Consider the following 51718-nt stretch of genomic DNA (forward strand, 5'->3'; position numbering starts at 1 on the left):
GAAGAACTGACCCACTTTTTCGAAGCGCGCAAAAAAAATAAATTATGAAAGGACCCACAAACAAGGCGGAAACGTATTTGACCCGCTCCTTTTTAGCCGGATTGGCCGGCATTCTTTTTTGTATGGTACCATTGGTACTTCTTGCCTGGCAATTACCCGGAACCGCCTATGGCAGTTATTTTACGGGGATTGGATTGGCCTTTCAGCTTTTAGGAATCAGCCTGTCAGTATTGGTCCTGAGAGCGAGAAATCTGGATCCAGCTCAAAAGGAAAAAGCAAAAAAAATGGTTTTGGTTCTGGGCGTGGCCTTTTTATTTTTCGTTTTGGTTTGATCGTGGTTTTAGCATAGCCATCAGCTTTATCCGAGAGAATTTCTATAATCCAAATCCAATTGGGCGGTTTGGAAATTTATATTTCCGCCTCGGCGGGAAGACCATTTTATCATAAAATTCTTGCGGTAATTCGCTCAAAATCATACCTTGAACCACTGAGAAATGTATTCCAGCCAAATAACCTAACATGCAAAGAAGAACATCCATCAAAAAAATCCTTTGGGCGGCCGGATCCGGTTTGATCTTGCCTGGAGTTAATACCAATGCGTTCTCCCAGCCTTACTCCAACATGCGGGCACCGGCTCCGTTTTACCTGTTCACCAAAGTGCTTCAATGGCTGCCCCTCCGCGAGCTGCCGGATACTGTGAAGACTCTGGGATTTGAGGGAATAGACCTTCCGGTTAGAAAAAACGGTTTTTTTGATAAAGATGAATTATCAAAAAAATTACCGGCTATTGTCGCCGCAAGTGAGCGACTGGGGCTGAATCGGCCAGTCCTCACCACCGACATGAATGTCGGACAAATGGGCCAAATGGATGAGTTTCTACGGATACTGGCTGGAGAGGGAATAAAGGATTACCGGATGGGGTACCTCTCATTTGCCTCAAAAAATATTGTAGGGGAGCTTAAAAAACTTAACGGAGAAATGAGACGCTTAGCAGAACTCCATGCCAAACATGGTGTAACCGGACACTACCAAAACCACGCCGGGAAAAGAATCGGAGGGTCGGTATGGGAAATTTACCACCTGTTGGAGGGCATTGATCCGGATCATATCGGGGTACAGTTTGACTTGAGGCATTCCCAGGTAGAGGGCTACCAGTCCTACGAAAACATCTTTCACCTGATTAGTGATCAAATCAGAAGCTTTGACCTCAAAGACTTTGTTTGGGGCAATCCATCCAACAAAAAGGATCAGCCCATAAATGTACCGTTGGGTGACGGAAACGTAAACTTCCAGCTACTGCTGGAACACGAAGGGTTTACGGGAAGTCTGCCCAAAATACTCCATGTGGAATACGACCTGGGCGGGGCAGAGCATGGCGACTCCTCCCCTACAATGGATAAAAAGGAAATTTTAGCTGCCATAGAAAAGGATGTAATGACCTACCGGCAAATGATGTCCTGATTAGGCTTCATCTGCCAGGGCTTTTGACAGTACCTTACTGGCAGCAGCGGAGTGGTTCAGGGTTAGGGCTTTTTGCCTTCCTTTTTCAGACATTTTATTCCAGGTTTTCTGAATAATGGCGATCAGTTTGGATTCTTCATGCTGGTGTTTTTGGTGAAATGCTTCAAAGTAATATTTCAAAAACACCAGGCAGATCACATCCTCCAGTGCCTGAACCCCAGGATCCGTTTTCAGCCTCCTTTTATTGAGAAAGTCATCTACTTTACGAATTTCCTCCTGGGAATAACCGTTTGCTAGCATGATTTCACCTGCCATTTTTCCGTGAAATTGCTTGAGTTTGGTTCGCCAAAGCAGGTAACCTTTTCTATCCATGGGGTAGTTCTCTCTGGGAATCGACCAACGGCTAATATGTTGACATCGGGCAGCCACTCGCAAGCTTTCCTCGGCATCCGGATAGGTTTCCATCAACATCTCGGACATGCGTATGCCGTAAATTAATTCTTTGGCAATGGATTTGCCGTTTACCATTTCCTGATTTGGATCCTGTGCATTGACGGCATCTATATCTTTGATGGTGTTTTTAAACCGGGATTCGTTGGATTCACTCATAGTTTACTAGTAATTGGAGAAATAAATGTACAAACAAGCAATGCATTTCACAACAGTCCCTTGCAATTCACGGGTTGGCAACCTTGGTAGGGTCACTATAAAAAGAAAAGCCATTTGATTTAGTAAAGGCCTAAACGGTATTTCGCAAAGTGAAGCGATATAAGTTTATGAAACGGGCGGGGGTTTTCCGTGCATCTTTAATAAATTTGTTTAATTTTGCACCAATTTAGCCAAAAGTAAAGCACTTCTAAAACCATCAAGCATGCCAAAAGACAGTAGCATCAAACATGTCCTCATCATCGGAAGCGGGCCCATCATCATTGGTCAGGCCTGTGAATTTGATTACGCCGGCTCCCAGGCAGCCCGTTCCCTCCGGGAAGAAGGAATCAAAGTAACCCTTATCAATTCCAATCCGGCCACTATAATGACCGATCCGGTGACGGCTGACAATGTTTACTTGTTGCCTTTGGAGAAAAAATCCATCGTTCAGATTTTAAAAGAGCACCCGGATATTGATTGTGTATTACCGACCATGGGCGGACAGACAGCACTTAATCTTGCCATAGATTGTGACAAGGCGGGGATCTGGCAAAAGTTCGGCACAAAAATGATCGGCGTAGACATAGATGCCATTGAAACTGCCGAAAACAGGGAAAAATTCAAGGCATTGATGGAAAAGTTGAACGTGGACGTTTGCATTGGGCGAACGGCTACTTCCTTTCTTCAGGGAAAAGAAATTGCCCAGGAAATCGGTTTTCCCCTGGTCATCCGACCTTCCTATACACTGGGAGGCACCGGAGGAGGTTTTGTAGACGGACCGGAAAGTTTTGAAAAAGCACTAAGCGCTGGCTTGCAAGCCTCCCCTACCCACGAGGTACTGATAGAGCAAAGTATTCTTGGATGGAAAGAGTACGAGCTGGAAGTATTGCGAGATAATATTGGCAATATGGTGGTCATTTGCTCTATTGAGAACTTTGACCCCATGGGTGTACATACCGGAGATTCGATCACTGTGGCCCCCGCCATGACGCTGCCGGATACCGTGTATCAGGAAATGAGAAACAAGGCTATTCGCATGATGGACGGCATTGGTAATTTTGCCGGAGGATGCAACGTGCAATTTGCAGTAAGTCCGGATAACCAAACCATCATTGGTGTGGAAATCAATCCCCGGGTATCCAGATCCTCCGCACTGGCGTCAAAGGCTACGGGATACCCCATTGCTAAAGTAGCAGCCAAACTCTCCATAGGCTACAATCTGGACGAATTGAAAAATTCGATCACTGGAAATACCTCCGCCTTTTTTGAGCCAGCCATCGATTACGTAATCGTGAAGATTCCAAGATGGAATTTTGATAAATTTAAAGGATCTGACAGGAAACTGGGGCTTTCGATGAAAGCCGTCGGGGAAGTGATGGGAATCGGCCGTAACTTTCAGGAAGCGCTTCAAAAAGCTTGTCAATCGCTAGAAATCAAAAGAAATGGGCTTGGAGCCGACGGTAAAGAACTAAAAAATCAGGAAGAAATATTATATAGCCTGGCCAACCCAAGCTGGAACAGGTTATTTCACATTTACGATGCCTTTAAACTTGGGATTTCCTTCCGGACCATCCAAGATCTGACCAAAATTGACAAATGGTTTTTGAAGCAAATTGAAGAGTTGGTGCATTTGGACATCACGCTGGGAAAAGAGACCCTGCAGACCATCGATGCCGAACTCATGAAAAAAGCAAAGCATAAGGGGTATGCAGACAGGCAAATAGCCCATTTACTGGGGTGTCTGGAAAGTGAGGTCTTCAACAAAAGAAGGGATGAAATGGGTATTCGCCGGGTATTCAAACTGGTAGATACCTGCGCTGCCGAATTTGAAGCCCAAACTCCCTATTTCTATTCCAGCTTCGGTGAGGAAAACGAATCTGAGGTTTCAGATAAGAAGAAGGTAGTCGTCCTGGGTTCAGGACCCAACCGGGTAGGGCAGGGAATCGAGTTCGACTACTCCTGTGTTCACGGCGTGCTGGCAGCCAAAGAATGTGGCTATGAAACCATCATGATTAACTGCAACCCGGAAACCGTTTCCACGGACTTTGACATTGCGGATAAGCTTTACTTCGAGCCGGTATTTTGGGAACATATTTATGAGATCATTCTCCATGAAAACCCCATTGGTGTAATTGTGCAATTGGGAGGACAAACGGCGCTAAAATTGGCCGAAAAGCTGGATAAATACAACATACCCATTCTGGGTACCAGTTTCCGGGCGCTTGACCTGGCAGAAGATCGAGGACAATTTTCGACTTTACTCAAAGAAAACGGAGTTCCTTACCCCGAATTTGGCACCATTCACAGTACCGATGAGGCACTGGAGCTGTGCAAAACATTAGGGTTTCCCCTATTGGTAAGGCCTTCTTACGTGCTGGGTGGCCAGGGAATGAAGATCGTCATCAATGAAAAAGAGCTGGAACAGCATGTAGTAAACGTGCTGCGGGACATTCCCAATAATGAAATACTGCTCGATCATTTTCTGGAAGGAGCCATTGAGGCCGAAGCTGACGCTATCTGCGACGGAGAAAATGTGTATATCATCGGTATCATGCAACATATAGAGCCGGCGGGGATCCATTCCGGCGACTCGTATGCCGTACTGCCTCCCTATAACCTCGGGGACCTGGTCATCCGGCAAATTGAAACCTTTACCGAAAAAATTGCTTTGGCGCTGGAAACCAAAGGCCTGATTAATATTCAGTTTGCCATAAAAAACGATAAAGTTTACGTAATCGAAGCAAATCCCAGGGCATCCCGTACGGTTCCCTTTATCTGCAAAGCCTATAAGGAGCCCTACGTTAATTTTGCTACTAAGGTGATGCTTGGCGAAAAGAAAGTGACGGACTTCAATTTTGCCCCCATCAAAAAAGGGTATGCCATCAAAGAACCGGTTTTTTCATTTCATAAATTCCCAAATGTCAACAAGGAACTGGGACCTGAAATGAAATCAACGGGTGAAGCCATTTATTTTATCGAGGATCTGATGGATGATTATTTTCTTAAAATCTATGCTGAGAGAAACCTTTACCTGAGCAGGTAATATTCGGAACGCATCTAAATCCCGGCCTTCTTACCCGAGGCCGGGCTATTTTTTATTAGGCTCGGGAGAAAACCAAATTGGTTTTTCTATAATTTTTCTTTTAATATTGAATGGTGAAATGATAATTTCCGTTAGGAGATTAAGGGGATGGCGTATCGGTCCCTTTTCAATCACTGGATTTTCAAAATTGGTTACCATGATTTTAAAGATAATTATATTCTTCATCGCACTGGGTTGGATATTTTCAAGTCTGCTTCGTTACTTCCTGAATAGCAAACTAAAAAAGTTTGCCGATCAGGTTCAGGCTGCTCAACGGGAAGAAGCTAGAAAAAAAAATAAACCGAAGGACGGAAACGTAAACGTGGATTTCATGCCTGGGGACCGGAAAAAGGGATCCTCCGGGAACATTTCCGGTGGCGACTACATCGATTACGAGGAGGTAAAAGATTAATAATAGAGGTACATTTTTTAAACTTATTCCAATCCGCAAAAAGAATTTCTACTTTATTCCCAATTCCCCTATTTTTTAATAATTTTGGATAGGAATGAAGCAATTCGTCGCCATACTGCTCTTAGGGTGTTTTACCTGCTACCATTTTGGGTTCTATGCCTTCTATGCAGCGTATCAATACAAAATTGAAAAGGATTGGGAGCAAAGGGTCTACCATGAATCTTTTGAGGGGAAGCGGGTCATGAAAATCCCGATGAAGCTTCCCTATTCATTTGAAGACGAAGGCTTTCAGCTGGCTAACATCCCCTTCAAACTGGACGGAAAAGCCTATCGGGCCATCAAAAAAAGATTTATTGATGACACCTTCGAACTGATTTACGTACCCGATCGGGCAAAAATCAATCTGGAAGTAAATACCAAACAGTGGGTATTATCCCTGGTGGAAACCACCAATTCAAGCGAGCAGAATAAAATAATCAGCCAACCATCGGTCAAGGACTACCTCCTTCCGCTTTTCTTCTTCCATTTTTCTATTCCAGATTTGAGTCAATTCCACTGGAAGGAACTCCTTATCTCTAAATGGGATAAAATTTCAATTTGCATACCTTCTCCCCCGCCCTGGAATGCATTTTTTGCAACCCTGGCACATCACCTGAAATAAAATTTTCTTTCTTCTTACCTGTTCGGCAAAACCGGTCTTTGGATTAATTGTCTCAAGGCCAGGCTACTGCTTGTTTGGTAACAACAACGCTTTTAGCTGAAAGCTGTAACGACAAACGGTAGGAAACACAGGTATGTGCCCCTCATTAATTTACTATTATACGCTAATGCACTTAACCAATGGAAAATAAATATTCTTTACTTATTTCTTGCACCATTATCTTGCTCTTTCTGTCAGAGATAAAGGTAAATGCCCAAGGATGCGTAGCCATCCGGCAGTTCTCAGGAATTGGCAACTCCCTCAACCAGGGAGAACTGCTTCAACAAGGGGAATGGAATGTACTCACAAACTATCGGTATTTCCGCTCCTTCAGGCATTTTAAGGGTTCGCATGAAGAGCCCGACCGCATTACCAACAACACAGAAGTGATTAACTGGTCCCATTCGGTGGACCTGAACATCAGCTATGCATTTACTGACCGGATTTATGGACTGGTTTCCTTACCCTTTGTTTATAATGAGAGAAGTTCCTTATACGAACATGGCAGAACAGAAAGGCACAGCAGTTATTCACAGGGAATAGCGGATATGAGAATAGGGGCAGGTTATTGGCTCTTAAGTGGTGACAAAGCCACAAATGGAAACATGGCTATTGGAGCCAGTATAAAATTACCCACCGGAGATTATAATGCGAAAAGCACTTTCTATAATGTAAGCGAGTCTGGAAGTCAGGAAAGAAGGCCGGTAGATCAATCGATCCAGCCTGGAGACGGCGGTTTCGGACTCATTTTGGACACCCAGGGCCTTCGCTTTTTAGGGAAAGAGTTCGTCCTGTATTACGATGGCTTCTACCTGATCAATCCCCGAACAACGAATGGCACCCGTACCTTTCGGGAAACCTTAAGCCCCGTTTTATCGAATGAAGCCATCATGGCGGTTCCCGATCAATTTGCCTTTAGAACCGGAATCTTTAAGTCTCTCTTTGTACACGGATTAGGGATCTCTTTAGGGGGACGGGTAGAAGGAGTTCCTGTCAAGGATCTTTTTGGCGGGGATGAAGGATTCCGACGACCCGGGTATGTGATTTCAATCGAGCCCGGTTTTAGTTATATGATCCGTAATTTTACCATCAATTTGAATGTGCCGGTAGCCTTGTACAGAAACCGAACGAGAAGCGTAACGGACATTGCAGCGACTACCCCTGATAATTACCGCCACGGGGATGCTGCTTTTGCTGACTACCTGCTCAATGTAGGATTGGCCTGGAGATTTGTTAAAAAAGAAACAAGTCCATTTAACCAATTTTAAACCCTTCCCCCCGAATGATCGGGGGGAATTTACCTTCCTCCGTTGGCGCGTAGGTCATTTCGACAGTTTTCATCCAGCTCGGGAATGGTTTGTGGGGTGAATTGTAGTACATTATCGGTTTCCACTGCCCAATACATCAAACAGGAATCATCGTCACAATGATATTCCTTTCCCTGATCCTCATGTGGGGTGACCATTTCACTGCCGACATTTACCAATCCCAAAAGATGACCCAATTCGTGCAAAGCGGTGGTAGTTTCCAGTGTTCCTCTGGAGGGCCTTCCAAATCCCCCGGAGTTTTCGAAAATTCTCTTTCCAAATAGAACCATACTTGTATTTCGGTAAGCAGCTCCTATGGTGAAAAATCCTTCTTCATCCGGCATAAAAGAACCATCTACTACTAAAAAAAACACCGATACCGTATTTCCCTCATTATAGCGCTCGCGATACCGGTCCTCCAAATCACCAATATCCTGAGTGGAATAATATTCCTTGCCCTCCGCAGGAATTTCTTTTTCTATGATTTCAATACCTCCGGGTTTGCGCGTTATTTCCTGAAGAAATTCGACCATGGAGTCCATTAAGTAATCGGTTGGCTTATATCCTTCCATGTAAACAATCTCCAGCTCCAAATTAGTAAACCGATCATCAGACAATAAAAAGTTAGCTGATTTTCCAACATCCCACCTGGCAGCCGCCAGTCCTACAAATGGATCTTCTCGCTCAGGCACTGAACAGGCATATACCCCCCCAATAAGTAGCCCATAAAAGGCAAGTTTGTTAAATAAAAATTTCATGCAATAGGATTTTAATCGGCTCGAATTTTTCTTCTGCTAATTACCAATGTCACGAGAAACAACGCCGTAACGTATGTAAACCATACATTGTTTTCTCTTTTTGCAAACTAAAAGGGCAAAATTAGAAAAAAATGAAAGCAGAAATACTAAAAATGGCACAAAATTAGTTATCAGGGCAAGAATATTCATTAACTATTTTAACCAGCATTAACAGATGAAAAATTTAGTAATTGTAATTCTTTTGTCCGGGCTAATCTTAGGAGAAGTAAAAGGACAGGTTTTCAGCATCGGTCCAAAATTTGGTGTTTCTCAAGGAGACGTACACGTGACAGACGGTTTCCAGGGAGAGGATTCCAAAATGGGCTACCATCTGGGGGCTTTTGCTCGCATTAATTTACCCATTATTTTCCTTCAACCAGAGGTATTGTATACCAATACCGGTGGCTCCTTTTCCGACAACTCCTTTAATTATGACGTTTCCTTCGATCGCTTAGACATCCCCTTAATGATAGGAGTGAAATTGGGAGGGGTATTACGGCTTCAGGCAGGACCAGTTGCCAGTTACCTGATCAATGGGGACATGGTAGCCGATAATGGTACCCGGCAAAAAATAATACCGCCAAAAGAAGAGTTCACCTATGGCTACCAGGCAGGAGTCGGCGTAGATATCGGCAACTTTTTGATGGATCTGAAATACGAAGGGGCACTATCTAATTCTGTGAATACCTTCCCCCAGGTACAAACGGACCAGCGACAAAATCAACTAATCGTCTCACTTGGGTTCAGGTTATTTTGATGCCCTTCGTCCACCATTTTCTAATAAAACATAGTGTTTTGAGAACTGGTCTATTCGTGGACGATTAGACCAGTTCTTTTACTTCGGCTTCTTTCGTCAAACTTTTTTTGGCCAGGAAAATCAGGGCAAAGGAAAGGACAAACAAAATGGCTGCAATGATGGATAGCACGTACGCATCTTTCTGAAAATTCTGCCAGGCAAATAGCCCCAGGGAACTCAAGGTCACCGTAAACATGAAAAACATGGGAATGGTCACAAAGGTCGGGTTAATCTTTTTCTTGATTAACCACACGGATATGGTCAGAAGGGCCAAAGCCGCCAGGAGTTGATTGGCGGATCCAAAGATAGGCCAGAGCGTGGCAAAACCTCCGCTGCCTAACAAAAGAACGGAAAGCACCACCACTACACCGGTGGAAATGTATCGGTTTTGAGAAATTTTCTTACCAACGGGTTGCTTTACGTCCTCAAAATATTCCTGAAGGGTGAATCTGGCCAAACGGGTACAGGTGTCCAGAGTGGTCAGGGCAAATGCCGACACGGTCAAGGCCACAAATCCTACCGCAAACGATTCGGATATCCCCATAGAAGATATGATGGCTCCCAATCCGTCTGCAAATAAAGGTACCGGTCCTTCTGCTCCCAGGCGTGATAAGTAATCAGACCGGGTCAATACCACGACGGCACCTACTGAGATAATTGCCAAGAATGACTCGATCAACATCCCCCCAAAACCAACCAATTTGGCATCGGTCTCTTTGTCAAGTTGCTTGGAAGTGGTCCCGGAAGCAACCAAGGAATGAAACCCACTAATGGCACCGCAGGCAATGGTAACGAAAAGAACTGGAAAAAGATACCCGAGGTTTTCATCGGTCACGTATACTTTGGTATCCATGGCGATGGTTGGATTGGCTACGAAAACCCCCACGATAGCCGCCAGAATCAAACCATACAACAAAAAACTATTAAGATAGTCTCTTGGCTGTAGCAACATGGACACCGGCGTAACAGAGGCTACAAAAGCATAGATAAGTAGAACATAAATCCATACCTGGTAATTCAGGGCAAAGGGAATCTGCATGCCCAGGTAGACAAAAAAGTACATCAAAGACACCCCCACAACAGAGGCTATTAAAAAGGCTTTCTTTCGATTGCCGGTCCATTTGGTCACCAGACCAAATAATACCGCCAGGATGATAAATAGGATTGAAGCGGATGCCACACCGGGGCTACTTACAAAGGTTTTGGCGATGATATCTGCAAAAACAGCAATAATCAAAATCAACGTCGAAAAACTAAAGAGAATGAACAGCCGCTTCCCCTTTTTACCGATGTTATTTTGGATGATAACACCGATGGATTTGCCGTCATTTCTAAGCGAGGCTACCATGCTCCCAAGATCATGAACCGCACCAAAGAAGATTCCCCCAATTAAAATCCAAATGACAGCAGGCACCCATCCAAAGGTAATCGCAATGATGGGGCCGACTATGGGTCCTGCCCCTGCAATGGATGCAAAATGATGACCCAAAACGACTATAGGTTTACTAGGCACATAATCTACCCCGTCGTTTAACCGATGCGACGGGGTGAGGTTATCGTTGTTAATCTTAAATTTTTTAAAGACGTATTTCCCGTAAATAAAATAGGCAGCAGTCAATACGATAGCAGAAAAAACAAATAGATGGGTGAGTTGCATGGTATGGATTCGGATTAATTACTTAAAGATAATCAGAAAATTGATTTCGTCAGAAATAAACCCTAATTTAAAAAAGTTATCAGTTTTTGGCATGAAAGCCAAGCTTTAAGAAAGGAAATTTTAATCCTGCCCCTGATTCTCCTCACAAAGCCCCCCATTTTCGCCATGGAAAGAGAAACCCTTATATTTATAGGAATAGCACTTGGCATTCTGGTATTTAGTCATGTTTTCTTGTGGCTGCTATTCCCTAAATTAGCCCAGCTGGTATACAAGCCAAAGTCGGAAAAAGGCAAACGGTCCATGCTAAAGTTTTCCAATGCCCTAAAATGGGGCTTCTTTATTGCCATTTTTCCGCTGATTGAGCCTTTCTTTTCCCCTCCCAACCTGGAGCATATTGGAAAGCAGGACTTTTTTATCGTGCTGGCAATTATCAACCTTACCTGGATCATCATTGAGCTCTCCAATGTAATGCGGCACGCCTTTTTAGAAAATTTGACTTCCAATAAAGACGATAATTTGAGAGAGCGACGGATACTCACGCAGGTGGCGTTTATCCGAAAATTATTCATCATTGTGGTTGTGATCGTTTCACTTTCTGCCATATTGATGCATTTTGAATCGGCCCGTAAGATTGGAGCGGGATTGCTTACATCGGCTGGAATTCTGGGCATAATCGTAGGTTTGGCAGCCCAGAAGTCCATCGCCAATTTGCTGGCTGGATTTCAAATTGCCTTCACCCAGCCCATTCGGATTGATGACGTGGTGGTGGTGGAGAATGAATGGGGCAAAATAGAAGAGATTAATCTTACCTATGTAGTGGTCAAAATATGGGATCAACGAAGGTTGGTACTTCCTATCAATTATTTTATAGAAACCCCCTTTCAAAACTGGACGAGAACCACCGCGGCTATTTGGGGGACGGTATTCCTTTACCTGGACCACACCATTCCCGTAGAGAATCTAAAAACAAAACTCAAAGAGATTTTAGAGGAAAGTTCCCTTTGGGATGGGAAAGTTCAGGTTTTGCAGGTTACCGATTATACTGAAAAAACGATCGAAATTCGCTGCCTGATGAGTGCACGGGATAGCCCTACCGCCTTTGACCTCAGGTGTTTGGTAAGAGAAAAGATGTTAGCGTACCTACAAGCAAATTTCCCTGAATCCCTTCCAAAAAGCCGGGTACTTCTCGAAAAAATCGAGCCCGAAGAGGACCTTTGATTACCTTGAAATTTTGGAGAATGCAGATTTTGGTTTTATTTAACGGATAATACGCATAAATTTGTAATCCCAATTTCATTTGGGCTGATTTAAACAAAACTTTATGGCTTGGTTTAAAAGAAAAGATGCGGGAATCAAAACTTCCACCGAGGAGAAAAAAGACACCCCCGACGGTCTGTGGTACAAAACTCCGAAAGGAAATATCATCCACACCCGTGAATTAAAAAACAACTCCTATGTCTGTCCCGATGATGACTATCATGTAAAAATAGGTTCTAAGGAATATTTTGAAATTCTCTTTGACGACAATCAGTTCAAAGAATTAGACAAGGACATGACCTCCGGAGATCCTCTGAATTTTGTAGACAGCAAACCCTATACTACCCGGATCAAAGATACCATAGCCAAAACGAATCTAAACGATGCAGCCCGGACCGGAGTGGGTAAACTAAACGGCTTGGACCTGGTCATTACCTGTATGGATTTCAATTTCATAGGAGGATCCATGGGTTCTGTGGTAGGAGAAAAAATATCCCGTGCCATTGACTATTCTTTAAAGCACAAGGTGCCTTTTTTGATGATATCCAAATCCGGAGGAGCCAGAATGATGGAAGCAGGATTCAGCTTGATGCAAATGGCTAAAACTTCGGCTAAACTTGCGCTTCTCGATGAGGCAGGTATTCCCTATATTTCCCTAATGACAGACCCCACCACAGGAGGCGTTACGGCATCTTATGCCATGTTGGGAGATTTTAATTTAGCAGAGCCCGGAGCCCTGATTGGTTTTGCCGGTCCCAGGGTCATTCGGGAAACGATTGGAAAGGACCTTCCCAGAGGATTTCAAAGCTCAGAGTTCGTGTTGGAACATGGTTTTCTGGATTTTATCATCGACAGGCGTCAGTTGAAAAACAGAATGTATACTTTATTAAACTTACTTCGCAATTAGCGAGTTATACCAAAGAAAACATGGGATTAAAATATCCTGATAATTCAATGCTTTTGAGGAAATATAAATATATTTGTACCAGTCAAAAGCCAGTTAAACGTACTGATAAAGTTAAAATTTGATTAGATGAGTTCAGTAATCATTACCTCGATTGTAGCATTTACCATTATTATCTTGCTACTGGTGTTAGTTCTTCTTTTTGCCCAGTCTAAGTTGGTTGCCTCGGGTGATGTAAAAATCATCATTAATGGCGATGAGAAAAACCCACTGATAGCTTCTGCCGGTTCTACCTTATTGTCCACCCTGGGAAATAAGAAGATATTTCTTCCTTCGGCTTGCGGAGGAGGAGGAACATGTGCCATGTGCAAATGCACCATAGAAGATGGTGGCGGTGAAGTCTTGCCCACAGAAGAAGGGCACCTTAGCAGGGCTGAAAAGCAAAATAACGTCAGACTTTCTTGCCAGGTAAAGGTAAAGAATGACATGAAAATCCGCATTCCGGAAGAAATTTTTGGAATTAAAAAGTGGGAATGTGAAGTGGTGTCAAATTACAACGTTTCGACGTTCATTAAAGAGTTTAAAGTAAAACTACCAGAAGGGGAAACACTTGACTTCGAACCGGGAGGGTACATACAAATTGATGTTCCCCCGATTGCCGTTACCTTTAAGGATATGGACATTACGCCCCATCCCGAATTAGAACACCCTGAAGATGTGTACCAGAGCGATTGGGATAAATTTGGTCTCTGGGATTTGGTGATGAAAAATGACGAAGAGATCTTCAGGGCCTATTCAATGGCCAATCATCCTGCTGAGGGAAACATAGTAATGCTTACGATCCGTATTGCTACTCCTCCCTGGGATAGAGCGAATAACAAGTGGATGGATGTGAATCCTGGAATTTGTTCCTCTTACGTCTTTTCAAGAAAACCCGGTGACAAGGTTACTATTTCCGGTCCTTACGGGGAGTTCCACATAAATCCTACACAACGGGAAATGATCTACATTGGAGGTGGGGCAGGAATGGCACCATTGCGTTCTCATCTTTTCCACCTCTTTCACACGGAAAAGACCGACCGAAAAGTATCTTACTGGTACGGCGGCCGATCAAAGAAAGAACTCTTCTACACCCCCCATTTTAGGGATATTGAAGAAAACTTTCCAAATTTCAACTTCCACATTGGTCTTTCCGAACCCCTACCAGAAGATAACTGGAAGGTTAAAAAGTCCCTTGACGACAAGGAAGGGGATGGATACGTCGGGTTTATTCACCAGGTACTCTATGACAACTACCTGAAAGACATCGAAGAGCCGGATGAAATTGAATACTACCTCTGCGGACCTCCATTGATGAATTCAGCGGTTTTGAAAATGCTCGACGATATGGGAGTACCTAACGAGAACATTCGATTTGATGACTTTGGAGGATAACTCCATTTAGGTCCCGTTTTACTAACGGGACCTTTTTTTTTGCATGTGTTTTCACTAATTTTGTCCTTCAATTCGAACGATTATCCATGGATCTTCAGCCATTTTTCGACCCCATTCCTGCAAGACTTTTACGCCAGCCCTTTGGACACAATGCCTTTTATTACCACATTCATTGCCATGCCGAGACCTTCCCGGATCTGGAAGGTACTCATGTCGCACTGATTGGAATTGAGGAATACCGCGGCACCGGGGATGAGCAGCTGGAAGGTGCTTCAGGAAGTACCGAAAATATTCGTGAAAAACTATACCCTTTAAAAAAGGGGCAAAGTAACTACAATATTGCCGACTTGGGGAATCTTAAAACCGGTGAAAACAGAGAGGAAACCATTTCGCTTTTAAGTACCATCGGAGCGTTTCTTTTGAAATCGCAAATCCTTCCGATCTTTATTGGGGGCAGCCACGATTTGGATATCGGGCAGTTCAAATCCTACCAACACATGAACAAACTGGTAAGCTTGCTGACGGTGGATGCTAAAATGGACATGGAAGACAAGGGAATAGCTCAGGAAATACATTCGCAGGATATTATTTTGCATGAGCCCAATTACATGTTCAATTATTGCCACCTTGGCTATCAGAGCTTTCTAACTGACCCGGAGTTGGTAACTACATTGGAAAAATTGTATTTCGACCATATCCGGTTGGGCCAATTAAGAGATAGCTTCAAAGAAACAGAGCCGCTTATTCGGAATGCAGACCTGCTGAGTTTCGATATCTGTGCCATCCATTCATCAGATGCTCCCGGTGCGATAGATGCCCAACCTTTTGGGCTGAGTGCAGAAGAGGCCTGCCAAATCAGTTGGTTTGCGGGAATGAATGAAAAATTGAGCTCTATAGGTATTTATGGGTACCATTCTGATTTGGACGATCCCCGTCGAAAAACGGCCTCTGTCATTGCGACGATGATCTGGTATTTTATTGAGGGCTTTTACCAGCGAAAAGACAGCCTGTCCTTCCAAAGCAACGATTATATAAAATACACGGTTTCTCTAGATTCCAAACCCTCCATTTTGCATTTTTACAAAAGCAAATTAAGCGGAAAATGGTGGATGGAAATACCCAAAAACCAAAACGAAAGATTTAACAGGGATACCATCATCCCCTGTAGCTATCAGGACTACCAAACGGCCCAACGGGGGGAAATCCCGGAACGATGGGTCAACTCCCAGCTCAAACTCTACTGATTAATGATGAAAAGTGCGGATCCTGTGGTATATTTGCAGGAAAGTTAATTCATGATTTTCCTTTCAAAAAACCAACTGGCCCTACGAAACGGCCAGGACAAGCCCGAAATTTGGATAGCTTTCTGCGGAAAGATTTATGATCTCGGAAATTCCAAGCTTTGGAAAAATGGGCGTCACTACGAACACTGGGCGGGACAGGACCTAACCGAGGAATTAAATAACGCCCCTCATTCAGCAAATGTATTTGATAAATTTGAACCTATAGGCTACCTAAAATAAATGATCCTGATCGCAGACAGTGGTTCCAGCAAAACCGATTGGCGGGTAATCCAAAAAGATGGTGCCGTTTCTCAATTTAGAACAATTGGGTTTAATCCCTATTACCAGACCAAAAAGGACATGATTGCGGGCCTTAATACTCCCCCACTACTGGAATTAAAGCAGCAGGTTGATGAAGTTCACTTTTATGGGGCAGGTTGCACTTCACAAAGTAATCAGGAATCCGTTCGCCAGGCGATCAACAGTTTGTACCCGGCAGCGAGGGTATTCGTCGACCACGACTTACTGGCTTCTGCCAGGGCAACTTGCGGACACGAGCCCGGAATAGCGTGCATTTTGGGCACCGGGTCCAATAGCGGAGACTACGATGGGGAAACGATTACCCATAGCCGGCCCTCTCCCGGCTACCTTTTGGGAGACGAAGGAGGGGGATCCTATATCGGTAAACATTTTTTACAGGATTTTATCTATGATGACATGCCTGCATCCATCCGGGAAGCATGCATCAATACCTATAACCTGTCCATATTTGAAATACAGGACAATGTGTACAAAAAGCCCTTTCCCAACCGGTACATGGCTGGATTTTGCACCTTCATCACCCAGCATAAATCAGACCCTTACTGCTACCGGCTGATCTACGATGGTTTCAAGGACTTTTTCTACCGCCATGTGATGCGTTACGAAAACTATCAGGAAAAACCGGTAAATTTCGTCGGATCCATCGCCTATTACAATCACGACGTACTCCGAAAAGTAGGTGAAGACCTACAGATACAAATAAAAACCATCATCGAAACCCCCATAGCAGGCTTGACCTTATACCATCAAAAAAAAATATGAGCACTACCGAAAGCCCGTCGTTTTACGATCACCTGGAAAACATGTCGGTCAACGAATTGCTGACCAATATGAATAAAGAGGATCAAACTGTTCCCCTGGCTGTACTTAAAGCCTTACCGCAACTAGAAGCATTGATTGAAGCCATTGTGCCTCGCATGGAAAAGGGAGGGCGATTGATATATATAGGTGCGGGCACCAGCGGAAGGCTGGGGATTTTGGATGCCTCCGAGTGTCCTCCTACCTATGGAGTACCTCATGACCTGGTCATTGGCCTGATCGCAGGGGGAGATCATGCCATCCGAAAAGCCGTTGAAAATGCCGAAGACGATCCCGATCAAGCCTGGAAAGATATCCAAAAGCACGGGTTTAATGAACAAGATTCAGTCATTGGCATTGCTGCCTCTGGTACCACTCCTTATGTCATCGGGGGGGTAATAGCGGCAGGTACTGCGGGCTTGCTAACAGGTTGTATTACTTGTAACGAGGGAAGTCCGCTTGCCAAATCCGTTTCTTTCCCGGTAGAAGTGGTGGTCGGTCCGGAATTTGTAACCGGAAGTACCCGAATGAAGTCGGGAACAGGCCAAAAATTAGCTCTCAACATGATCTCTACCAGTGTCATGATCAAATTGGGCAAGGTAAAAGGTAACAAAATGGTGGACATGCAACTTTCCAATAAAAAATTAGTGCAGAGGGGCACCCGAATGATCATGGAAGCTACCGGGCTAAACGAAAAGGAAGCAAACGAAATGCTGCATCGGCATGGCTCGGTCAGAAATGCAGTGGCAGCCTTTGAAAAAGAATCTGGGAGTCACTCCGACAGCGTAAATTGAAGGCTCCCCTGAACACTAAAATTTAGCGAAGGATCCTATGGAGTAGTCCTTTTTAATTTACCGGATAGGAATTTCGTTTGCTGTGCATTTGCCGGTATTGGTAAGCATTGCCCCGTTTTATTTTAAATAAAGCGCTCATTAATTTTCTTTGCATCTGTGACAAATTCACGGAATTTCCCTTCATCACCTAATTTGCAAATCAATAAGACGTTGTCGCTATCACTTATCAAATAGTCCTTTAAGCCCTGCACCACCAGCAACTTATCTTTAGGCAACTTGATGAAGCAGTTTTCGGTGTCGTAGAGCAGTGCTTCTCCAAGGACCGTGTTTTTCTTCTCGTCCTTTTTACTTACCTCGTAAAGATTTTGCCAGGATCCCAAATCGGACCACCCGAAGTCTCCCAAAACGGTGAATACCTCATCCGATTTTTCCAAGATCCCGTGGTCTATGGAAATATTTTTGATCAAGCTATAGGCTTTTTTCAAAAATGCCCGCTCATTTTCGGTACAAAAATACATCTCCCCTTCTTCAAAGACCTCCGCTATTTCCGGAAGATGCATTTCAAATGATGTAATGATGCTCTCATTTTTCCAAATGAACGTCCCTGAATTCCAAACAAAATCGCCACTTTCCAGAAAAGTAGTAGCCAGGGAAAGGTCTGGCTTTTCCGTAAAGGTTTTCACTTTTTTTACGGGTTTTCCTTCTTCCGGAAAATACTGAATGTATCCATAACTGGTATCCGGACGGTTGGGTCGAATGCCCAAGGTGACCAAATTCCCTGACGCTTTTGCCCCTTCCATGGCTAATTCGATCGCTTCAAAGAATGCTTTCTCATTAAAAATCAATTGGTCAGAGGGACTAATCAACACCCGGGCATTGGGATTTAATTTTTTTATTTTATAGCTAGCGAGCGCAATGGATACGGCAGTATCCCGTCTTAGAGGCTCGACCAACAGCTGCTCGTCTGCCAGTTCCGGAAGTTGTTCTTTTACCAGCGGCAGGTATCGGGCATTGGTAACGACGATAAACTGGCGATTATCGTAATAGGGTCTGAACCGGTCAAAGGTCATTTGTAACAACGAACGGCCGGTCCCCAGCAAATCCAAAAATTGCTTGGGTTTGTGATACCGACTGGTAGGCCAAAACTTGATGCCAATACCCCCTGCTAAAATAACAATGTACCTATCCTCTACTTCCATAATTATACAATACCTTCCTTCATTAAATCATGTATATGAATGAAGCCAATGACTTCATCACCTTTCGTCACGACCAGCTGCGTGATATTATACGACCGCATCAATCCGAGCGCTTTTACGGCATATTCCTCTTCTCCAATCGTCTTCGGTTCTTTGGACATAATACTTCCCGCAAGGATTCGCGAAAGATCCGGATTCATTTGAAGCATTCTCCTCAAGTCCCCATCTGTAACGATACCTACCAACCGTCCCTGCTTATTCACCACAGCGGTAGCCCCAAGGCGTTTGCTGCTTATTTCAACAATCACTTCTCTAAGAGAAGCATCCTCCGCTACCAGTGGAAGCAGGGACTTGTCCATCAGGTCGCCGACCTTCAGGTACAGCTGTTTGCCCAAGGCTCCTCCAGGATGAAACCGGGCAAAAGATTCGGCCGTAAACCCCCTGGCAGAAAGCAGGCAAACAGCCAGTGCATCCCCCATGGCCATTTGAACCGTGGTGCTGGTGGTCGGTGCCAGATTATTGGGACAGGCTTCCTCCTCGATCCCGGTATATAAAACATAATCTGCCTGTTTTGCCAGGTAACTGTCCCGGTTCCCTACCAACGCTATCAGCTTATTCCCCAGCTGCTTAAGTAAGGGTACCAAGACTTTTATCTCCGGTGTACTTCCACTTTGCGATACGCATATTACAAAATCTTCTTTTTTTATCATACCTAAATCACCATGAATTGCATCGGCTGCATGCATAAACAAAGAAGGAGTCCCTGTAGAATTCAAAGTTGCCACAATTTTATTTGAGACGATGGCACTTTTCCCGATTCCGGTGACCACGACCCTACCGGATGCCTGTAATAAATCTTGCACGCAGGCCTCAAAATCATCCCCAATATGAGGAATCAGATTTAATAGCGCATCGGCTTCGTTTTGAAGCACTTTAATTGCCTTGTTTTTAATATTTTTTAGTAAATTCAATTTTAGAGTTGTTAATTGTTATTTTTGTATAAAGGTAGAAAAGATTTACCTTAAACTTTAATGATTGGCATGTAGCAACTCATTAAACTATTCGTGTAGTGGATAACGCAGTAAAAGATAATCTAAAAAAAATATTCGGTTTCAATCAGTTTCGGGGAAACCAACAACGCATCGTTGAAAACATACTCAAGGGGAATAATACATTTGTAATCATGCCAACAGGAGCGGGGAAATCTCTCTGCTACCAACTGCCCGCTGTTTCCAAAGACGGTACCGCTATCGTCATTTCGCCCTTGATCGCATTGATGAAAAACCAGGTGGATCAACTCAACACCTTTGGTATAAATGCCCACTTTCTTAATTCGACCTTAAGTAAATCAGAATCCAATCGGGTAAAACGTGAAGTCTCTGCGGGGCTTACCAAGTTACTCTATGTGGCACCTGAATCCCTTACAAAGGAAGAAAATGTGCAATTTCTAAAAAGTGCTTCCATCAGTTTTGTCGCGATCGATGAGGCCCATTGCATTTCAGAATGGGGTCATGATTTCAGGCCGGAATACCGAAAAATTAAATCCATCATTTCTCAGATAGGAGATAATTTACCGGTCATTGCGCTGACAGCCACGGCCACGCCTAAGGTTCAGCAGGATATTCAGCGAAACCTTCAAATGGAAGAGGCAGACCTTTTTAAATCTTCCTTCAACCGAACCAACCTGTATTACGAGGTACGGCCGAAAGTGAAAAACGAGGCCAAAAAGGAAATCATTAAATACATCAAATCCCAAAAAGGGAAGTCTGGAATTATTTATTGCCTGAGCCGAAAAAAAGTAACGGAAATTGCCGAGTTATTACAGGTAAATGGAATCAAAGCGTCTCCCTACCACGCTGGTCTGGATGGACATGTGAGGGTAAAAAATCAGGATGATTTTCTTAATGAAGAAGTGGATGTCATTGTTGCGACCATTGCATTCGGTATGGGCATTGATAAACCCGATGTCCGATATGTGATCCACTACGATGTACCCAAATCGCTGGAAGGCTACTACCAGGAAACCGGAAGAGCGGGCAGGGATGGCCTGGAAGGGCATTGCCTCATGTTTTACCGCTATGAGGACATCATGAAGTTGGAGAAATTCAATAAGGATAAACCTGTCAATGAGCGGGAAAACGCAAAAGTACTGCTGCAGGAGATGGCAGCCTATGCCGAAAGTTCAGTTTGCAGACGACGCTTCCTGCTCCACTATTTCGGGGAAACGCTGGATAAAGATTGTGGTTTTTGCGACAATTGTAAAAAAACCAAGGAAACCTTTGATGGACAAGAGGACATCACCATCGCCATTGAAGCCGTAAAGGAAACCAATCAGCGATTTAGCATGGATCATATCGTTGGGCTTATTCGGGGTGAAATTGATGAATACATCAAGAGCTACGATCACGACAAACTTTCCACTTTTGGAGTCGGAAAAGATAAGGATGAGACCCACTGGAAGACGGTCATTCGGCAGGCGATGATTTTTGGATTACTGGAAAAGGATATTGAAAATTACGGCATCATATTGCTTTCCAAAAAGAGTGAGCCCTTTTTAAAAGCCCCTTACCCTGTCAAACTGAGTAAGAACCATAATTTCGAAGAGATGGCAGAAACCGTATCTGCTGAGGAAATGAACAGTATGGGGAAAGCCTATGACGAGAAGCTTTTCGAACTGCTGAAAGCTGAACGGAAAAAGGTGGCAAAAGCCAAAAACCTGCCACCATACGTGGTTTTTCAGGATCCTTCCCTGGAAGAAATGGCGACGGTCTATCCCACGAGTAAAGAAGAACTTGCTCAGATCAATGGCGTGGGGATGGGTAAAGTCACTAAATTCGGGGCCAGTTTTCTACGGCTAATCGAGAATTACGTAGAAGAAAACGAAATCATCACCGCCTCCGATGTGGTGGTAAAAACATCCGGTACCCGATCCAAGGTGAAAATTACGATCATTCAACAAATCGACCGGAAAATAGATTTGGATGAAATCGCTTCTAATTTAAATATCAGCATGGGAGAATTGCTTCATGAGATTGAGCAAATCATCTACAGTGGTACCAAATTGAATATTAATTACTACATACAAAATATCATGGATGACGAGCGAGAAGAAACACTCCATGACTATTTTATGACGGCAGAATCTGATAAAATCCGGGAAGCCATGGCAGAACTGGAGGAGGAAGACTTTTCGGAAGAGGAAGTAAGGGTGTACCGAATAAAATTTATCTCAGATCACGCCAATTAACAGATACTTACATGAACATATTGCTTTTAGGAAGCGGTGGCAGAGAACACGCCTTTGCCTGGAAAATAAATAAAAGTGCACATTGTAAAACGTTATGGATTGCCCCGGGAAATGCGGGAACGCATGCGCTTGGACAAAACATTTCCATAGCAGTCGATGATTTCCCTGCTATCCGTAATTTTTGCCTGGAACAGGAGGTGCACTTATTGGTGGTCGGTCCTGAGCAGCCTTTGGTAAACGGTTTGCGCGACTTTTTGGCTGCAGACCCAAAAACAGCTCGCATCCCCATCGTTGGGCCCGGCAAAGCAGGGGCACAATTGGAAGGAAGCAAAGATTTTTCCAAAGAGTTCATGAGGGAGAACGGTATTCCTACCGCTTCTTATGCCACCTTCACAGAGGATAGCCTGCAAGAGGGAATCAACTACCTGAAAACTCAAAACCTGCCCATAGTTCTCAAAGCCGACGGATTGGCGGCTGGAAAAGGAGTGTTGATATGTGCCAGCCTTCCTGAGGCTGAGGCCAGCTTAAAGGAGATGCTTGTGGGGCATAAATTCGGAGAAGCTTCCTCTAAGGTAGTGGTGGAAACCTTCCTGGAAGGTATTGAACTTTCCGTTTTCGTCGCCACAGATGGGGAAAATTACAAGATTCTTCCGGAAGCTAAAGATTACAAACGCATAGGAGAAAAGGATACCGGTCCCAATACCGGGGGTATGGGGGCCATTAGCCCCGTTCCTTTCGCCGATGCGGATTTTATGAAAAAGGTGGAAGAAAAAGTCGTCCAGCCCACTATCAAGGGACTGAAAAAAGCAGGTATCGATTTCAGAGGATTTCTGTTTATCGGGCTTATGAATATGAAAGGTGAGCCGTACGTCATCGAATACAATGTACGCATGGGCGATCCTGAGACGCAGGCCGTTCTTCCAAGAATCGAAAGTGATTTCGTAGAATTATTACAAGCCATTGCGGAAAAAAAATTAGAACATTATAAACTTCAAACCGCTTCCACCAAAACCGCTACGGTTGTCATGGTGGCTGGCGGATACCCCGAAGCTTACGAAAAGGGTAAAATCATTTCCGGACTGGAAAAACCAGGGCCTGCCCAAACCATTACGTTTCATGCAGGGACGAAAGCTACAGACTCCGGAGTAGTGGCTACGAATGGGGGAAGGGTATTGGGAATAACCGGAGTGGGTGAAAGCACGGAAGAAGCCATTGAAAGCGCCTACGAGCGGGTAAACCAAATTAGTTGGGAAATGGTCAATTTCCGGAAGGATATCGGACAGGACATTCTGGAACTCGGAAATTGAATTGACTCCCTATTTTCACGAGGAGGAAACTCCCTATAAATAGATAGAATTATGTCAGGATGCACCAATTGCAGTACCGATGCCAATGCCGTTGGCGGATGCCAGAATAACGGAAGCTGTGGTACGGAGGATTGCAATAAAATGAATACGTTCGACTGGCTTTCTCACATGGGAATACCAGAAGTAGATAAATTCGATGTTGTCGAAGTAAAATTTAAAGGAGGAAGAAAGGACTATTTTAGAAACACCAACCTTTTGCCGCTGACTACGGGTGACCCCGTTGTCGTGGACGTTCCGAACGGACATCACATCGGCTATGTATCCCTGCAGGGCGAGCTCGTCCGGCTGCAGATGCAAAAAAGGAAGGTCAAAAATGACGATACCATCACCGGCATCTACCGGATAGCCACCCAAAAAGACCTGGAAAAATGGCAGGAAGCAAAAAACAGGGAAATCCCCACCATCTACAGGAGTAAGCAGATTATCGATGAAATCAAGCTTGCCATGAAGCTTTCCGATGTGGAGTACCAGGCAGATAATTCCAAGGCTACTTTCTATTATTCTGCTGATGACCGGGTTGATTTCCGTGAATTGATAAAATTGCTGGCATCCGAATTTAAAATCCGGGTCGAAATGCGGCAAATAAGCCTTCGGCAAGAGGCTGGCAGATTGGGAGGGATCGGTGTCTGCGGCAGGGAACTATGTTGCTCTACCTGGATCCATGATTTCAAAAGCGTAACGACTTCTGCGGCCCGGTACCAAAACCTGTCGCTAAACCCCAGCAAACTTTCCGGACAGTGTGGCCGGTTAAAATGCTGTCTTAATTTTGAGCTGGATAGCTATTTGATGGCCTTGAAGGATATTCCTAAAATTGAGAAGCCCCTGCTCACCGAAGCAGGTCCCGCCAAACTCCAAAAAACAGATATCTTCAGAAGGTTAATGTGGTTTAGTTATAACGACGACAATAACTGGCATTCCATAGACTGTGATCGCGTACAGCTAATCCTAGAACAAAACGAAAAGGGGATTACGCCCTTTAGCCTAAAACAAGATAAGGCATTTGAGGGAGAATATGATCAAAATAAAACCAATGAAGATCTAGAGTTATTAGACAAAAAATTCTCCCAGGGCAAAAGAAAAAAGAAACGAAAACCGAAAAACCGAAAACCCAACCCCAACAACCCGCAACAGTCGGCCGGAGAGGGAGGGGCTCCACCGAACAAGCCCCGTCGAAACAATCGAAACCCGAAGCGCGGAAATAAAAATCGAAATTCCCCGGAAAACCCTTCACAATCTCAGGAAAAACCGGGAAGCTCTGATTCAAAAGTAGCCGGTAATAACCCGCGTAATCGAAGAAGAAAACCAAATCCTAACCGAAACAAGGGAGGACAAAACAACCCTAACAAAGGGGCTGCTGATGATAAGTAACGAAAGGAGGCAAATCCTGTGGATTTTACTTTGGACCCTACCGGTCTCAATTGGCTGCAATCAGGACAGACTCTACGAGTCATTTCAGGATATTAGCTCGCAGCATTGGATAGTGACGGATACCCTATCGTTTGAAGTGGATTCCCTGGAAACAATCGCTCCCGTCACCACCTCGGTAGGAATACGGTACAACGACACCTATGAATACCATAACCTTTACGTCAGGTACCTTCTCAAAGATAGCCTTCAAACGGTTCTTATTGACTCACTGTTAAATGTAGGACTGTTTGACTCCAAAACGGGGGTTCCGCTGGGGAAAGGATTTGGAAACAGAAGGACCGTATACGACACCCTTCCCGGAAAGGAGGTTCCCATCGGATCTAGCATCCATCTAATCCAGTATATGAGAAAAGATTCTCTAAGAGGGATAGAATCGGTTGGAATAAAAATAACTGGAGGAACAGCCCAGTAGTAAAACCCTGGATTCGGGAAAACCAAGAGATCCCTCCAAGCCATGACAGTGGAGTGATTTCCGTATCAGCTGGAAGCGTCTTCCCCGGAGAAACTCCCTTGAGAAATTTTGGTCTGCAATAAATCCTCCTTATCCAACCAATATTGCCGGCTGAAAAGAAATACGATATTCCAGTTCCGGGAAGTCAATAGCTGGGGATGGTATACAAAGGCTTCCTTAGCAGACTTTGAAGAAAAGAAGCGCTGGTCATCCGTGAGAATAGCTGCTACTGCTTTTTGGCCTTCCCGGACCTCGAGGTCCATCACCCGCAGGTAGGGGTTTTCCCCCACTTCATGATTTCCATAGGTTCCCATAAGTCGATCCTTCAATGACCAACCGCGGTTATAACCCGGCACTTGTAGTGTGGTTTCCGGCATTTCTCCCTCTTGAATGGCACCGGCATAGCGGATGTATTCCCGAAGCAATCGGATACCCGGGTTTTGCAATTGGCGTTCATTGAAGTATCCGGTTCGTAGGCTGGTAATCAGGATATTTTCCTTTCTAGCTCTTGTAATGGCAACATTAAGCCTGTTTTCTCCTCCTTTTCTGGACAGTAGTCCAAAATTGGCGGTGAATTTTCCCTCGGGATTTTTTGCATAGCCGGTAGAAAAAATGACTCGGTCAAATTCATCTCCCTGCACATTCTCTATATTTTTTACCCGTATCCGCGAAGCATCTGAGAGGTTTTCATCCCCTTCAATCAATCCAATAATCAAAAGCATCTGATAGTAATTGAACGTAATTATCCCAATGCTATCCAATGGAAATTTGGCCCTCAAAATATGAATCTGATTCAGTACTTCCTCCGCCTCTGCACGATTAGTCTGATTTTCCCATACACCATCGACTTGCGTCAGTTGAATGCCCTTGTGACCGCTGTTTATCACCTTTCTATCGGGCAACATGTAGAGTTTCTCATCATAAAAGTGCTCATTGGAAAAATGAATCAACGGCAAAGTCGCACTACGGTAGTGGGTGCTTAAATGAAAGGTAGGGAAATACTTGGAGGCCATGTCCAGCAGCGCATCAATTTCCAATTCCATGCTTTCCTCATCCTCCGATTGGAATCGGGTCTGGTAAAGGTCGTAGGGCTGCAGCTGATGCCGATCACCCGCTACGACTACTTGCTTGCCACGAAGCATCATCGGAAGTCCTCTTTCGAAATAACACTGGCTAGCCTCGTCAAAAATCACCAGGTCAAATTCCTGATCCAGGGGAAAAAGGGCCGATGCCGTTTCCGGAGAAGCCAGCCAACAGGGCACCAGTCTGAAAATTTCGTCCCGATAATACGAAACTAATTTCTTTACGGACCAAATCTGCCTTTTTTTGCCCACCTGGTGGGCCAGCTCTCTGTAGGTAATAAGGTTATTCAGGCGATTATATTCCAGATGCTGACAAACCCCTTCTCGCAGACGCAATTCCACGATAAACCTCGCGGTTTTTAGCTTTTCCTCCACCGAATGCTCAAAATCAGTAATATAGCTCTTAATCTGAGGACCATTTATTTCCTTCAATACCGGGTACTTTGCTTCCAGATGCCCTACCCAACTTACTTTGAGACTGGAAAGAAAGAGGGATTTTAGCTCACTAAATTCGCCCTGAGGATACTCATCCATGATTTTCTCGGCTACTTTTTTAGCATCTTCTTCCATCTGACTCCTTAGCCGGTCAAATCGGATCAATTCATCCACGTCTTTGGCAAGACCTTCCTTTACCTCATTAAGTTTTTCCTCATCTGCTGAACTCAATAAATGCTTGATCTGGATTTCACTAAGGTACTTTCTCCAGGTATCAAAATGTGCCTCCACCCAATCGTTGATTACCGTTACTCCCTCTAACAGATTTTGAAAATGAGAATACGAAAATTGCGGTTTAAAAAAGTAAGATGCCAACACCCCTAACTCCTGCATGATAAAACGGGCGTTCATTGCTTTCACCAGTACGGTCGCCATTTGGTTAAAAGAATGGATGGAAAAAGGCTTTTCCGGAAGCTTAATCCATGACTTTTGTGCCAGCAAGGTGTATTGATGATTCAGATTCATCCGGTTCTCCAGTTTGTGAATCAAAAGCCTGATATCTCCCTTTTCCCGTTTCAGGTCATTTTTTTCTAGCAGCGAAAGTACCTCTTTGTATTTTTTCCCATCCAGACTTACCGCCATCCTGCCATACCAGGATTCTACCTGTTTGCTTGCCTGGACCGCTTTATTTAGCACTTCCTCCACTTCGTTGTCTCCGATTTCCCATTCCACTCCCTCCTCTGAAAGTAGCTTGCGAACCATATCCACTTTATTTTCCAACCACAACCTGTCCAGCTCGGCCGGGTCTTTGCTCATGAAGACTTTAAATTTTTCAAAAATCTCCGGACTGTTGATGGTTTTCATTAAGGTTTCAATCTTTTCTTTTTGCTGAAAAGATTGATAAATAAGGCCGTATTCAAACGTATCAGCGAGCATGGAATCCAGGTCTTTTTTGGCCGTCTGTTTTACTGACGAGAGTTCCTGAAAAGTCCCGGAGACTCCCCGCACGGCCTCAGGGCCCATATCAGCGAAATTAACCCGGTGTAGCCAGAAAGAAGAAGCGACCTGAAATTTTTGGTAGTAGTATTGGTACTGTTCGAAATCACTCAAAAACGCATCCTGTTCATCCAGCTTGAAAAACCTGTAAAACTGGGTCAAATCTATTCCTTCCTCGCCAAAATCAGAGGTCAGGTACAGTTCTTTAACCGGAGCACCACAATCTTTCAGGTCAAAAAGTGCCTGTTTGTATTCGTCAAAAAAATCGGAATATTTCTCGATATTCCGGCACATTTGGCTAAATGTTCGTTCCAACTGTATGGCATCAAGTGACCGGTTTAAGGCCTGGTAATTTTCAAGCGAGCTGATCTGATGGGCAATTTTCTTATAAAGTTCTTTTCGGTCTCCGCGGTAATCATGGATCAAAGCAGTAAAATTAGCCATTCCCTGGGATGCCAACCTTTCATAGACCACATCTAATGCGGCTCGTTTTTGAGAAACCACCAGCACTTTTTTCCCCCGGGAGGTAAAGTCTGCTACCAGGTTACAGATAAGTTGTGATTTGCCGGTACCCGGAGGGCCTTGGACCACACAGGAATTTCCGGATTTCACATGCTTGATCACTTCTTCCTGGCTGGCATCCATGGGGAAGGTGGTGTACAAGTTGTTTTCCTGTGCTTGATGCAGGGAACTTTCCTGGTTCCCGAATTTGTCGGAAAATAATTCCTCCAAATCCGTCTGACCGACGCTTCGCATCAACTGCTCATAATCGTCCATCAAAAAAGAACTTTTTTGTGAGAACTGTCCTACTACGGCGTAAGGTTGAAGATGAAGAATTCCCGTGTCAAACGTTTCCTCAAAAAACTCTCGGTTTTGGTCGGGAAAAAACGCCAATTTATCCTGATAGATTTCGCGATTGAAGTTTAATTCTACCTGATTTTTCAGGTAGTGATAAAGATCCGTCCGAAAACCCATGGGGTCCTTGCTAAAATCTTCCATGGAAAGCTCCAGCCATTCCTTGTCAAACGGCTTGCCAAGTGACTGGCTGTAAGCCAAGAGGAAAGAAGGGTTCAGAAAGGGTAATTCTCCGACGCTCTTCTTCAGGTACCAGGTTTTATCTTCCAGCACCAAATCGACCGGAAAAAAAATCAAGGGGCAGCGGATCAATTGCTCATTTCCCAATTTTCCTTCCACAAAAGGCCAACCAACGAACAGGCTTTTTTCGCCTGTTTCCTCGACCGCAAAGCGAACCTGATGCTGTAAGCGCTTTAAGCGAAGCGAAAGCTGGTTAACGTTTTTATCTCTTGAGTCCAATACCTGAATCAGCGGTATGCTTCGCTTCCTGCCAAGCAACTCAGTGATATAAAAGAAGGAAGGATGATTATTCAAAAAATGAAAATCCTTCAGGTCAATCATCTGATACTGGATGATTTTAGGAAGAAAGATAGACCGATTGTTTGATGAGAGATCAACCAAACGGTTCAGGTATACCTTAAAAACATCCTTTAGCATCTCCTTTTATTTGAAGGGTGAATCCTTTTCCTTTGCCATGTGATTGTACACCACCTGATCCATGATTCCAGGTACCCATTTATTCAAAAATGAAGCCAGTTTTCCTTGCCGGGTGAGCACCAAATCTCTTTTTCTTTTGATCAACGCTCTCAAAATGGACTCGGCCACCTGCTCGGCCGTCATCATTTTGGCTTCATCCCTGGGAGATTCTTTCTGAGGACTTCCATCTGCCGTAAGGGCGTTGTTACGGATATTGGAAGCGGTGAAGCCGGGACAAACGACCAAAACATGGACGCCTAATTTCATTACTTCTGTTCGCAAAGATTCAAAGAAGCCATTCATAGCAAATTTACTAGCCGTATATGCTGTCCTTGCGGGTGTACCTCTGAATCCATTGATGGACGACACACCAATAATTGCCCCCTTATTCCGGATGATTTCTTCCATACAGAATTTAGTGGCATAAACAGTTCCCCAAAAATTGATGTCCATCACCTGGTGAAAAACCTTTAAGTCCAAATCCCTGAAAAGGGCCCGCATGCTGATCCCGGCATTGTTGATCAATACATCCACTCCCCCAAATTTTTGACAGACCTCTTGTACCATTTGCTCGTTTTGAGCTGGGTCTCCGGCATCGCAGACCGCTCCGGCGCAGGTAATGCCTTCTTTCTGAAGCATTACCAGGGTAGCATCTAATTTAACCTGACTTCGGCCGGTGATCCATATTCGGGCACCTGCTTTACCAAAAGTCCGGGCACAAGCAGTACCAATTCCTGAAGTAGCACCCGTAATGACGACCACTTTATTTTTTACATCCATTAAATTTATGTTTCAAGTTACTCAAAAAGATGAAAGCAAGCGATCCAAAGTAAATCCCTTTGATCGAAATTGACTAATTTTGCAACCTATGTCAAGGAAAATGAAAAATAAGGTTCTTCATAACCTTAAAATAGAGCGAATAGCGACAGAAGGAAAATGTGTCGGACATCATGAGGGAAAAGTGGTATTTGTGAGCAATGTGGCACCCGGCGACCTGGTGGATGCCCGGGTAACCCGCGGAAGAAGTAGTTTTATGGAAGCTGAAGCCATAGCGATACACGAACATTCTCCAGACAGGGTCATTCCTTTTTGTGAGCATTTTGGCACTTGTGGAGGCTGTAAATGGCAACATATTTCGTACGAACTCCAAATGGCTTACAAACGACAGCAGGTGGTGGACCAATTCCAACGCATAGCAAAAGTTCCCTTGCCGGAGGTAATGCCCATTATTGGTGCCGGGAACACCCGCTATTACCGGAATAAGCTGGACTTTACTTTTTCCAACAACCGTTGGCTGACCCGCGAAGAAATCGATTCGGGAGAGGATTTTGAACGAAACGCCCTGGGTTTCCACATTCCCAAGCGATTTGACAAGATCGTCGATATAAAACATTGCTATCTGCAGGGATCGCTTTCAAATGAAATCCGAAATGGCCTGAGGGAATTCGCCTTGGCGGAAAACCTTTCTTTTTATGACATTATTGGTCAGACAGGTCTTTTAAGAAATCTCATCATTCGTACGGCACAGGAAGACCAGGTGATGGTTATTGTTCAGTTTGGCGAGGATGACCCGGATGGAATCGAAAAAGTCATGCGCTTTTTAAAAGAAAATATTCCAGGGATTACCTCTTTATTGTACATCGTCAATCTTAAGAAAAACGAAACTTTTCAGGACTTGGATGTACATGTGTACGCTGGGAAAGACCATATCGAAGAAACCATGGAGGGGCTTCGGTTTAAAATCGGGCCAAAATCGTTCTACCAGACCAACTCACAGCAGGCTTATCGTTTATACCAGGTTGCCCGGGAATTTGCTGGATTGACGGGTGAGGAAACGGTTTACGATCTATATACCGGAACAGGCACCATTGCCAATTTTGTTGCCGGAAATGCGCAGCAGGTCATCGGCATTGAATACGTGGAACCTGCGATAGCCGATGCGAAAGAAAATGCCCTGCTCAATGGCATCACCAATACGCTGTTCTATGCTGGCGATATGAAAGCGGTTCTTAACGAATCTTTTGTAAGCCAATATCAGAAACCGGATGTGGTCATTACCGACCCGCCCCGGGCAGGAATGCACGAGGACGTGGTCGAAATGCTGCTTCATTTGGAAGCAACGAAAATTGTATACGTGAGCTGCAATCCGGCAACTCAGGCAAGGGACGTAGCCCTGCTTTCCGCCAAGTATCATGTAAAACGGATTCAACCGGTAGACATGTTTCCGCAAACCTATCATGTAGAAAACGTAGTATTACTAGAATTAAAAAGCAATGATGATCAGTAACGATAACGATCCGGAACTCAATGGGAAGTATCTCGGAACCATCAGCAGTGATTTTATCAAAATCTGTGAGAATTTGAAAGAAGCTTCCTACCAGGTGAGAAAAAGGGGCTTTTCTGAATACCCCATTTTCCCGATCAGCAAGGAAGAACAACCCATTGGGCAGCTTTTTCTCAGTAACAGGGAAAAGCCCATCGATTGGAATTATTACATTACCTATCTGGATGAGTTTATCCAACGAAAATTGATCCAAGAGGATGCTTTGGAACAGTTTAAAGCCACCTACAAGGACCCCGATGAGTTTTGCTGCCTGTTCGTGGTTGATGAGACCTTCACCAATTTTCTGTACATCCCTTACCCTAACGAATGACTTCCATTCGATAGGTTATACGGCTCAAAAATGCTTCCAACCCTGTGCTTTTAGTGCCACAGCCGTTTGGTTTTTCGTAATTAAGAGTTTGCCCTCATCGGGAGCCGTCACATGGCCTATAAAGTGGATATCCGGATGCTTCTCCAATTTGGGGAAGTCTTTCTGATCAATCGTAAACAGGAGTTCATAATCCTCTCCCCCATTTAGCACGCAAGTAATGGGATCCAGGTTAAACTCCAGGGCGGTATCGTAGGTCTGCTTATCCATCGGCAGCTTATCTTCATATATGGCCACCCCTACATCCGATGCCTTGCAAATGTGAAACAGTTCGGAAGCCAACCCGTCGGAGATATCCATCATGCTGCTGGGCACCAGACCCAGTTCACGCAGTTCGTGAATGATATCCATTCGGGCATCCGGTTTCAATTGCCTGCCGGTAATGTACGGGTAGGCATCCAGTTTGGGCTGCATATTGGGGTCTGATAAGAAAACCTGCTTTTCTCTTTCCAATACCTGAAGCCCCATAAATGCCCCTCCCAAATCACCGGTGACACAAATGATGTCGTTAACCTTTGCGCCTGACCTATAACTAATTTGCTCTTTTTTAGCTTCCCCTATAGCGGTAATGCTGATGACCAGCCCTGATCTGGAAGCGGTGGTATCTCCTCCTACTACATCGATGTTGTAATGTTCGGCCGCCAGATTAACGCCCTCGTAGAAGGTTTCCACTGCCTCCACCGAAAACCGGTTAGAAAGGGCTATACTAATGGTGACTTGGGTGGGAATGGCATTCATGGCCGCTACATCACTGACATTTACGGCCACTGCCTTAAAGCCAAGGTGCTTGAGCGGAATATAGGACAAGTCAAAATGGACTCCCTCCAGGAGCATGTCCGTAGTCACCACACGAACCAAATCCGTTGGACCCAATACCGCCGCATCGTCCCCAATGCCTTTTAGTGACCCGGGGTGTTTTAAAGTAGTGTTTTTACGGATTAAATCAATTAATCCAAATTCCCCGATTGTCTCTATCTCCGTTCTTTGTTCTTTATCCATACAGTCTTATTGCTGACCTGCTGATTTAAATACCTCAGCCTAATTTTCAAAACGTAAAAATACGATTAATTTGCAGTGGAACCAACGATGCCAGTACATCTTAATTTCGGGATTATGTGATAAGGGTTTCAAATCGCTTTCTTCCGGTCATCAAATCCGGTAGCTGCGTCTCCGGATTTACAGGGCTGTGCCTTCTCCCCTACCAGCTAAAATGACAATCAGAGCGATTCACATTGTATCCGGATTTTATTACCTTTGTAATGGACCGTGATGGAATTAATTTTGGGCTCACTCGGTTTACTATAATTAAATGAGCACGCCAATTTAAATTTGAAAAGAGATGATCATCGTTTCAGAAAAAGCCAGGGATCGAATCCTAGAATTGAAGCAGGAAGAGAATAGAAAAGAGGAAGAAAATATCCGGGTTTCTGTGAAAGGAGGCGGCTGTTCGGGACTCATGTACGACTTGGGTTTTGACGGCAGTACTTCAGAAACAGACCATGTATTCGAAGATAATGGTGTAAAGATTATTGTAGACAGGAAGAGTTTACTTTACCTGGCGGGAACTACCTTGGAATTTACTGACGGTTTGAATGGAAAAGGATTTCAATTTGTAAATCCCAATGCCTCCAGAACCTGCGGTTGCGGGGAAAGTTTCTCCATTTAGGCCAGCATAACCAGTAGCCATTAATCCCAAAACAGGAGGACACCTCTTCTTGTTTTGGGATTTTTTATTGCTATTATCCAACATTATATACCTATGAAAGCATTATTCACTTCAAATTTGCTTCAAAAAGGAACACGAAATTCGATCGATGAAAATTCTGCTTATTGAGGATCAATTAGAGCTCTCGAATAATATTCGGGAATTTCTGGAATCCGAAGGGATTGTATGCGAGTCCTGCGATAATTGTTTCGATGCTCAGGACAGACTACTCGTTTACCCCTACGACTGTATTATACTGGACATCATGCTTCCGGATGGAAATGGACTGGACCTGATTGATTTTATTAAAAAAAATCAAGATAGTAGTAATATTTTAATCATTTCGGCCAAAAATTCCCTCCAAGATAAATTGGACGGACTCGATTTAGGTGCAGATGATTACATGACAAAGCCCTTTCATTTGGCTGAGCTACATGCTCGCTTAAAGGTACTGTACAGAAGAAATCAACTCGGGGGCTCGGATAAATTGATTTTTAATGAAATTCAGGTTAACCCTGAAAATTTGGAAGTGACTGTAAATCAAAACCTCCTTGATCTCACCAAAAAAGAATTTGACTTGTTGGTGTTTTTCCTTACCAACAAAAACCGTGTACTGGGAAGGCAGGCCATTGTCCAGCACCTATGGGGGGATTATACCGATGACCTGGCCAATTTTGATTTTGTATACCAGCACATAAAAAACCTCCGGAAAAAAATCTGCCAGGCGGGCGGTACCGATTACATCGAAACCGTCTATGGCATCGGCTATAAGTTTAATACGGCGAAAGAATGAAGTTAATTAACCAGTTTACCATATGGTATTTAGGAATATCGGTTATTGTGTTTTTAATCGGGGGAATACTTATTTTTTATAAACTGGAGTCGGAGATTGACTTTGAGCAAGGCAGGGAACTGGAAAGACACCTCGATCGCTATGCGCGGAAAATGGAATCCATGGATAACCCTTCCCGTCTGAGTAAGGAAAGGCTTGAAATTAAGGAACTTCCATCGGACCAAGCACTGATTCCCTTTCAATTGGGTGACACGCTGGCTTGGCACCAACCTTTGGAACAGGTGGAACGTCAAGTTAAAGCAGGTAGGTCCTACCTGATAAATGGTAAGCATTACTACATGTCTATGTACGACATCATGATTGAGTCTGATGATATTACAGAGACCGTTGTACAAACCATGGTTGCCATATTTATATTACTTTTGATCTTTATTGCCGTTACCAGCAGGCTGGTTTCCAAAAAAATCCTACAACCCTTTCATTCCAGCTTAACTAAAATTAGAGAATTTACTTTTAAAGAGAATCAACCGCTGGTTTTTGAACCAAGCCGAATAGAGGAATTTGAAAAATTGCATGCGTTTCTAAATAGAATGTCTGAACGCATGCTGGGTGATTATAAGATTGTGAAGGAATTTTCAGAGAACCTTTCGCATGAGATACAAACCCCCATCGCGATTACATCCGGTAAGCTAGAGCTCTTGCTGAATAGCCCCATTACCGACCAACAAGCTAGATGGATAGCAGCGGCTTACCAATCCACTCAAAAGATGAGTAAAATTGTAAATTCGTTAGCCACCTTAGCCAAATTGGAAAACCAGGAGTTTGAAGGGAACCAGCTCGTGGATTTATCTGGTTTGCTAAAAAATTCCATTGCTGGGTATGAAGAATTGGTAGCTATAAAAAACATCTCCCTTCATCACCAAATAGAACCGGGCATCAAAATCGAAATGCACCCAAACATGGCCGAGATGCTGATCGAAAACCTGCTCAGCAATGCCATTAAGCACAATGAAAAGCCGGGTTATATAAAGATTGAAGCAACACCTAAGCAGCTGAATTTCAGAAACAAAGGAGAAAAACCCAAAGCCAACGTTTCTGAATATTTGGATAGGTTCAAAAAAGGAAACCCAAACAGTGAGTCCATTGGCTTGGGATTATCGATTATCCAACAAATTTGCAGGATTCATGGTTTTATCCTCGACTATCAATTTATTGACGAAGAACATCGGGTAAGCATTCAACTTCAAAATTGAATCAGATTGTCTGCTTATACTTGTATCATAACAGTAACAACCATGAAACTAAACCAACTATATCATCTAAGTTTCTGTATCCTTTTCCTGGCTCTTGCCGGGAAAGGGTATGGACAAACCGGGGAATTCTCGGTAAGGGGAAGTCTGATAGACGGGGGGACTAATGATCCGCTTTCCTTTGTACAAGTTGCCCTCTACAAACCGGGTGAAGAACGACCACTCACCTTTTCCGACTCCAACGATGAAGGGAAATTTACACTACGTGCCCCAACCGGAGACTACATTCTTCGTTTTTTTCTAATTGGATTCGACGAAAAAGAGATCGCAATTAATCTCCAACAAAATCGGGTATTGGAACCGATCGAATTGATTCCGGAAAACCAAGACCTGGAAGAGGTAGTCGTCCAATCGTCCAAGTTTCCGATTCGATCCGATGCAGAGGGGCTTACCATCAACCCCAGCCAAAATTTGTCCAACTTAGGAGGCACCCTGCTGGATATTCTTAGAAATACCCCATCAGTCAGTGTCTCGGAGGATGGAGCCATCACCCTGAGAGGAAGCTCAGGGACAAATGTCCTGATCAATGGCAGAAATTCCTCACTTACTCAAAACCTGGATCAAATCCCCGCCAGTGCAATCGAGCAGATAAAAATTATCAATAATCCCAATGCCAGGTATGATGCGGAAGCAGAGGCCGGGGTAATTGATATCATTTTGAAGAAGGGTCAAAGCCTAGGCACTCATGGAAATGGGGAGTTAACCTATGGCACCAGAGGGAGAATGAATGCGGGAGTCAATATCAATCACCGCACGCTGAAGTACAATGTTTTTGGCGGTTACAACTTCCGAAGGTGGCGTTCTATTGGGGAGCGGCGAACCGAACGGGAAATATTTGAGGACGGCGAAATACTCGATCAAAACACCAATTCTACGAGTGAAAACCTCGGTCATAATCTCAATTTTGGAGGCGATTATTACTTTGGAAATAACATCATCAGTTACGAGGGCTTTTTTCAGTCCAGTGACGATAGTCAGGTAAATACCTTATACGCTGATCTGAGGGATGTTGAATCCAACGATCTGGTGCTGGAATATGTTCGAAGAAACCGGGAAACCGAGGCGGATGATGGCATAGACAACGCCTTGATCTATGAACGAACCTTTGACAGTCCCGACAAGAGTTTCAAAGTAATCGCAAGCAATTCCTATCGAAATCAATATAAAATTCAGAGAATTGATATCTTCAGGAATAGCTCGGAGCCCCTGGACGAAAATCTAAATGGTAGAGAACGGGCATTCACAGATGAAAAACGATACACAACCGTCATTCAGACGGATTATACCACTCCACTTGCTTCGGGAGCAAAGGTAGAGGCAGGGCTGAAGTCCACCATTCGGAAATTTGATAACGATTACATTTATACCCGCTTTGAAGAAAACATCCAGGACTTTGTTCCCGATCCGGATGTAAGTAATCGCTTTGTTTACAACGATCAGATTCACGCTGGCTATTTGATTTACTCGGGCTCGTCAAAGCGTTTTGAATACACCGCAGGTTTACGGGGGGAATATACCTATGTAGATACCTATTTGGCCAATACAGGGGAATCAAATCAGCAGAACTATTTTAATTTGTTCCCCAGTTTGCAAACCTTGTATAAGTTAAATGAAGAGAATTCCTTGAAATTCTCGTATAGCAGAAGAATAGACCGGCCCACTTCCTGGAGGCTAAATCCCTTTCCGGATATCACTGACTCCCTAAGTGTGCGCCGTGGAAACCCCAATTTGCAGCCCGAAATGATCCATTCACTGGAATTCGGGCACCTGGCCAACTTTGAAAATTCTAGCCTAACGACCAATCTGTTTTACCGGCACGTGGATGGGCAGTTAGATTTTGTTACCATTATCGAAAACGGAATCTCTTATTCCCAACCCGCAAACCTTAATACGGCAGAATCATATGGGGTGGAGTTTATTGGTATTACAGATATAAGCCCATGGTGGAACGTCAATGGAAGTGTGACTGCTTTTCGGATACGGGTAGATGGCTCGAACATCGGGGAGGAATTTGTGAACCAGGGCTTTGCCTGGAATTCCAAGTTAATGAACAGCTTCGAGCTTCCCAAAGGATTTAGCCTTCAGCTTGTAGGTAATTACGAATCCGCCGAAATAGAGGCACAGGGTAAGGATCTGTCACAATATTACATGGACGTAAACGTTCAAAAAAGCTTTTGGGAGAATAAAGGAGCCCTTTCAATAAGCCTTCGGGACGTATTTGATACACGAAGGTTTGCAGGAAATAGCCTAACCAACACGTTCCGACAAACCTTTTATGCCAAAAGAGAAACCCGTTTTGTCATGGTAAGCGGCAGGTACAGATTTTAAAATATTTGGGTTAAATTAATGGATGGAAATCCGGGTTTCAGAGAAGCTCGGTTTTTTTTGTTTATGGCAAAAACAAAACTAATGTCTTGAAAAATAGATTATTTTTTTGTAAAAAAGTAAGCAAATAACACCTGGTTTATTTATTTGACAATTTTAATTTAACTTTGTACATTAATCACATGCCAATTTACTGTTTGGCAATTAATTACAACAGCTAATTATTCTGTGTTTGTGAGCAGTTCACCCAAACTGGCCTAAAAGTGTTAAAAAAACCTAATCTATTAATAGTATGAAAAAAAGTGTACTCTTTTTGGTGACACTCTTATTGGCTTTGCCAATGGCAGGGTGGTCCCAAAATAAAACCATTTCGGGAACGGTTATTTCTGGTGAGGATAACATGACCTTACCAGGGGTAAATGTCCGCGTTCAGGGAACAAACCGGGGAACAGTAACTGACATAGACGGAAGTTATTCCATCAATGTCGCCAATGAAGAAATCCTGGTATTCTCCTACATTGGCTTTTTAAACCAGGAAGTGTCGGTAGGAAACCAAAGCACGATAGACATCACCCTGTTACCGGATGCCAAAACGCTGGGAGAAGTAGTGGTCGTCGGCTATGGAAGCGTTACCCGCGGAGATTTGACGGGCAACGTCGCCTCTTTAAAAGGCTCGGAGATTGCGAATGTTCCGGTACCTACCTTTCAGGAAGCCCTCCAGGGAAGAATGTCCGGAGTATTTGTGGAATCCTCTAGTGGCAAGGTAGGCGAAGGAGTTAAAATCAGAGTGCGAGGTACCACGTCCATTTCTGGCGGAAATGAACCGCTTTACGTCATTGATGGGATTCCGGTCACCTCCGCTGGAACGATCGGAAAAAGCAATCCAATGGCGGACATTAATTTCAACGACATCGAATCCTTTGAAGTGTTAAAAGATGCCTCTGCCGCAGCGATCTATGGAGCCAGGGCTTCCAATGGAGTGGTGTTGATAACCACAAAAAGTGGTACCGCCGGTAAGACCAAATTTAACGTGGGGATTCAACGGGGAGTAAGTAGCCCCACCCGGAAAAATGAATTTCTAAATGCGTCTCAATACGTGGAACTGATGCGGGAATCCGGATACAACAACGATCTTGCAAATGGATTGGACCCCATTAACAATCCGGACGATTACGAGGATTCGGATCTTGAATTTGTGGAAAATCGCCTGGATCGCTATGCGGGACATACCGATTGGCGGGATGGGACGGTGAATACAAATTGGCAGGAACAGGCTTTCAACCCGGATGCCGGGACTACTAACGTGAACTTTTCCGCAAATGGCGGCAACGAGTCTACTCGGTTTTACTTTTCCACCGCCTATGACAAGCAAGATGGCATCATGATCCGGAATAAATTTGAGCGGATCTCCGGCAGGCTAAACCTGGATCATAAAGTATCGGATCGTTTTACCATAGGAGCGAATTTCAGTTTGACCAGGACCGAAACTACCCGATTACCGGAGGATAACCAGTTCAATAATCCCATTCAATTGGTAGCACTTGCGCCCATTACCCCGATACGGGATGAAAACGGAGTCCTCTACGACCGTCCCACCACCACCTATTACAATAGCTTGATCGACTCTGAGAATGCTAACTGGCTATCTACGAGTTATCGGAATATTAATAACATATTCGGAGAATACTCTTTTAATGAAAACTTGAGGTTTCGGTCTGATTTTGCGGTGGACATCATCAATCAAAATGACGATCGTTTTTTCGGGGCTCGAACGATCACCGGCCAGGGTACAAATGGTTTTGGAACTTCCCGATGGGCGAGAATTGTCAATTACAACACCAATAACTACTTCACTTATTCCAACACGTTTGACGAAAGGCATCAGTTAGAGGTCGTAGGTGGAATGTCTTTTCAAAAAACAGAAGACAACTACACCCGGGTGGACGGACAGGAATTTCCTTTGGATGCATTGAAAACACTCGAATCGGCTGCAGAAATTGTGGAAGGCACCTCTACCTTCACCAACTTTACTTTCTTGTCCTATTTTTCAAGGATCAATTACAAGTTGGACAATCGCTACCTGATGACGCTCAGTGCCCGTTACGATGCCTCATCCCGATTTGGAGAGAACAATAGATACGGATTTTTTCCTGCCGGATCCCTCGGCTGGATCCTAACAGAGGAGGCGTTTTTGAAAGGAAAGGAAGGGCTTAGTCTCCTAAAGTTAAGAACTTCATATGGAATAACAGGAAATGCGGAGATTGGAAACTTTGATCATTTGGGCTTATATGGTCCTGCATCCTATGGTTTACGACCTGGGCTTCAACCCACCCAAATCAAAAACCCTGACCTTACCTGGGAAACCACTGCGCAATTTAATGTTGGAATTGAATTTGGTTTATTCGACGATAGAATAACAGGGGAACTGGATTATTACGACAAACGAACCAGTGATTTGCTGTTATTACTCCCTCTTCCGGGCACTTCCGGGTTTGCAAGCTTTAGACAAAACACGGGAAAAATGCAGAACTACGGGTTTGAAGTAGTGTTGAATTCTGCAAACTATGCCGACCAAAACTTTAGCTGGAATACCTCCCTTAATTTTGCCCGAAATATCAATCGGGTGCGGGAACTTTCTGAGGGACAGAATTCCATTCCTCCCTCCTCATCCCGGTTCTTAAATGGGATATTCATTGGGGAGCCAATTGGCGTATTTTACGGACCCAGATACGCTGGCGTAGACCCAACTAATGGAGATGCCCTATATTACAGCAATGAAGCTCTTACGGAAACCACTAATGATTTCAATGAAGCAACCAGAATGGTGGTAGGAGACCCCAACCCTGATTTTATTGCAGGCATCACCAATGATATTACGTATAAAAATATACAACTTTCATTTCTCTTCCAGGGAGTATTCGGAAACGATATCTACGAAGGGGGCGGTGGGTTTTATGCCGCCAATGGCGATTGGTTTGACAATAGCACCGCTATCCAATTTAACCGATGGCAGAATCCGGGTGACGTCACTAATATACCACAAGCCCGACTTGGTGAATGCAATGGCTGTAATGCTTCCAGTCGCTATGTTTCAGACGGAAGTTATGTTCGTCTAAAAACCCTTTCACTTGGATACAACCTGCCTTCCAGCTTAATAGAGAAAATGAAGATTAATAGCGCCCGAGTCTATTTTATGGCACAGAACCTATTGACCTTTACCAATTATATGGGATGGGATCCGGAAGTAAACGCGGATTATTTGGGAAGTACTACTTCGGACTCGAATGTTTTCCAGGGTGTCGATTTCTATTCTGCACCGCAAGCCAAAACTTTTTCTTTAGGCCTTAATGTTGGATTTTAAAAACGAAGAACAATGAAATTTAACTATATAACACAGCTTTCGCTTATATTGAGCGCAATCACTTTGCTCAGTTCGTGTGTAGATCAGTTAGATCTGAAACCCGCTCAAAATGTGGAACCGGAAATAGCCTTGGGTAGCAGTACCGCAATCAGCCGAGTTCTGGTAGGAGCCTATGCAGACCTGAGAAATGAGGATCTATGGGGAGGACGGACCATCCTTTATGCAGAAATGCTTGGTGCTAACAATGAAATTCGTTGGGAAGGCACCTTTAATCAACCCAGGGAAATTTATAATAAGAGTATAATTACGAATAATACATTTATAACCGATACCTGGCTGAGAGCGTATAGTGCTATCAATTCGATCAACAACATACTAGACGCAATCAACTTGGTGGATGAAGCGGACCGGAACAGGATACGAGGGGAAGCCTTATTTATCAGAGGGGCCATCTATTTTGAGTTAGTTAAACTATACGGACTACCTTATTCTGCAGGCAATACGGACACCAATTTGGCTGTCCCCATCATGTTGACACCAACCACAGAAGTAGAGGAAGTGACCTTCGATCCCAGAAACACGGTAGAAGATGTCTACCAACAAGTACTGGCTGATCTGGAAACTGCTGAGGGTTTACTCCCAGAGAGCAATGAATTTTTTGCCAGAAACTATGTAGCTTCCGCGCTGCTCTCAAGAGTCTACTTACAGATGGAACGCTTTGACGATGCCAGGGATGCAGCCGATAGGGCAATTACCAATGCAACGGCAAATGGAAAAAGTTTGGTGAATAACTACATGGAAGCATTCAATAATGAAGCAGATACACAGGAAGATTTATTTGCCATTCAGGTAAATGCTCAGGATCCGGAAAATAACATGCACCTGTTTTATTCCACACCGGATTTTGGAGGAAGGGGTGGCGATGTCACTATTTTGGATGCACATGTCAGCCAATACGAAGCTGGAGATGAAAGGCTGGAACAGTTTGTAGTCAGAGCCGGTGAAAGACGTACCGATAAATGGAGGGACCAATTCCGCAACGTAAAAGTAATCCGCCTGGCCGAAATGTACCTCACCAGAGCAGAAGCCAATTTCCGCGAAGGGACCGCTATTGGGGCCACGCCGCTGGAGGACATCAACCGGATTCGAACCCGGGTGAGTTTATCGGCCAAATCCAGTCTGAGCCTGGAAGAAATCCTGCTGGAGCGAAAACTGGAACTGGCTCATGAAGGACACTTTATCCATGATATAAAAAGGACCAGAGGGGAAATCCAGGACAATAATACCAATTCGTTGCAGTACAGTTACGATGACCCCAGAATGGTGCTCCCAGTTCCTCAAAGGGAAATGGATGCCAATCCTGAATTGGTTCAAAACCCAGGTTATGGAGGATAAGTCTCTGCAAAAGACAAATTAGGATACGGGTTCATGCCCACCGGCGGTAACCTGAGGATAATTCGTTCCGGGGTATTTTCAAAATCAAACCAGTAAAGGCCACTCTCCTAGGGAAGTGGTCTTTTTTTGTATCCTGTTTCTGAAAAACTCCGGACTTTGCTTACCTTTAGGCTTTCCAAATCGCCAACTAATGTCCGAATTGATAAAAAAGATTACGTTACATGATATCCATGAATCATTGGGTGCGAAAATGATTCCTTTCGCCGGATTTTACATGCCGGTAAGGTACCATTCTGATATTGCCGAACACCTGGCGGTAAGAGAAAATGTCGGCGTATTTGATGTTTCGCATATGGGTGAATTTTTCATTAAGGGACCGAATGCACTGGACTTGATCCAGAAAGTTACCTCTAACGATGCTTCCAAACTTTCCATCGGGCAGGCACAATATTCCTGCCTTCCCAACGAAACCGGAGGAATAGTGGATGACCTGTTGGTTTATAAACTGGATGAAACCAGCTACATGCTGGTCGTCAATGCTTCCAACATCAGTAAAGATTGGGATTGGATCCAAAAACACAATACCATGGGAGCCATCATGGAAGATGGCTCGGATGACTATTCCCTATTTGCGGTGCAAGGTCCTAAAGCTACGGAGGCCCTGCAGCCGCTCACATCCATTCCTCTTGCCGACTTGCCGTTTTATCATTTCCAAACCGCTCAATTTGCGGGATCTGAAGAGGTAATCCTATCTGCTACCGGTTATACCGGGGCAGGAGGCTTTGAATTATATGTAAAAAACAAGGATGCCCATAAAGTCTGGCAAGCGATTTTTGAAACCGGAAAGCACCTGGGAATCCAACCCATCGGCCTTGGAGCGAGGGATACCCTACGCCTGGAGATGGGTTACTGCCTTTATGGAAATGACATTACGGAGGAGACCTCGCCCATAGAAGCCGGGTTGGGGTGGATTACCAAATTCACCAAAGATTTTATTAACCACGAGGCACTTAAGAAGCAAAAACTGGAGGGAGTCAAAAGAAAGCTGGTCGGGTTCATCCTTTCGGAAAAGGGTATCCCCCGGTCTGGATATTCGATTTTAAATTCAGATGCTGATCCGGTAGGAGTGGTAACATCCGGAAGTCTTTCTCCTAGTATGGGCACGGGTATAGGAATGGGGTATATAGACATGGCCTATTCCAAACCGGGAACACCGGTTGAAATTGAAGTTCGTAAAAAACGAATTAAAGCCACCGTTAAAAAATTCCCGTTACTTACAAAATGAAGAAAATAGAAACCTGCATCAGTCCTGACCTGATACACCTTCATGATTTAAAGGGAAAAACAGTGGTGGTGGTAGACATTTTCAGGGCAAGCTCTACCATGGTCACTGCCCTTTCAAATGGAATTCAGTGTATTAAACCCCTGAAAGAGCTGGAGGAATGCCGAAACTACAAAGACCAGAACTGGCTAATTGCCGGAGAAAGAGATGGCAAACAAGCAGATGGATTTGATTTGGGAAACAGCCCACTGTCTTTCCTCGATAATGCCTTCGCCGGAAAAAAACTAGCCATGACCACTACCAACGGTACGAGGGCCATTTCTCTGGCTGAGAATGACTGCAATGAAATTCTTATTGGTGCTTTCCTGAACCTGCAAGCTACGGTAGATTATTTAAAAAGTACCACCAATGACGTTTTGGTCCTCTGCGCAGGTTGGAAAGGCAGATTCAACCTTGAAGACTCCCTTTTTGCAGGGGCTCTTTCGCTGGAATTGGGCTGGAAGCACGATTGCGATGCCACCCTGGCCATGGAAGCACTTTTTCAAAAAGCGAAGCAGGATCTGACCGGTTTTTTACAAAAAGCATCCCATACCAAACGGCTGCAAAATCACCAATTAGAAAAAGACATTGATTTTTGCCTGAATTTGAATACTTATCATTCCGTAATCTACCTGGATAAGGGTTACCTGAAAGTGAAAACTGGCAGAAACAATAAAAAAAGGCTGTCCCATCAAAGGAACAGCCTCAATTTATAAGATTCTAAATTTACATTTCCGGAAGAATAACCGTATCAATTACGTGAACCATTCCATTGGTTGCTTCAATATCCGCCGCAGTGACGGTTGCATCATTGATCATGGCTTTTCCATCCGCCAACATTACTTTAACTTTTTGACCCTGGACCGTTTCTACTTCCATTCCATTTTTCAAATCCGAAGACTTGATAGAACCTGGAACAACGTGATAGGTAAGGATTTTTACCAGCTGATCTTTGTTTTCAGGCTTCAACAAGCTTTCCAATGTACCCTCAGGCAAATTAGCGAACGCTTCGTCAGTAGGTGCGAAAACGGTAAAAGGGCCATCGCCTTTCAGCACGTCTACCAGACCTCCGGCTTTAACAGCAGCCACCAGGGTGGACAGGAAATCCGTTCCGGCTGCTAAGTCCACAATATCCTTATCAGCGGATGCCGGGATTGGATCCTTTTTATCATCGTTAGCAAATGAACTGACCACAATTAAAGTGGCCATTAGGAAAGTACTCATTAATTTTTTCATGGTGTGTTGATTTAGTAGTTTATGGTAGAGAAACCTACACCAAACCAAATTGTTTCAACTGATTTAAGGAAAAAATGAAATAAAAAATTTGATAAACACAATATAGAAGTTGGTACACCACCTACCAACATACAATCCAAAAAACCAAACTTTTTAAACAAAAAATAAATTTAGGATTAAAAAATATAACAGAAATAAGTTGTTTAAGGATTGAGCTTACTCCAAAATGGCTTTTAGCCGGTCGAGACCCTCTGAAAAATCGTTTCCGATCAATCCCTCCATATCCATTACCAGCAACATGCTATTCATGGGATAAGCCATGTAACCTTCAAATCCCCAAATTACTTTAGTCTGATTTGCGTCAACTGACTCCAATTGAAAATAAGCTTTATCTGATGCCTCAAAAGGTTCTTTAAAACGCAGGGCATATTCTATCCTGCGCCCCTCATCCATATCAACGATTTCTTGTTCTCCCACTCCTACATCTGGATTTTCGCTTTCCCATGCAGCTACAAAGCCGACCTGCCCGTCCGTTCCGGAAAAGGTTTTCTTCATTTCCGGGTCCATTTGAGACCAGGAGGAAAAATTATCCTGGTGTTTCAGAAACTTAACGTAGTCATAGACTTCCTGCCGGGGCTTATCAATGAGCACCTCTCGCTCCACAGAATACTCCTTCGGAACAATCAAGGCCAATACCAATGGAATGGCGATCAATGCCAGCAGAACGATTAGAATAATCTTAACTATTTTCATTGAGCCCGAATTTTTCAATTAAAATACGCTGCAAACAACTGAAAGTCAATAAAATAATGAGATTTCTACCATCCTTTTCAAAAAAATCACGATTTTTTGAAGTGTAAATAATCTCCACCCTCAACAGGAATGAAATGATTCGTATATCCGCTATGCACATAAACCCAGGCCATCCGTTTCGAACCGTCCTCCAGCTGAATTTTTACTTGCTTCCTTTCAAAAGTAACGCCCGTTTCCAGAAGCTCTCCTACTCCTTCGTATTCATCCATTAGTTGAAGCACCTTGTTTGGCTTTTGTAGCTCATAAACATCACCATGAACCAGGCAGTCTTTGTCGTTGGATACTACCGCTGCCGGGTAAGGACCTCTGTCAAATAGCATTCCTTGAAAGGTTCCTTTTCCCAAGTACTTGGCTGAATCAGCCAGAATTTTAGACATGGGATGGTCAAATCCCTTTCTAAGTGTGCCATATACAAACAAGGTTGCGGGAGCAGCCATGCTAGTTATTTTTGGTGCCTGCTGATCAGTACTTCCATTACTTCGTCCAGTTCATAACCCTTCGCTTCCAGCAATACCAGGTAATGAAACAATAGGTCGGCAGCTTCTCCTATAAACAGCTCTTTGTTATCATCTTTGGCTTCAATAACAATCTCTACTGCTTCTTCACCCACTTTTTGTGCTACTTTATTGATCCCAGATGCAAATAAGGAAGCCGTGTAGGATTTGTTGGACGGATTGTTTTTCCGGTCCTTTATTACTTTCCGCAACTCGTCGATAAAAAAGGATTTGCTTTGGTTTTGATGGGCAAAACAGGTATCCTCCCCCTTGTGGCATACCGGACCCTGAGGATTTGCCTGTATCAAAAGGGTGTCCTTATCACAGTCGAGTTCAATTTTACGAATCAATAAAAAGTTTCCGGAGGTTTCTCCTTTGGTCCAAAGCCTTTGTTTGGTCCGGCTGAAGAAAGTCACCTTTCCGCTTTCCAGGGAATGGGCCAGCGCCTCTTGATTCATGTATCCCAGCATGAGCACCTCTTTCGAGTTTTCATCCTGCACGATGGCAGGTACCAACCCATTCACTTTATCAAAATCTATTGCTAACGTATCCATTGGCTTATTTTTTATCCCAACTCCCTTTTAATTAGATTATTCTGAATATACATAGACTACTTTCTTATACTCAGCCCCTCGATTTCCAGGTACTTCTTTAATTCAGGAATGGGGATTTCCTTAAAATGAAAAATACTGGCCGCCAGAGCTGCATCTGCTTTTCCTGCCGTAAATACTTCTTTAAAATGTTCCATTTTTCCCGCTCCTCCGGAAGCAATGATGGGAATCGCAAGTAAGGAAGATAAGTCGGCTGTAATCTCATTGGCAAAACCATTTTTGACGCCATCATGATCCATAGAAGTCAGTAAAATTTCCCCCGCACCCCTGTCGGTAACTTCTTTGGCCCATTCCCGGGTCTGCAAAACGGTGGGCTTTCTTCCGCCATGCGTATGCACAAAATCAATTCCGTCAATATTTTTCGTATCTATTGCTACTACGATACACTGACTGCCAAATTCTCTGGCCATCTCGTCCACCGCTTTGGGGTTTTTCACGGCAGCAGAGTTGATACTGATCTTATCGGCTCCAGCGTTAAGTAGGGCTTTGACGTCGTCCACGTTGGAAATTCCTCCCCCCACGGTAAACGGTATATTGACTGTTTTCGCCACCCTGGTCACAAGGTCCACCAGGGTTTTTCTCTTCTCTACGGTGGCCGTAATATCCAGATATACCAACTCATCGGCTCCTTCTTGTGCATAGATGCTGCCCAGCTCCACAGGATCTCCCGCGTCCCTGAGTTGAACGAAATTGACCCCTTTAACGGTTCGGCCATTCATAACATCCAGGCAGGGTATGATTCTTTTGGTCAACATATTAATTTCTTATAAATGTCCTGAGTTCGGATAAACTAATTTTACCTTCGTAAAAAGCCTTACCCACAATGACACCGTAGACTCCGGCCGCCTCTAAACCCTCTAAGTCCTTTACCGAGGCCACTCCCCCACTGGCAATAAGTTCTATTTCCGGAATTTCCGCCATGATTTCCTGGTATAATTCAAGAGAAGGTCCCTGTAGCAGGCCATCTTTCGCCACATCGGTACAAATGACGTATTTTACACCTTTTTTGGCGTATTCCCGGATGAAGCTAATTAAATCCATGGCGGTAGTCTCCTGCCATCCGGAAATGGCAATTTTTCTATTTTTGGCATCTGCTCCCAAAATCAACCGCTCGCCTCCATGGATGTGTAACCAATTCGTAAATAACGTTGGGTCTTTCACTGCAATGCTTCCTCCCGTCACCTGTTTGGCTCCCAAGCGAAAGGCCATTTCCAAATCTTCATCAGACTGAATGCCGCCACCGAAATCCACCTGCAATGAAGTGGCTTTACAGATGCCCTCCAAGACCTCCTTATTGACTATTTTTTTTTGCTTTGCGCCGTCCAGATCCACCAGGTGCAACCGGCGAATTCCTGCGTCCTCAAATGTTTTCGCCACTTCAACCGGATCGGAGGCATATTCTTTTTTGCGGGAATAATCCCCCTGAGTGAGGCGAACACACTTCCCGTCTATGATATCAATTGCTGGAATAATTTCCATTATAAATTCAGAAAATTGGTTAGAATAGTTTCCCCCACCTCGCTACTTTTCTCAGGATGTGCCTGCATGGCATAATAATTATCCTTATGAAGTAAGGCGGAGAAATCATGCATGTAATGAGAGGTGGCAATGGTATACCTGGGATCTACTTCTGCATAGTAACTATGTACATAATACACATAGGACGAATCCGTTAACCCCTCCAACAGGGGAGACTTTAGCTGCTGAAGGTTATTCCATCCAATGTGCGGGACTTTTTCATTGGGTGGAAATTTTTTGACGCGGATCGGAAACACCCCCAGACAGGTGGTATCGTATTCCTCCGAATGTTCGCACAGTAACTGCAACCCCAGACAAATCCCAAAAAAAGGTTGATCCAGGCTGCTGATAAGCTGATCCAACTTTCTTTCTTTTAGGTATTTCATGGCCGTGCTTGCCTCCCCCTGTCCGGGAAAAATAACTTTATCTGATTTCTTAATCGTTTCCCAATCATCCGTGAGCATTGCATTGGCTCCCAGCCGCTCCATGGCATACAATACCGACTGCACATTACCTGCATTGTATTTGATCACTGCTACATCCATTTCTATCGTTCCTTTACGGATTACCTGGTGTTTTTTTTAGAATCCGCTAAATTAACCCTTTTACCCGTAGAGGGAAAGCTTATCGGGAAATTTTGACTGGCATCGGTGAAAGGATGATATCGCTTTTATTTGGACCGCTTGGGTTCAAAAGGAAATAATCCGAAATATGATATTAATAGTGAAAATAATACCGGAAATTTACGCCACTGACTACCCCATCCATTGAGATACCGTCTGGCACTGTATATTTCCCGAATTGCCCATCCCATCAGCCTGCTGGTGGCCTTTTTAGGGTATACTCTTTTCTCCATACTCGAACCTGTAAAGGCGACCTGGACCCTGACAGGAATCCTCTTTCTAGGGATTTTCCCTTTAATTATCTGGAACGCATACCATACCCGAAAAGGACACTACAGCAATTTTGATGTTTCTATCCGACGGCAACGGTATTCCCTTTACCGCTGGATGCTGTTTTTAGCTACGGTCATTACCCTATTTTTATGGGCCAGCAAGCTACCCGAAGAGGTCCTCACCGGCGGTATGATCCTACTGCAGCTGATATTCCTTGGTTTTTTGCTCAATTTCCGTATTAAGGTATCACTGCACCTGGCCATCGCTGCCTATATTTCAGTCGCCATTTCTCCCCTTAATTTAGTGTTGGCCATTTTCCTTTTTTCCATACTCCCACTTATTGCCTGGTCCCGTTGGCAACTGGGCAGACATCGATCTGGAGAATTAATTTGGGGAGCATTTCTGGGATTGATATGTGGATTTCAGTTTCTTTTCCTTACTCCCTGAACAGGAATCAGGGCATTATTTTTACATGCTCTTTAATAGCAAGTAAAAAACCAGTAATTTTATAAAATTATTAACCATCAAATATTAATATATGAAAAAATTTCAAATCCAATTAGGAGTGCTTTTTATTTTTTGCTCCCTGCTAGCAAGCCCTAATTTAGAAGCTCAGGAGCAGAAAGACCTACTCGGACGCTGGGACATCACCGTTACGATGGATGGAAAGGAAGTGCCTTCCTGGCTGGAGGTCAAACTTTCAGGTCTCCGTACACTCGTAGGCTATTTTGTGGCCCACAATGGAAGTGCAAGGCCCATTTCTCAGGTTCATTTCGATCAGGGAAAAGTAAATTTCACCATTCCGCCCCAGTGGGATGACTCTGACCGTGATATGGTATTTGAAGGAAACCTGGAAGGGGAACGCCTTTCCGGAAGCATCGTCAGCAGCATGGGAAAAACCCATTCCTTTACAGCTGTAAAAGCACCATTACTACTGAAAGATGCCACACCAAAGTGGGGAAAAACCATTGAATTATTTAATGGGACAAATCTGGATGGATGGCATGCCGATAATGCACCAAACCAATGGCAGGTCATTAATGGAATACTGACCAGCAAAGAAGCCGGAGCGAATCTCATTTCAGATCAGAAATTTGAAGACTTCAAACTCCATGTTGAGTTTCGCTATCCTGAAGGCAGTAACAGCGGCGTTTACCTGAGAGGTCGTTACGAAGTACAAATTGAGGATAACAAAGGCACCCCTCCTTCTTCCATTTATTTTGGAGGCGTATATGGGTTTTTAACTCCCAACGAAATGGCGGTTAAATCCCCGGGGGTTTGGCAGACGTTTGACATTACACTGATAGGCCGACGAGTAACCATCATTGCAAACGGCAAGGAAATCATTTGTGATCAGATTATTCCGGGGATTACCGGAGGAGCGCTGGACAGTAACGAAGGCCAGCCGGGACCACTAATGCTTCAGGGAGATCATGGAGCGATTGAATTTCGAAAAATAGAAGTTACACCTGCAAGATAAGTTGCAATTACTTCGTCATCATAAAGCCCCTCGGTAAACGCCCTGGGGCTTTTTTTTTACCACGCGAGGGCATGTAGATTTCTACTTATAAGCCGATATCCCCTTAAATGGTAAAAGAAGAGAACCATATAAGTTATATAAGAACATATAAGTTTTACTGATCCTCGAACTATCTGTGCGAATCTGTGTAATCTGTGGTGAACACTTTTTTCAGCAATAAATAAGGAACCATATAAGGCATTTAAGAACATATAAGTTTTTTTTGATCCTCAAAATATCTGTGCGAATCGGTGTAATCTGTGGTGAACACTTTTTTCAGCAATAAATAAGGAACCATATAAG

46 protein-coding genes (1 of these 46 running past the window's edge) are annotated in these 51718 nt (G+C 44.0%); 31 read left to right on the forward strand and 15 right to left on the reverse strand.

From position 1 onward, the window contains the following. The 3 genes from GJQ68_RS18975 to GJQ68_RS18985 form a co-directional block, all read left to right on the forward strand. Positions 1-48, forward strand: partial view of a helix-hairpin-helix domain-containing protein gene (locus GJQ68_RS18975; protein WP_262888126.1) — the 3' end only. Its footprint begins 1695 nt before the window's first position; only the last 48 of its 1743 coding nucleotides appear in the window; the start codon falls outside the window, past its left edge; the stop codon is at positions 46-48. Then, positions 45-332: a hypothetical protein gene (locus tag GJQ68_RS18980; protein ID WP_162344006.1), complete on the forward strand. Its 288-nt coding sequence runs from the start codon at positions 45-47 to the stop codon at positions 330-332. Before GJQ68_RS18975 ends, GJQ68_RS18980 begins: the two co-directional genes overlap by 4 nt. A 187-nt stretch (positions 333-519) precedes the next feature. Then, positions 520-1461: a sugar phosphate isomerase/epimerase family protein gene (locus GJQ68_RS18985; RefSeq protein ID WP_162418855.1), complete on the forward strand. Its 942-nt coding sequence runs from the start codon at positions 520-522 to the stop codon at positions 1459-1461. Here GJQ68_RS18985 and GJQ68_RS18990 read toward each other — a convergent pair whose 3' ends face one another. After that, positions 1462-2070, reverse strand: a complete 609-nt coding sequence (locus GJQ68_RS18990) for a DUF4202 domain-containing protein (protein ID WP_162418856.1) — start codon at positions 2068-2070, stop codon at positions 1462-1464. Positions 2071-2332: 262 nt separating this feature from the next. Here GJQ68_RS18990 and carB point away from each other — a divergent pair, with 262 nt between their 5' ends. From carB to GJQ68_RS19010, 4 genes are all read left to right on the forward strand, one after another. Beyond that, a complete protein-coding gene (gene carB / locus GJQ68_RS18995; protein WP_162418857.1) occupies positions 2333-5152 on the forward strand; it encodes a carbamoyl-phosphate synthase large subunit in 2820 nt (939 codons plus the stop codon). Positions 5153-5348: 196 nt separating this feature from the next. Further along, on the forward strand, positions 5349-5603 hold the full coding sequence (locus tag GJQ68_RS19000; protein ID WP_162418858.1) for a DUF4834 domain-containing protein: 255 nt from the start codon (positions 5349-5351) through the stop codon (positions 5601-5603). A gap of 94 nt (positions 5604-5697) precedes the next feature. Then, positions 5698-6264, forward strand: a complete 567-nt coding sequence (locus GJQ68_RS19005; RefSeq protein WP_162418859.1) for a hypothetical protein — start codon at positions 5698-5700, stop codon at positions 6262-6264. A 179-nt stretch (positions 6265-6443) separates the two neighbouring features. Next, on the forward strand, positions 6444-7571 hold the full coding sequence (locus GJQ68_RS19010) for a transporter (protein ID WP_162418860.1): 1128 nt from the start codon (positions 6444-6446) through the stop codon (positions 7569-7571). 29 nt (positions 7572-7600) lie between these two features. On the opposite strand, the gene GJQ68_RS19015 is transcribed toward GJQ68_RS19010, so the two are convergent. Beyond that, positions 7601-8368 (reverse strand): hypothetical protein, encoded by a 768-nt coding sequence (locus GJQ68_RS19015; RefSeq protein WP_162418861.1) that lies wholly within the window; start codon positions 8366-8368, stop codon positions 7601-7603. A gap of 214 nt (positions 8369-8582) precedes the next feature. On the opposite strand from GJQ68_RS19015, the gene GJQ68_RS19020 reads away from it, so the two are divergent. Beyond that, positions 8583-9164, forward strand: coding sequence for a porin family protein (locus tag GJQ68_RS19020; RefSeq protein WP_162418862.1), 582 nt, complete (start codon positions 8583-8585; stop codon positions 9162-9164). A 64-nt stretch (positions 9165-9228) separates the two neighbouring features. On the opposite strand, the gene GJQ68_RS19025 is transcribed toward GJQ68_RS19020, so the two are convergent. Beyond that, positions 9229-10860: a carbon starvation CstA family protein gene (locus GJQ68_RS19025; RefSeq protein ID WP_162418863.1), complete on the reverse strand. Its 1632-nt coding sequence runs from the start codon at positions 10858-10860 to the stop codon at positions 9229-9231. A 165-nt stretch (positions 10861-11025) separates the two neighbouring features. Between GJQ68_RS19025 and GJQ68_RS19030 the strand changes: the two genes are divergently transcribed. From GJQ68_RS19030 to murQ, 7 genes are all read left to right on the forward strand, one after another. Further along, entirely contained in the window at positions 11026-12078 is a 1053-nt protein-coding gene (locus GJQ68_RS19030) for a mechanosensitive ion channel family protein (RefSeq protein ID WP_162343996.1), read from the forward strand. 103 nt (positions 12079-12181) lie between these two features. Continuing rightward, on the forward strand, positions 12182-13024 hold the full coding sequence (gene accD, locus GJQ68_RS19035) for an acetyl-CoA carboxylase, carboxyltransferase subunit beta (RefSeq protein ID WP_162343995.1): 843 nt from the start codon (positions 12182-12184) through the stop codon (positions 13022-13024). Between the two features lie 126 nt (positions 13025-13150). Continuing rightward, positions 13151-14455, forward strand: a complete 1305-nt coding sequence (gene nqrF, locus GJQ68_RS19040) for an NADH:ubiquinone reductase (Na(+)-transporting) subunit F (protein WP_162343994.1) — start codon at positions 13151-13153, stop codon at positions 14453-14455. Positions 14456-14541: 86 nt separating this feature from the next. Then, positions 14542-15699, forward strand: coding sequence for a formimidoylglutamase (locus tag GJQ68_RS19045; RefSeq protein ID WP_162418864.1), 1158 nt, complete (start codon positions 14542-14544; stop codon positions 15697-15699). A gap of 51 nt (positions 15700-15750) precedes the next feature. Beyond that, positions 15751-15978, forward strand: coding sequence for a cytochrome b5 domain-containing protein (locus tag GJQ68_RS19050; RefSeq protein ID WP_162418865.1), 228 nt, complete (start codon positions 15751-15753; stop codon positions 15976-15978). Then, on the forward strand, positions 15979-16821 hold the full coding sequence (locus GJQ68_RS19055; protein WP_162418866.1) for an N-acetylglucosamine kinase: 843 nt from the start codon (positions 15979-15981) through the stop codon (positions 16819-16821). Continuing rightward, on the forward strand, positions 16818-17651 hold the full coding sequence (murQ, locus tag GJQ68_RS19060; protein WP_162418867.1) for an N-acetylmuramic acid 6-phosphate etherase: 834 nt from the start codon (positions 16818-16820) through the stop codon (positions 17649-17651). The genes GJQ68_RS19055 and murQ overlap by 4 nt, the downstream gene beginning before the upstream one ends. A 122-nt stretch (positions 17652-17773) precedes the next feature. Here murQ and GJQ68_RS19065 read toward each other — a convergent pair whose 3' ends face one another. Beyond that, entirely contained in the window at positions 17774-18850 is a 1077-nt protein-coding gene (locus tag GJQ68_RS19065) for a mannose-1-phosphate guanylyltransferase (RefSeq protein WP_162418868.1), read from the reverse strand. 2 nt (positions 18851-18852) lie between these two features. Continuing rightward, positions 18853-19821 carry a KpsF/GutQ family sugar-phosphate isomerase gene (locus tag GJQ68_RS19070; protein WP_162418869.1) on the reverse strand — a complete coding sequence of 323 codons (969 nt, stop codon included), beginning with the start codon at positions 19819-19821 and terminating at the stop codon, positions 18853-18855. Positions 19822-19919: 98 nt separating this feature from the next. On the opposite strand from GJQ68_RS19070, the gene recQ reads away from it, so the two are divergent. From recQ to GJQ68_RS19090, 4 genes are read left to right on the forward strand one after another with little or no spacing between them, the layout of a single operon-like run. Next, entirely contained in the window at positions 19920-22097 is a 2178-nt protein-coding gene (gene recQ, locus GJQ68_RS19075; RefSeq protein WP_162418870.1) for a DNA helicase RecQ, read from the forward strand. Between the two features lie 11 nt (positions 22098-22108). After that, on the forward strand, positions 22109-23404 hold the full coding sequence (gene purD, locus GJQ68_RS19080) for a phosphoribosylamine--glycine ligase (protein ID WP_162418871.1): 1296 nt from the start codon (positions 22109-22111) through the stop codon (positions 23402-23404). A 51-nt stretch (positions 23405-23455) separates the two neighbouring features. Further along, entirely contained in the window at positions 23456-24832 is a 1377-nt protein-coding gene (locus GJQ68_RS19085) for a PSP1 domain-containing protein (protein ID WP_162418872.1), read from the forward strand. Continuing rightward, on the forward strand, positions 24822-25304 hold the full coding sequence (locus GJQ68_RS19090) for a gliding motility lipoprotein GldH (RefSeq protein WP_162418873.1): 483 nt from the start codon (positions 24822-24824) through the stop codon (positions 25302-25304). The genes GJQ68_RS19085 and GJQ68_RS19090 overlap by 11 nt, the downstream gene beginning before the upstream one ends. A gap of 65 nt (positions 25305-25369) precedes the next feature. Here GJQ68_RS19090 and GJQ68_RS19095 read toward each other — a convergent pair whose 3' ends face one another. Beyond that, positions 25370-29368 carry an AAA domain-containing protein gene (locus GJQ68_RS19095; RefSeq protein ID WP_162418874.1) on the reverse strand — a complete coding sequence of 1333 codons (3999 nt, stop codon included), beginning with the start codon at positions 29366-29368 and terminating at the stop codon, positions 25370-25372. A 6-nt stretch (positions 29369-29374) separates the two neighbouring features. After that, positions 29375-30187, reverse strand: a complete 813-nt coding sequence (locus GJQ68_RS19100) for an SDR family oxidoreductase (RefSeq protein ID WP_162418875.1) — start codon at positions 30185-30187, stop codon at positions 29375-29377. Between the two features lie 88 nt (positions 30188-30275). On the opposite strand from GJQ68_RS19100, the gene rlmD reads away from it, so the two are divergent. Both rlmD and GJQ68_RS19110 read left to right on the forward strand, forming a co-directional pair. Continuing rightward, positions 30276-31694 (forward strand): 23S rRNA (uracil(1939)-C(5))-methyltransferase RlmD, encoded by a 1419-nt coding sequence (rlmD, locus tag GJQ68_RS19105; RefSeq protein WP_162418876.1) that lies wholly within the window; start codon positions 30276-30278, stop codon positions 31692-31694. Beyond that, positions 31684-32061, forward strand: coding sequence for a hypothetical protein (locus tag GJQ68_RS19110; protein WP_162344043.1), 378 nt, complete (start codon positions 31684-31686; stop codon positions 32059-32061). The genes rlmD and GJQ68_RS19110 overlap by 11 nt, the downstream gene beginning before the upstream one ends. Positions 32062-32085: 24 nt before the next feature. On the opposite strand, the gene thiL is transcribed toward GJQ68_RS19110, so the two are convergent. Then, complete coding sequence (gene thiL / locus GJQ68_RS19115) at positions 32086-33117, reverse strand: thiamine-phosphate kinase (RefSeq protein WP_162418877.1); 1032 nt, start codon at positions 33115-33117, stop codon at positions 32086-32088. 340 nt (positions 33118-33457) lie between these two features. On the opposite strand from thiL, the gene GJQ68_RS19120 reads away from it, so the two are divergent. The 8 genes from GJQ68_RS19120 (at position 33458) to GJQ68_RS19155 (ending at position 45044) form a co-directional block, all read left to right on the forward strand. Then, entirely contained in the window at positions 33458-33784 is a 327-nt protein-coding gene (locus GJQ68_RS19120) for a HesB/IscA family protein (protein WP_162343979.1), read from the forward strand. A gap of 148 nt (positions 33785-33932) precedes the next feature. Continuing rightward, the gene (locus GJQ68_RS19125; protein WP_162418878.1) at positions 33933-34616 is read left to right on the forward strand and encodes a response regulator transcription factor; all 684 of its coding nucleotides are present in this window, start codon (positions 33933-33935) and stop codon (positions 34614-34616) included. Further along, positions 34613-35869 (forward strand): sensor histidine kinase, encoded by a 1257-nt coding sequence (locus GJQ68_RS19130; RefSeq protein ID WP_162418879.1) that lies wholly within the window; start codon positions 34613-34615, stop codon positions 35867-35869. Before GJQ68_RS19125 ends, GJQ68_RS19130 begins: the two co-directional genes overlap by 4 nt. Before the next feature lie 42 nt (positions 35870-35911). Beyond that, positions 35912-38254: an outer membrane beta-barrel family protein gene (locus GJQ68_RS19135; RefSeq protein WP_162418880.1), complete on the forward strand. Its 2343-nt coding sequence runs from the start codon at positions 35912-35914 to the stop codon at positions 38252-38254. 289 nt (positions 38255-38543) lie between these two features. After that, complete coding sequence (locus GJQ68_RS19140; RefSeq protein ID WP_162418881.1) at positions 38544-41612, forward strand: SusC/RagA family TonB-linked outer membrane protein; 3069 nt, start codon at positions 38544-38546, stop codon at positions 41610-41612. 12 nt (positions 41613-41624) lie between these two features. Next, complete coding sequence (locus GJQ68_RS19145; RefSeq protein WP_162418882.1) at positions 41625-43007, forward strand: RagB/SusD family nutrient uptake outer membrane protein; 1383 nt, start codon at positions 41625-41627, stop codon at positions 43005-43007. A gap of 190 nt (positions 43008-43197) precedes the next feature. Continuing rightward, on the forward strand, positions 43198-44292 hold the full coding sequence (gene gcvT, locus GJQ68_RS19150; RefSeq protein WP_162418883.1) for a glycine cleavage system aminomethyltransferase GcvT: 1095 nt from the start codon (positions 43198-43200) through the stop codon (positions 44290-44292). Continuing rightward, positions 44289-45044, forward strand: coding sequence for a 2-phosphosulfolactate phosphatase (locus GJQ68_RS19155; protein WP_162418884.1), 756 nt, complete (start codon positions 44289-44291; stop codon positions 45042-45044). The genes gcvT and GJQ68_RS19155 overlap by 4 nt, the downstream gene beginning before the upstream one ends. 10 nt (positions 45045-45054) lie before the next feature. Here GJQ68_RS19155 and GJQ68_RS19160 read toward each other — a convergent pair whose 3' ends face one another. From GJQ68_RS19160 to hisH, 7 genes are all read right to left on the reverse strand, one after another. Next, entirely contained in the window at positions 45055-45564 is a 510-nt protein-coding gene (locus tag GJQ68_RS19160; RefSeq protein ID WP_162418885.1) for a fasciclin domain-containing protein, read from the reverse strand. A 216-nt stretch (positions 45565-45780) separates the two neighbouring features. Then, positions 45781-46317, reverse strand: a complete 537-nt coding sequence (locus tag GJQ68_RS19165; protein ID WP_162418886.1) for an SRPBCC family protein — start codon at positions 46315-46317, stop codon at positions 45781-45783. Between the two features lie 86 nt (positions 46318-46403). Next, on the reverse strand, positions 46404-46814 hold the full coding sequence (locus tag GJQ68_RS19170; protein WP_162418887.1) for a gamma-glutamylcyclotransferase family protein: 411 nt from the start codon (positions 46812-46814) through the stop codon (positions 46404-46406). Between the two features lie 5 nt (positions 46815-46819). After that, positions 46820-47425 (reverse strand): bifunctional phosphoribosyl-AMP cyclohydrolase/phosphoribosyl-ATP diphosphatase HisIE, encoded by a 606-nt coding sequence (gene hisIE, locus GJQ68_RS19175; protein ID WP_162418888.1) that lies wholly within the window; start codon positions 47423-47425, stop codon positions 46820-46822. 56 nt (positions 47426-47481) lie between these two features. Next, positions 47482-48237: an imidazole glycerol phosphate synthase subunit HisF gene (hisF, locus tag GJQ68_RS19180; protein ID WP_162418889.1), complete on the reverse strand. Its 756-nt coding sequence runs from the start codon at positions 48235-48237 to the stop codon at positions 47482-47484. Position 48238: 1 nt separating this feature from the next. Further along, entirely contained in the window at positions 48239-48961 is a 723-nt protein-coding gene (gene hisA / locus GJQ68_RS19185; RefSeq protein ID WP_162418890.1) for a 1-(5-phosphoribosyl)-5-[(5-phosphoribosylamino)methylideneamino]imidazole-4-carboxamide isomerase, read from the reverse strand. Next, positions 48961-49545: an imidazole glycerol phosphate synthase subunit HisH gene (hisH, locus tag GJQ68_RS19190; RefSeq protein ID WP_162418891.1), complete on the reverse strand. Its 585-nt coding sequence runs from the start codon at positions 49543-49545 to the stop codon at positions 48961-48963. The genes hisA and hisH overlap by 1 nt, the downstream gene beginning before the upstream one ends. A gap of 222 nt (positions 49546-49767) precedes the next feature. Here hisH and GJQ68_RS19195 point away from each other — a divergent pair, with 222 nt between their 5' ends. Then, the gene (locus tag GJQ68_RS19195; RefSeq protein WP_162418892.1) at positions 49768-50343 is read left to right on the forward strand and encodes a hypothetical protein; all 576 of its coding nucleotides are present in this window, start codon (positions 49768-49770) and stop codon (positions 50341-50343) included. Positions 50344-50434: 91 nt separating this feature from the next. Continuing rightward, positions 50435-51376, forward strand: coding sequence for a 3-keto-disaccharide hydrolase (locus tag GJQ68_RS19200; RefSeq protein ID WP_162418893.1), 942 nt, complete (start codon positions 50435-50437; stop codon positions 51374-51376). The last annotated feature ends 342 nt before the right edge of the window (positions 51377-51718 follow it).

The organism is Cyclobacterium roseum, assembly GCF_010119225.1.
Classification (GTDB): Bacteria; Bacteroidota; Bacteroidia; order Cytophagales; family Cyclobacteriaceae; genus Cyclobacterium; species Cyclobacterium roseum.

Bases quoted from the DNA above. Each gene is read 5' to 3' on its own strand.
- GJQ68_RS18980 (WP_162344006.1), top strand. From the start codon at position 45: ATGAAAGGACCCACAAACAAGGCGGAAACGTATTTGACCCGCTCCTTT.
- GJQ68_RS18985 (WP_162418855.1), top strand. From the start codon at position 520: ATGCAAAGAAGAACATCCATCAAAAAAATCCTTTGGGCGGCCGGATCC.
- GJQ68_RS18990 (WP_162418856.1), bottom strand. From the start codon at position 2,070: ATGAGTGAATCCAACGAATCCCGGTTTAAAAACACCATCAAAGATATA.
- carB (WP_162418857.1), top strand. From the start codon at position 2,333: ATGCCAAAAGACAGTAGCATCAAACATGTCCTCATCATCGGAAGCGGG.
- GJQ68_RS19000 (WP_162418858.1), top strand. From the start codon at position 5,349: ATGATTTTAAAGATAATTATATTCTTCATCGCACTGGGTTGGATATTT.
- GJQ68_RS19005 (WP_162418859.1), top strand. From the start codon at position 5,698: ATGAAGCAATTCGTCGCCATACTGCTCTTAGGGTGTTTTACCTGCTAC.
- GJQ68_RS19010 (WP_162418860.1), top strand. From the start codon at position 6,444: ATGGAAAATAAATATTCTTTACTTATTTCTTGCACCATTATCTTGCTC.
- GJQ68_RS19015 (WP_162418861.1), bottom strand. From the start codon at position 8,368: ATGAAATTTTTATTTAACAAACTTGCCTTTTATGGGCTACTTATTGGG.
- GJQ68_RS19020 (WP_162418862.1), top strand. From the start codon at position 8,583: ATGAAAAATTTAGTAATTGTAATTCTTTTGTCCGGGCTAATCTTAGGA.
- GJQ68_RS19025 (WP_162418863.1), bottom strand. From the start codon at position 10,860: ATGCAACTCACCCATCTATTTGTTTTTTCTGCTATCGTATTGACTGCT.
- GJQ68_RS19030 (WP_162343996.1), top strand. From the start codon at position 11,026: ATGGAAAGAGAAACCCTTATATTTATAGGAATAGCACTTGGCATTCTG.
- accD (WP_162343995.1), top strand. From the start codon at position 12,182: ATGGCTTGGTTTAAAAGAAAAGATGCGGGAATCAAAACTTCCACCGAG.
- nqrF (WP_162343994.1), top strand. From the start codon at position 13,151: ATGAGTTCAGTAATCATTACCTCGATTGTAGCATTTACCATTATTATC.
- GJQ68_RS19045 (WP_162418864.1), top strand. From the start codon at position 14,542: ATGGATCTTCAGCCATTTTTCGACCCCATTCCTGCAAGACTTTTACGC.
- GJQ68_RS19050 (WP_162418865.1), top strand. From the start codon at position 15,751: ATGATTTTCCTTTCAAAAAACCAACTGGCCCTACGAAACGGCCAGGAC.
- GJQ68_RS19055 (WP_162418866.1), top strand. From the start codon at position 15,979: ATGATCCTGATCGCAGACAGTGGTTCCAGCAAAACCGATTGGCGGGTA.
- murQ (WP_162418867.1), top strand. From the start codon at position 16,818: ATGAGCACTACCGAAAGCCCGTCGTTTTACGATCACCTGGAAAACATG.
- GJQ68_RS19065 (WP_162418868.1), bottom strand. From the start codon at position 18,850: ATGGAAGTAGAGGATAGGTACATTGTTATTTTAGCAGGGGGTATTGGC.
- purD (WP_162418871.1), top strand. From the start codon at position 22,109: ATGAACATATTGCTTTTAGGAAGCGGTGGCAGAGAACACGCCTTTGCC.
- GJQ68_RS19085 (WP_162418872.1), top strand. From the start codon at position 23,456: ATGTCAGGATGCACCAATTGCAGTACCGATGCCAATGCCGTTGGCGGA.
- GJQ68_RS19090 (WP_162418873.1), top strand. From the start codon at position 24,822: ATGATAAGTAACGAAAGGAGGCAAATCCTGTGGATTTTACTTTGGACC.
- GJQ68_RS19095 (WP_162418874.1), bottom strand. From the start codon at position 29,368: ATGCTAAAGGATGTTTTTAAGGTATACCTGAACCGTTTGGTTGATCTC.
- GJQ68_RS19100 (WP_162418875.1), bottom strand. From the start codon at position 30,187: ATGGATGTAAAAAATAAAGTGGTCGTCATTACGGGTGCTACTTCAGGA.
- rlmD (WP_162418876.1), top strand. From the start codon at position 30,276: ATGTCAAGGAAAATGAAAAATAAGGTTCTTCATAACCTTAAAATAGAG.
- GJQ68_RS19110 (WP_162344043.1), top strand. From the start codon at position 31,684: ATGATCAGTAACGATAACGATCCGGAACTCAATGGGAAGTATCTCGGA.
- thiL (WP_162418877.1), bottom strand. From the start codon at position 33,117: ATGGATAAAGAACAAAGAACGGAGATAGAGACAATCGGGGAATTTGGA.
- GJQ68_RS19120 (WP_162343979.1), top strand. From the start codon at position 33,458: ATGATCATCGTTTCAGAAAAAGCCAGGGATCGAATCCTAGAATTGAAG.
- GJQ68_RS19125 (WP_162418878.1), top strand. From the start codon at position 33,933: ATGAAAATTCTGCTTATTGAGGATCAATTAGAGCTCTCGAATAATATT.
- GJQ68_RS19130 (WP_162418879.1), top strand. From the start codon at position 34,613: ATGAAGTTAATTAACCAGTTTACCATATGGTATTTAGGAATATCGGTT.
- GJQ68_RS19135 (WP_162418880.1), top strand. From the start codon at position 35,912: ATGAAACTAAACCAACTATATCATCTAAGTTTCTGTATCCTTTTCCTG.
- GJQ68_RS19140 (WP_162418881.1), top strand. From the start codon at position 38,544: ATGAAAAAAAGTGTACTCTTTTTGGTGACACTCTTATTGGCTTTGCCA.
- GJQ68_RS19145 (WP_162418882.1), top strand. From the start codon at position 41,625: ATGAAATTTAACTATATAACACAGCTTTCGCTTATATTGAGCGCAATC.
- gcvT (WP_162418883.1), top strand. From the start codon at position 43,198: ATGTCCGAATTGATAAAAAAGATTACGTTACATGATATCCATGAATCA.
- GJQ68_RS19155 (WP_162418884.1), top strand. From the start codon at position 44,289: ATGAAGAAAATAGAAACCTGCATCAGTCCTGACCTGATACACCTTCAT.
- GJQ68_RS19160 (WP_162418885.1), bottom strand. From the start codon at position 45,564: ATGAAAAAATTAATGAGTACTTTCCTAATGGCCACTTTAATTGTGGTC.
- GJQ68_RS19165 (WP_162418886.1), bottom strand. From the start codon at position 46,317: ATGAAAATAGTTAAGATTATTCTAATCGTTCTGCTGGCATTGATCGCC.
- GJQ68_RS19170 (WP_162418887.1), bottom strand. From the start codon at position 46,814: ATGGCTGCTCCCGCAACCTTGTTTGTATATGGCACACTTAGAAAGGGA.
- hisIE (WP_162418888.1), bottom strand. From the start codon at position 47,425: ATGGATACGTTAGCAATAGATTTTGATAAAGTGAATGGGTTGGTACCT.
- hisF (WP_162418889.1), bottom strand. From the start codon at position 48,237: ATGTTGACCAAAAGAATCATACCCTGCCTGGATGTTATGAATGGCCGA.
- hisA (WP_162418890.1), bottom strand. From the start codon at position 48,961: ATGGAAATTATTCCAGCAATTGATATCATAGACGGGAAGTGTGTTCGC.
- hisH (WP_162418891.1), bottom strand. From the start codon at position 49,545: ATGGATGTAGCAGTGATCAAATACAATGCAGGTAATGTGCAGTCGGTA.
- GJQ68_RS19200 (WP_162418893.1), top strand. From the start codon at position 50,435: ATGAAAAAATTTCAAATCCAATTAGGAGTGCTTTTTATTTTTTGCTCC.